39 protein-coding genes (1 of these 39 running past the window's edge) are annotated in these 57,671 nt (G+C 37.2%); 19 read left to right on the top strand and 20 right to left on the bottom strand.

The window, feature by feature from the left end:
* From ACODR7_RS08035 to ACODR7_RS08005, 7 genes are all read right to left on the bottom strand, one after another.
* On the bottom strand, nucleotides 1-402 hold the 5' end (the start) of the coding sequence (locus ACODR7_RS08035; protein WP_488838567.1) for a choice-of-anchor L domain-containing protein. The gene continues 3,183 nt to the left of window position 1, outside the view; 402 of the gene's 3,585 nt are visible here — the first part of the coding sequence; its start codon is at nucleotides 400-402; its stop codon lies beyond the left edge, outside the window.
* A gap of 167 nt (nucleotides 403-569) precedes the next feature.
* Nucleotides 570-2,930 carry a choice-of-anchor L domain-containing protein gene (locus ACODR7_RS08030; protein ID WP_488838566.1) on the bottom strand — a complete coding sequence of 787 codons (2,361 nt, stop codon included), beginning with the start codon at nucleotides 2,928-2,930 and terminating at the stop codon, nucleotides 570-572.
* A gap of 194 nt (nucleotides 2,931-3,124) precedes the next feature.
* Nucleotides 3,125-3,691 carry a DUF1003 domain-containing protein gene (locus tag ACODR7_RS08025; protein ID WP_136521827.1) on the bottom strand — a complete coding sequence of 189 codons (567 nt, stop codon included), beginning with the start codon at nucleotides 3,689-3,691 and terminating at the stop codon, nucleotides 3,125-3,127.
* 11 nt (nucleotides 3,692-3,702) lie between these two features.
* A complete protein-coding gene (locus tag ACODR7_RS08020; RefSeq protein ID WP_488838648.1) occupies nucleotides 3,703-4,473 on the bottom strand; it encodes a TIGR02757 family protein in 771 nt (256 codons plus the stop codon).
* Nucleotides 4,474-4,480: 7 nt separating this feature from the next.
* Nucleotides 4,481-5,395, bottom strand: a complete 915-nt coding sequence (locus ACODR7_RS08015; RefSeq protein WP_488838565.1) for a ribonuclease Z — start codon at nucleotides 5,393-5,395, stop codon at nucleotides 4,481-4,483.
* 69 nt (nucleotides 5,396-5,464) lie between these two features.
* Nucleotides 5,465-6,040: an RdgB/HAM1 family non-canonical purine NTP pyrophosphatase gene (gene rdgB / locus ACODR7_RS08010; protein WP_410493710.1), complete on the bottom strand. Its 576-nt coding sequence runs from the start codon at nucleotides 6,038-6,040 to the stop codon at nucleotides 5,465-5,467.
* Nucleotides 6,041-6,080: 40 nt separating this feature from the next.
* Complete coding sequence (locus ACODR7_RS08005) at nucleotides 6,081-6,911, bottom strand: CPBP family intramembrane glutamic endopeptidase (RefSeq protein WP_488838564.1); 831 nt, start codon at nucleotides 6,909-6,911, stop codon at nucleotides 6,081-6,083.
* Nucleotides 6,912-7,177: 266 nt separating this feature from the next.
* Here ACODR7_RS08005 and ACODR7_RS08000 point away from each other — a divergent pair, with 266 nt between their 5' ends.
* Both ACODR7_RS08000 and ACODR7_RS07995 read left to right on the top strand, forming a co-directional pair.
* Complete coding sequence (locus ACODR7_RS08000) at nucleotides 7,178-8,773, top strand: peptide chain release factor 3 (protein ID WP_076595668.1); 1,596 nt, start codon at nucleotides 7,178-7,180, stop codon at nucleotides 8,771-8,773.
* A gap of 363 nt (nucleotides 8,774-9,136) precedes the next feature.
* Nucleotides 9,137-10,081, top strand: coding sequence for a DUF4349 domain-containing protein (locus tag ACODR7_RS07995; protein ID WP_488838563.1), 945 nt, complete (start codon nucleotides 9,137-9,139; stop codon nucleotides 10,079-10,081).
* Nucleotides 10,082-10,323: 242 nt separating this feature from the next.
* Here the strand turns inward: ACODR7_RS07995 and ACODR7_RS07990 are convergent, their stop codons facing one another.
* Entirely contained in the window at nucleotides 10,324-10,689 is a 366-nt protein-coding gene (locus tag ACODR7_RS07990) for a hypothetical protein (protein WP_488838562.1), read from the bottom strand.
* A 22-nt stretch (nucleotides 10,690-10,711) separates the two neighbouring features.
* A complete protein-coding gene (locus ACODR7_RS07985; protein ID WP_488838561.1) occupies nucleotides 10,712-11,851 on the bottom strand; it encodes an acyl-CoA dehydrogenase in 1,140 nt (379 codons plus the stop codon).
* 335 nt (nucleotides 11,852-12,186) lie between these two features.
* Between ACODR7_RS07985 and ACODR7_RS07980 the strand changes: the two genes are divergently transcribed.
* Entirely contained in the window at nucleotides 12,187-13,965 is a 1,779-nt protein-coding gene (locus ACODR7_RS07980) for an AMP-dependent synthetase/ligase (RefSeq protein WP_488838560.1), read from the top strand.
* Between the two features lie 164 nt (nucleotides 13,966-14,129).
* Here ACODR7_RS07980 and ACODR7_RS07975 read toward each other — a convergent pair whose 3' ends face one another.
* The 3 genes from ACODR7_RS07975 to ACODR7_RS07965 all read right to left on the bottom strand — a co-directional run bounded on the left by ACODR7_RS07975 (nucleotide 14,130) and on the right by ACODR7_RS07965 (nucleotide 17,359).
* Nucleotides 14,130-15,089 (bottom strand): hypothetical protein, encoded by a 960-nt coding sequence (locus ACODR7_RS07975; protein ID WP_488838559.1) that lies wholly within the window; start codon nucleotides 15,087-15,089, stop codon nucleotides 14,130-14,132.
* Between the two features lie 393 nt (nucleotides 15,090-15,482).
* Nucleotides 15,483-16,259, bottom strand: a complete 777-nt coding sequence (locus tag ACODR7_RS07970) for a zinc ribbon domain-containing protein (protein WP_488838558.1) — start codon at nucleotides 16,257-16,259, stop codon at nucleotides 15,483-15,485.
* A 2-nt stretch (nucleotides 16,260-16,261) separates the two neighbouring features.
* Nucleotides 16,262-17,359, bottom strand: coding sequence for a Nif3-like dinuclear metal center hexameric protein (locus ACODR7_RS07965; protein ID WP_488838557.1), 1,098 nt, complete (start codon nucleotides 17,357-17,359; stop codon nucleotides 16,262-16,264).
* A gap of 446 nt (nucleotides 17,360-17,805) precedes the next feature.
* Between ACODR7_RS07965 and ACODR7_RS07960 the strand changes: the two genes are divergently transcribed.
* Nucleotides 17,806-18,633: an ion transporter gene (locus ACODR7_RS07960; RefSeq protein WP_488838556.1), complete on the top strand. Its 828-nt coding sequence runs from the start codon at nucleotides 17,806-17,808 to the stop codon at nucleotides 18,631-18,633.
* A gap of 44 nt (nucleotides 18,634-18,677) precedes the next feature.
* On the top strand, nucleotides 18,678-18,836 hold the full coding sequence (locus ACODR7_RS07955; protein WP_156121462.1) for a hypothetical protein: 159 nt from the start codon (nucleotides 18,678-18,680) through the stop codon (nucleotides 18,834-18,836).
* A 188-nt stretch (nucleotides 18,837-19,024) separates the two neighbouring features.
* Here the strand turns inward: ACODR7_RS07955 and ACODR7_RS07950 are convergent, their stop codons facing one another.
* The 3 genes from ACODR7_RS07950 to dnaE all read right to left on the bottom strand — a co-directional run bounded on the left by ACODR7_RS07950 (nucleotide 19,025) and on the right by dnaE (nucleotide 29,811).
* Nucleotides 19,025-21,349, bottom strand: a complete 2,325-nt coding sequence (locus ACODR7_RS07950) for a GEVED domain-containing protein (protein ID WP_488838555.1) — start codon at nucleotides 21,347-21,349, stop codon at nucleotides 19,025-19,027.
* 170 nt (nucleotides 21,350-21,519) lie between these two features.
* The gene (locus ACODR7_RS07945; RefSeq protein WP_488838554.1) at nucleotides 21,520-24,798 is read right to left on the bottom strand and encodes a fibronectin type III domain-containing protein; all 3,279 of its coding nucleotides are present in this window, start codon (nucleotides 24,796-24,798) and stop codon (nucleotides 21,520-21,522) included.
* A 345-nt stretch (nucleotides 24,799-25,143) separates the two neighbouring features.
* A complete protein-coding gene (gene dnaE / locus ACODR7_RS07940; RefSeq protein WP_488838553.1) occupies nucleotides 25,144-29,811 on the bottom strand; it encodes a DNA polymerase III subunit alpha in 4,668 nt (1,555 codons plus the stop codon).
* A 265-nt stretch (nucleotides 29,812-30,076) separates the two neighbouring features.
* Here dnaE and ACODR7_RS07935 point away from each other — a divergent pair, with 265 nt between their 5' ends.
* The 4 genes from ACODR7_RS07935 to ACODR7_RS07920 all read left to right on the top strand — a co-directional run bounded on the left by ACODR7_RS07935 (nucleotide 30,077) and on the right by ACODR7_RS07920 (nucleotide 36,871).
* Complete coding sequence (locus ACODR7_RS07935) at nucleotides 30,077-32,200, top strand: S8 family peptidase (protein ID WP_488838552.1); 2,124 nt, start codon at nucleotides 30,077-30,079, stop codon at nucleotides 32,198-32,200.
* 75 nt (nucleotides 32,201-32,275) lie between these two features.
* Nucleotides 32,276-34,348: an alpha-ketoacid dehydrogenase subunit alpha/beta gene (locus ACODR7_RS07930; protein WP_488838551.1), complete on the top strand. Its 2,073-nt coding sequence runs from the start codon at nucleotides 32,276-32,278 to the stop codon at nucleotides 34,346-34,348.
* 213 nt (nucleotides 34,349-34,561) lie between these two features.
* Nucleotides 34,562-35,593, top strand: a complete 1,032-nt coding sequence (locus ACODR7_RS07925) for a bestrophin family protein (protein WP_110367592.1) — start codon at nucleotides 34,562-34,564, stop codon at nucleotides 35,591-35,593.
* A gap of 195 nt (nucleotides 35,594-35,788) precedes the next feature.
* Nucleotides 35,789-36,871 carry a serine hydrolase domain-containing protein gene (locus tag ACODR7_RS07920; RefSeq protein ID WP_488838550.1) on the top strand — a complete coding sequence of 361 codons (1,083 nt, stop codon included), beginning with the start codon at nucleotides 35,789-35,791 and terminating at the stop codon, nucleotides 36,869-36,871.
* 27 nt (nucleotides 36,872-36,898) lie between these two features.
* Here ACODR7_RS07920 and ACODR7_RS07915 read toward each other — a convergent pair whose 3' ends face one another.
* Complete coding sequence (locus ACODR7_RS07915) at nucleotides 36,899-37,357, bottom strand: Lrp/AsnC family transcriptional regulator (protein WP_488838549.1); 459 nt, start codon at nucleotides 37,355-37,357, stop codon at nucleotides 36,899-36,901.
* A gap of 157 nt (nucleotides 37,358-37,514) precedes the next feature.
* Between ACODR7_RS07915 and ACODR7_RS07910 the strand changes: the two genes are divergently transcribed.
* Nucleotides 37,515-38,744 (top strand): aminotransferase class I/II-fold pyridoxal phosphate-dependent enzyme, encoded by a 1,230-nt coding sequence (locus tag ACODR7_RS07910; RefSeq protein ID WP_488838548.1) that lies wholly within the window; start codon nucleotides 37,515-37,517, stop codon nucleotides 38,742-38,744.
* Between the two features lie 197 nt (nucleotides 38,745-38,941).
* On the opposite strand, the gene ACODR7_RS07905 is transcribed toward ACODR7_RS07910, so the two are convergent.
* Nucleotides 38,942-39,946 (bottom strand): glycosyltransferase family 2 protein, encoded by a 1,005-nt coding sequence (locus tag ACODR7_RS07905; protein WP_488838547.1) that lies wholly within the window; start codon nucleotides 39,944-39,946, stop codon nucleotides 38,942-38,944.
* Nucleotides 39,947-40,155: 209 nt separating this feature from the next.
* Between ACODR7_RS07905 and ACODR7_RS07900 the strand changes: the two genes are divergently transcribed.
* Together ACODR7_RS07900 and ACODR7_RS07895 are read left to right on the top strand one after the other, a co-directional pair.
* Nucleotides 40,156-41,169 carry an SDR family NAD(P)-dependent oxidoreductase gene (locus ACODR7_RS07900; RefSeq protein ID WP_488838546.1) on the top strand — a complete coding sequence of 338 codons (1,014 nt, stop codon included), beginning with the start codon at nucleotides 40,156-40,158 and terminating at the stop codon, nucleotides 41,167-41,169.
* A 39-nt stretch (nucleotides 41,170-41,208) separates the two neighbouring features.
* Complete coding sequence (locus ACODR7_RS07895; RefSeq protein WP_488838545.1) at nucleotides 41,209-42,015, top strand: helix-turn-helix domain-containing protein; 807 nt, start codon at nucleotides 41,209-41,211, stop codon at nucleotides 42,013-42,015.
* A gap of 721 nt (nucleotides 42,016-42,736) precedes the next feature.
* On the opposite strand, the gene ACODR7_RS07890 is transcribed toward ACODR7_RS07895, so the two are convergent.
* Complete coding sequence (locus tag ACODR7_RS07890) at nucleotides 42,737-43,903, bottom strand: THUMP domain-containing class I SAM-dependent RNA methyltransferase (RefSeq protein WP_076595697.1); 1,167 nt, start codon at nucleotides 43,901-43,903, stop codon at nucleotides 42,737-42,739.
* Nucleotides 43,904-44,040: 137 nt separating this feature from the next.
* Here ACODR7_RS07890 and ACODR7_RS07885 point away from each other — a divergent pair, with 137 nt between their 5' ends.
* The 4 genes from ACODR7_RS07885 to ACODR7_RS07870 all read left to right on the top strand — a co-directional run bounded on the left by ACODR7_RS07885 (nucleotide 44,041) and on the right by ACODR7_RS07870 (nucleotide 50,174).
* Nucleotides 44,041-44,766 carry a class I SAM-dependent DNA methyltransferase gene (locus tag ACODR7_RS07885; RefSeq protein WP_488838544.1) on the top strand — a complete coding sequence of 242 codons (726 nt, stop codon included), beginning with the start codon at nucleotides 44,041-44,043 and terminating at the stop codon, nucleotides 44,764-44,766.
* Nucleotides 44,766-45,494 (top strand): ZIP family metal transporter, encoded by a 729-nt coding sequence (locus ACODR7_RS07880; protein WP_488838543.1) that lies wholly within the window; start codon nucleotides 44,766-44,768, stop codon nucleotides 45,492-45,494. The genes ACODR7_RS07885 and ACODR7_RS07880 overlap by 1 nt, the downstream gene beginning before the upstream one ends.
* A 279-nt stretch (nucleotides 45,495-45,773) precedes the next feature.
* Complete coding sequence (locus tag ACODR7_RS07875) at nucleotides 45,774-48,512, top strand: SusC/RagA family TonB-linked outer membrane protein (RefSeq protein WP_488838542.1); 2,739 nt, start codon at nucleotides 45,774-45,776, stop codon at nucleotides 48,510-48,512.
* A 9-nt stretch (nucleotides 48,513-48,521) separates the two neighbouring features.
* Entirely contained in the window at nucleotides 48,522-50,174 is a 1,653-nt protein-coding gene (locus ACODR7_RS07870; RefSeq protein WP_488838541.1) for a RagB/SusD family nutrient uptake outer membrane protein, read from the top strand.
* Nucleotides 50,175-50,265: 91 nt separating this feature from the next.
* Here the strand turns inward: ACODR7_RS07870 and ACODR7_RS07865 are convergent, their stop codons facing one another.
* Nucleotides 50,266-51,651 carry an OmpP1/FadL family transporter gene (locus tag ACODR7_RS07865; RefSeq protein ID WP_488838540.1) on the bottom strand — a complete coding sequence of 462 codons (1,386 nt, stop codon included), beginning with the start codon at nucleotides 51,649-51,651 and terminating at the stop codon, nucleotides 50,266-50,268.
* A 54-nt stretch (nucleotides 51,652-51,705) separates the two neighbouring features.
* A complete protein-coding gene (locus ACODR7_RS07860) occupies nucleotides 51,706-52,794 on the bottom strand; it encodes a prolyl-tRNA synthetase (protein WP_488838539.1) in 1,089 nt (362 codons plus the stop codon).
* Nucleotides 52,795-52,938: 144 nt separating this feature from the next.
* Between ACODR7_RS07860 and proS the strand changes: the two genes are divergently transcribed.
* The 3 genes from proS to ACODR7_RS07845 all read left to right on the top strand — a co-directional run bounded on the left by proS (nucleotide 52,939) and on the right by ACODR7_RS07845 (nucleotide 57,313).
* On the top strand, nucleotides 52,939-54,414 hold the full coding sequence (gene proS / locus ACODR7_RS07855; protein WP_488838538.1) for a proline--tRNA ligase: 1,476 nt from the start codon (nucleotides 52,939-52,941) through the stop codon (nucleotides 54,412-54,414).
* Between the two features lie 119 nt (nucleotides 54,415-54,533).
* A complete protein-coding gene (locus ACODR7_RS07850) occupies nucleotides 54,534-55,865 on the top strand; it encodes a DUF937 domain-containing protein (RefSeq protein WP_488838537.1) in 1,332 nt (443 codons plus the stop codon).
* A 113-nt stretch (nucleotides 55,866-55,978) separates the two neighbouring features.
* The gene (locus tag ACODR7_RS07845; RefSeq protein ID WP_488838536.1) at nucleotides 55,979-57,313 is read left to right on the top strand and encodes an Nramp family divalent metal transporter; all 1,335 of its coding nucleotides are present in this window, start codon (nucleotides 55,979-55,981) and stop codon (nucleotides 57,311-57,313) included.
* Nucleotides 57,314-57,671 lie beyond the last annotated feature (358 nt).

The following is a 57,671-nucleotide window of genomic DNA, read 5'->3' as shown; positions in this document are numbered from 1 at the left end:
ACTTAAAGTTCCCTGAAAAGTATTCCCGGCTTTATTGGCATAACCGGTTGAAAGTATAATCCCTTTACTGAAAGGAAAGTTCGTATTTGATTTATTAAAGTATCCCCAGCTTCGGTTCTGGTTGGTGGCAGACAGGTTCGGGGAAACGGTTACATTGCTTACCGTTGAACTGGTACAAGTGCTGCCTCCTGATATAAGAACATCATTGATCAGTTGAGTTATAGGATAGCCGGATTCCGGGTAGCTTGGTGCATTTACATCTATAAAAACACCTGCCCTCAAAGAAGCAGCTTTAGGTTTTGCAGCAATTTCTACCCTTCCTTTATTTTGAGCCAAAACAAAGTTCCCCATGAAAGTTAAAAATACTGCTAAAAATAAATTTCCTCTCCTCCTATTTAACATTTTATATTATTTTGAACAAAAATACTATTTTTTTTGATTGAAATTCAAGTTAACACAATTTACATTATTACTAACGCAAATTTATTTATATTAGAATATCAACTCTGTTTATTTTAAAATAATAAAAAAAGACTGACAAAATAGTCAGTCTTTCAGTTATAGTTTAATTATTCTATATTTTTAAGTAATATCCATCCGGTTTTTACAGTAAGCTCCTTGCTTGCAGGATCTTCAAAGGTTACCTGATACCAATATGTTGAGGTAGGAAGCTTTTTGCCCTGGAAATATCCGTCCCAATATGGATTGATCTTCGCTGCTTTAAACACTTCTCTTCCATACCGGTCGAAAACCTGTCCGCTAAAATCTTTATAATTAACCACACCGCTGAAATCAATGGTATCATTAATATTATCACCGTTTGGAGTAATTACATTTTTCATCACGAAAGTAAAGAATTCAAGGAAGCCTACACAGCTTGTAAATTTAACTCTGACTCTGATTGAAATGATTTTATTTTTAGGTACATTATTAAACACATTGGAAGACTGCCATGTCACTCCGTTATCTACTGAATATTCCAGAATCCCATTACTTGGGTTGCTTGCTGTAATGATCATTATTCCGCTCTCATTATAATCCACTTTTATCACTTCAGGGATTACGGCTTTGATAACCTGAGTTTTAAACTCTTTTGAACAAACTCCGTTACTTATCGTTACTGAATATTCTCCAGGAGTAGCTACTGTAATGCTCTGACTTGTTTCACCGGAACTCCACTGGTAAGTATATCCGGGACCTGAGCCTGCATCCAGAATGATTTTATCCCCCTGACAAATATGACCGCCCTTTAAGTTTGAAACAATAGCCGGTACTACTTCAATGGTAATACGCGCTGGCTGAAGAGATTTACATCCCTGTGCTCCGATAGCATATACTGTATAGGTAGTAGTCTGAGTTGGGCTTACCGTTCTTATTCCTCCGGTAGTGGCTGCAGAATCACTCCATTCATAGGTAACCCCGCCAGAAGCCGTTAATAATACAGACTCTCCGGCACATATTTTCAATCTCGGAGCGCTAAGTAAAGCGGTTGGCGTTTCTTCTTTTCTTAAGGTTAACGTAGCAATCTTACTACAGAAAGCTCCATTGGAAACCAGTACGTATAAAATCTGTCCATCTGTCCCGGCATAGTTGGTCAGGTTGGTAATGTAGCTGTTATTCTGAGCCTGTGCATCAGCCTGATTCGCATAGAAACGGAATACCGCTCCCTGCGTTGTACTGATCAGAGGTTTTGCTGTCTCCAGATTAAAACTGGTGATTGCAGGTGTTGTACAGAGTTTAAGTTCAGCATTCTGTACGGTAGGACTTGTTCCTCCAACAATTGTAATGGTGGCTTCACTTGGGCACTGATTCCCCGGAACCATTACTTTTACAGTATAAACTCCCGGTTGGGTAGCTACATACACAGCACTGGTTGCCCCTGGAATAGCTACTCCATCTTTATACCACTGATAAGTCATTCCCGGAATTGCTGCTACCTGAGCCTTCAACTGCTTTGGAGTATTATCACACATATTGATACTGCCCGGTAGCACTACCCCTGCTTCATCTACAATTTTAATTCCCACGTCAAAAGATCCTCCTTCAAGGAAAACAGCAGAGTCATGAGATGGGTCTTTGGCATCTGCCAACACCATTTTGAAATGATATGTTTGTCCTGGAATTACATCTGCAACAGCTGTTAAAGGCGTTGTTCTTCCAAAATAGTTGATCACTAAATGCGGATTCGCCAAAGCTCCAAAAAAGGTTGCATTGATAGGTCCACAGCTGAATCCATTTCCTTCAGGAACAATATTGGTTGCACTTACAGGCCCTGCACTTCCGGGTAACACAGCCAGATTAGTATAGGTAGGATCTCCAACTTTCTTTAATAAAAGTGCAAAGGCATCAGAATAGCCTAAGCAAGGATAATTAGACGTATATTCGTCAGAAACGAATATGTAGTTGAATTTTACCTGGTTTGAATTCGGAACGAAATCAAATTCTAGGGCTACTGCATCGGTTAAGCTGACATTCGCTCCGGTAGCTGCTACAAGATCCGCATCACTTCCTGTTCCTACAGATTGCCCTACAGCAGATACATAATTATTACCTGCTTCAGAAGCATATCCTGTAGTCAGGACAATACCATCCGTAAAAGGAAAATTGGTTGTTCCTTTATTAAAATATCCCCAGAATCTGTTGCTGTTTGTCACATCATGATTGGGAGATACAGTAACATTGGTAACATTGGCTGTGGTACAGTTGGTACCGCCATTGATCAAAATATTCTTTACCAGCTGCTCCGGCGTATAGTTTGAAGGAGTATAAGGAGGTACATTCACATCAATGAATGCTCCTGCTCTAAGACTGGCCGCAGAAGGTTTTATTCTCTCTGATTTTCTGACAGATTTCGTTTGAGAAAATGCAGAAGCAGAAATCAATAAAAAGGAAAAAAGGAAAAAATAGTTTTTTAGTCTATAAATTAACATTTTGTTTTCATTTGTTCAAATGTAGCAAAAATAATTATACTAATTCCTCATTAACTATTACTATTTTACAATTCATAACGTACATTCACAATAAATTTTTCTTATCATTACATTTTCCACAAATCATTAAACCTCAAAATTCAGACATAAAAAAACAGACCAGTAAAATTGATCTGTTTATATTTTAATTGCTATTATTCCGGCAGTTTATCATCTTTTTTCAGCTGATCTATTTCATTCTGCAACTGGGAGATAATATCCTTTAACGCTTTTATTTCATTCTTGTTCGAGCTTACATTGCTCTTGAGTATTACGTTTTTCGCTCTTTCATTGTGATCTTCTTCATCTTCTTCTTCGTTGATTTCCTCAATATCCTCACTGATTTCTTCAATATCTTCCTGGATATCTTCGATATCTTCGTTAATCTCTTCAATGTCTTCACTGATTTCCTCAAGATCTTCCTGAATGTCTTCGATATCTTCACTGATCTCCTCAATATCCTCCTGAATATCTTCAATCTTCTCGTGGCTTTTATTCACAGACATCTGAATGAAGATCGCAAGATAAATAGCTTCCAGGGAAAGTACCGTTGTGAGAATCAGAAGCATTTTATCAAAATCAACAATATTCAGCATCGGAAGTATAAACGAGGTAAGAAACAGCAGGGTATGCACAATCAGGGACTGAATAGATCCAATCCATGAAGTAATACTGTCCGCTATTTTTTCAAGAACTTCTTTTTTTTCGTTATATTTTTTCATCCTTTATATTTTTACAACAGTTCTTTGGTTACCCCTAATCCAAACAATGCAAAGTCATATTTCGCAGGATCTTTTTCATCAAATTTTCTGATGGCAATATCCAGCTCTTCTACCGTTTTCCAGTCATTCTGTGTTCTGAAAACCAATCCCAGTTTTCTGGAGATATTTCCGGTATGCACATCCAGAGGAATAGAAAGATATTTCTGATCTATGTTCTCCCAAATTCCAAAATCTACTCCCCTTTTATCTTTACGCACCATCCATCTTAAAAACATGATAATCCTTTTTGCAGAGGAGTTTTTATAGGGTGAACTGATGTGTTTATGGCTTCTGTGTTTTTCTGTTTCCAGGAAACCACTTCTGAATCTTTCTATAGCATGGAGAAAATTATTCTCAGTTTTTTTCACTTCAAATAAACTTTCCAGACTTTCATTTTCTTTATAAATTCTGCTAAACTGCCTGATGAAATAAGAAAAATCCTGTCCGTTGAACGTTCTGTGAATACTTTTATCCTGAATATTTTTCAGATCCTTTTCGGAATAATTCATCACAAAATCATAGGGAGAATTTCCCATAATATCAAGCATTTTATCCGCAGAATTAATGATCGACTTTCTGTTTCCCCAGGAGATTGTAGCTGCCAGAAATCCTGCAATTTCAATATCCTGCTTTAAAGAAAAACGATGTGGAATCTGTATCGGGTCATTTTCAATGAAATCCAGAGCGTTATACTGATCTGCTTTTTCGTTGAGAAAATCTCTGAGTTCTTCAAACTTCAACATATTCATTCTAAATCTTTACACTCTCCAATGCTTTTGGTAAAAATGTATTGGGAAATATTTCTCTCGCTTCATCAGTAAATACGGTCAGGTCTCCATATCTATTGGAGAAGTGGCCTAAAATCAACTTTCCGACCTGAGCTTTCTGAGCAATGGTGGCAGCTTCCAAAGCTGTGGTATGCCCTGTATAATCAGCCATTTCCTTCAAATCATGTAAGAATGTGGATTCATGATACAGAACCGTTACATTTTTAATAATAGGAATTACACTTTCCAGATAACGGGTATCACTGCAAAACGCATAGGATACCGATGGAGCGGGATCAACAGTGAGAATCTCATTCTTAAGAACATAGCCGTCGCTCAGTACAAAATCCTTTCCTGCTTTGATATTGTGGTAATCGCAGGTTTCAATTTCGCCGTACTTCGCAATCTCCTTCATATTAAGATGTCTGTCTTTCGGCTTTTCTTTAAAAAGATAACCATTACAGTAAATCCTGTGATCCAGCGGAATAGTATATACTTCTATCCTGTTGTCTTCATATATTTTTTCAGAATAATCTTTATCCAGCTCATGATAAATCACTTCAAAACCACGATGGGTTTCTGTAATCTGAAAAATGGTTTCCAGCATCTTCTTGATTCCTTTAGGACCATAAATATGCAAAGGCATATCTCTTCCCAAAAGACGGAAAGAAGCTATAAGCCCGGGAAGCCCGAAACAGTGATCTCCGTGAAGATGGGAGATAAAAATATGATTGATTTTTGAAAATCTTGCTTTTGCCTTTCTCAGCTGTACCTGTGTACCTTCTCCACAATCAATCAGGAAGAGTCTTTCTTCCATTTCCAGCAGCTGTGCTGTGGGTGATGTATTGATGGTCGGAATCGCAGAGTTAAAACCTAATATTGTTAAATAAGTACTCAAATCAATAATTTATGATAACAAATGTACAACAGAAAATCTAAATGGATGTTTTACCTTTAATATTTAAACCTAATCTGTCACTTTTAAAAAATCCATAAATAAGTCCAGTGCCTGTTTACGGTGACTGATTTTATTTTTATCTTCAGGATCCATTTCAGCAAAAGTTCTTTCATATCCTTCAGGGACAAAAATCGGATCATATCCAAAGCCTTTGAAACCTTTATTTTCTGTCAGTAAATTTCCATGAACTCTGCCTTCAAAATATTGAGCCCCGTTTTCATCATAGCAGCACAAAACTGTCACAAAGTAAGCCTTTCTGTTTTCAATTCCCTGCATTTCTGCCAATACCTTTTCGATATTTTTTGCGAAATCATGATCTCCAGCATAACGTGCAGAGAAAATCCCGGGTCTTCCATCCAAAGATTCTACTACCAGACCGCTGTCATCTCCCAGGCTTGGAATTCCGGTCTTTTCAAAACAATATTTGGCTTTGATCAGGGCATTGGCATGAAAAGAATCTCCGTCTTCCACAATTTCTTCGTGAATATTATAATCGGTAAGGCTTTTCACCACGCAATCACTTCCCAGGATCTGTTGGATTTCTTCTTTTTTATGTTCGTTGTGTGTAGCTACTAATAATTCCATTTCTATATTCATTTTCAATTTTACTTTTTATTGCGGTAACTTACATTTCAGCATAATGCACTTTGTACTTTTTCATAAACAAATAACAGAACAAAGAGAAAAGCACAATTCCAACAGCTAATACAAGCCATTCTGAAACATGAAGAACCTTTGCAAAACTCTCATCTTTACCATAAATTACCAATAACGAAAGCGTTAAGTTATTAAACGCATGCAGCAATATCGGCATCAGTAAAGACTTTGTCTTATAATAAACCAACCCCAGCACACAGCCCAGCATTACTGCACTGATAAACTGCCAGGGATTTCCGTGAACCACTCCAAAAATAACAGAGGCATACAGAATTGCCTTCCATGGTTCTACTCCTTTATTGATTAGTCCTTTCTGAATAATTCCTCTGAATATAATTTCCTCAAAAATGGGAGCCATAATTACCGTCATGATAATCATTATTACTGGATTATCAGTCAATTGACCCATCATTTGGGTAAAATATTCATAAAAGTCTCCGAAAAACGGTCCTGTAGTTGGAATCTGAGCAGCAATAAATTCAGAAATAAACATCATTCCTGCCATCATAGGAAAGATGAGAAGATAGGTGGAAAAATTAACCGATGATAAGTTGAAGTTAAGCTTCTTTTGAGTGGTCCTCCTTACGATGAAAAAATCAAAAAAAGCAATAGCTGTAAGAAACCCTACAGAATTCACCACCATGAAAAACCAGTCTTTCAATTCAATATTTTCCCGGAAAACAACCTTCCATAAAGTACTGAATAAAGAAACTGCCATTGTTCCCACGAATAATCCAACCACCAAAACAACACCGCCAAACCATGTGAACGTAAACTTCGGATATTTGCTATTTCCCATCCTTTCTCTGTAAAAGTTTATGAGAAACAAAGATAATTTTTTTGACTGCTACAGGCAACTAAAAAAGGAATTTCTTATTTTTGGCTCATCGTACTGAATACCATAATATCTCTATTGCAAATGGCTGTATCTACAGTGAAAATCCTACAATTATTCATTCCTTCAAACCCTTCTAACTCTTCACTCTCCCACCTGAAAAGCATTGTTGCAATTTAAATTTGAAAACCTCGTAAAAAATCACGATTTTTGCAACTTCAAAATACGATATGTCAGACTTAATCAAAGAAATACAAAAAAGAAAGACCTTCGGGATCATTTCCCACCCGGATGCCGGAAAAACAACCCTTACAGAAAAGTTACTTCTTTTCGGGGGAGCGATCCAGGAAGCGGGTGCGGTAAAATCCAACAAAATAAAAAAAGGAGCTACCTCCGACTTTATGGAAATTGAAAGACAGAGAGGAATCTCTGTGGCAACTTCCGTATTGGCTTTTGAATACAGAGATCATAAAATCAATATTCTCGATACTCCTGGTCACAAAGACTTTGCTGAGGATACCTACAGAACATTAACTGCTGTAGATTCCGTAATCGTTGTGATAGACGTTGCAAAAGGGGTTGAGGAACAAACTGAAAAACTGGTTCAGGTTTGTAGAATGAGAAACATCCCGATGTTGGTTTTCATTAATAAATTAGACCGTGAAGGTAAGGATGCCTTCGATCTGTTGGACGAAGTGGAACAAAAACTGGGATTAACAGTTTGTCCGCTTTCTTTACCAATTGGTATGGGAAGCGACTTCCAGGGAATTTATAATATCTGGGAAAACAACATCCAGTTATTCTTAGAAGAGAAAAAACAAAAGGTTGGAGATTCTATTAAGTTTGATGATATCAATGATACTTCCATTGATGATGTTATTGGTGAAAAAGCCGCAGCAACTTTAAGAGAAGAGCTTGACCTGATCCAGTCTGTTTACCCTGAATTTAACCGTGAGGATTATATGAAAGGAGATTTACAGCCTGTATTCTTCGGTTCAGCTTTAAATAATTTCGGGGTTCGTGAATTATTGGATGCTTTTATTGATATTGCTCCTATGCCGCAGCCAAAAGAAAGTGATACCCGCCTGGTAAAACCTGAGGAAAGCACTTTCACAGGATTTGTTTTCAAAATCCATGCGAATATGGATCCTAAGCACAGGGACAGACTTGCTTTCGTAAAGATTGTTTCCGGAACTTTTAAAAGAAACGAAAATTACTTATTGGTAAGAGAAGGCAAGAAAATGAAATTCTCCTCTCCCAATGCGTTCTTTGCTGATAAAAAAGAGGTGGTAGAAGAAAGTTTCCCTGGTGATATCGTTGGTTTACATGATACAGGAAGTTTCAGAATCGGAGATACGCTTACAGGTGGAGAAAAGTTAAGCTTCAAAGGGATTCCGAGCTTCTCTCCAGAACATTTCCGTTATATCAACAACAATGATCCGTTAAAAGCCAAGCAATTGGCGAAAGGTATTGATCAGCTGATGGATGAAGGAGTTGCACAGTTGTTTACCCTTGAAATGAACGGAAGAAAGATTATCGGAACTGTAGGTGCCCTTCAGTATGAAGTTATCCAATATCGTTTAGAGCATGAATATGGTGCAAAATGTACTTATGAACCGTTATCCATGCACAAAGCCTGTTGGGTAGAAGCTGACGAAAAATCTGAAGAGTTCAAAGAATTCGCAAGATTAAAACAGAGGTTCCTGGCGAGAGATAAGTACAATCAATTGGTATTCCTTGCAGACTCTTCTTTCACCATTCATATGACGCAGGAGAAATTCCCGAATGTGAAATTACACTTCATCAGTGAGTTCAGAGAAAATTAAGAAGTAGACAGGCAATTCGCGAAAAGGCGAAATTGTTCACAATACAGATCCGCAGAAGTTTTTTTCTGCGGTTTTTTTTATAAAATATCGTATGAAACCACCCCGGCAAAAATTCTTCGAATTTTTGCCACCCCTCCGGAGGATGGGAATTTTTAGATTTCCGAACTAATATTTAGTGAAAAAACAAAGCTTTCGAATCATTTCAATACCCCAAAATCAGAAAAACACTTTGTAAATCTTTTGTAAAACAAATACAAAATCCTGAAAATATACAAGTTACTATTTTACCAGCACAATACATTCTATTTACAATCTTTACAAGAACTTCCCTTCTAATTTTACTTCATCAAAAAAATTAATCTTATGAAAAAGTTCATCTTACTCGCTGCTGTAGCAAGCACTTTCATTATGTGTAAAAAAGCGGAAGCTACACAGGATAAAATACATGAAGCCATCCATTCTGCAGACAGTGCTGCCACAGTTGCTACAGAAACTATTGATCATGTCAGTAAAACGGCTGATAAAGTTCTGGACTCGGCCAGTATTAAAATAAAAGATTTTGAGAATACTAAAAATGACATCCAGCAAAAGATAGAACACACCTCCAAAATGGTGGATTCTTTATCTGATAAAATTGCCCATACAAAACTGGAATCCAAAATAGATATAAAGGACTCCCTGGAGAAAAGATCTGAAAAAATTGCCGTAAAAGCTCCGGCTCCAAAGGTTATTAAAGAAACCAAAATTATTTATAAAGACAAGCCTGTAAACGACAGCTATGAACTTAATATGGCTAAAGATAAAATGGTGAAATCAGGATATATTGCCATAAAAGCGGAGAATGCAGAAACAGTAAAGGAAATCATCAGAGAAGAAGTCAGCAGAAATAACGGTTATATCAAAAGTGAAAATCTTTCTTATGTGGAATCCGCATATCTTCATGGAGAGAATCAAAAAGTATACAGCCTGGATATTAAAGTTCCTATCCGGCATTTTGATGATTTGATAGATGCAATCAACAGCAATGCGGGAGATATTGATACGAAAGATATACAGGTTTCAGGACGAAACTACGCAGACAATACCATCTGTACAATTAATGTGAATATCAGTGACCAGGGTAAAACAGAAACAGAACCTAAGAGCTTCGGTGGAAAATCACTGGCTGCCATTGAATCCGGCTGGAATGTTATCACTTCCATATTTCTGTTTATCCTACCATTATGGCCTTTATTTCTTATTGCCGGCATTGGATACTATTTGTATAAAAAGAAGAATAAAAATACGGCTGATAATGATTCTCATTAGTTTTTTAATATTTTTTTAATGAGGTTTAAAACGGATGTTCGATTCTTATTTTTAATTTTATCAAACATTCAACGGAAGTATTTGCTTATTAGAAAAATAACTCTTAACTTTAAGTGTAAGCAAAATGCAATGAATCTTCGATAAGATAAGGTTCAAAAATAAATTTGGAAATTTTATTTCATATATTAATATTTTGTGATTTGGTGTAAAATAAGGCCCTCATATTGAGAGCCTTATTTGTTTTATTTCATATTCACTACTTTATCTACAATAAACTTTGTGTTTCCTCTCCACGGAAGTGCTCCATTGTACTCTTTGTAATGCAGGTCAAAAGTTTTACCGCTGTTGGTTTCCAGTTGTTTGAAAACTTCGGGGTCATCTACAGAAAATTCAAACTCATAGCTTGTAATAGTTCCTGTTTTTCCTCTTCCAAAGCCTTCCTGAATCAGCTTACCTTCAAAGGTTTTGAAGACATAACCTTTTTTCATAGCATAGTTCAGGTATCCGGATTTTACTCCTTCTCCAAAAACGAAATAGTACTTATACCAGACAAACACGCCCAGTAACAGCAGCACGACACCAAGGGTGATCCACAAAGATTTTTTCATAGGTTGTGAGTTTTATAAAATGTTATTTTGCAATGCTTCTGGAAATCACGATCTTCTGAATTTCAGAAGTTCCTTCATAGATCTGAGTGATTTTCGCATCTCTCATTAATCTTTCTACGTGATATTCTTTCACATATCCGTATCCTCCGTGGATCTGTACTGCTTCAATAGTAGTATCCATTGCCACCTGAGAAGCGTATAATTTTGCCATAGCTCCGCTTTCAGAAATATCTTTTCCTGCATCTTTCTCACAAGCTGCTTTGAAACATAACATTCTTGCAGCCGTGATCTGAGTAGCCATATCAGCCAATTTGAATGCAATCGCCTGGTGGTTGATGATTTCAGTTTTGAAAGCTTTTCTTGTTTTAGCATATTTCAATGCCAGTTCGTAAGCACCTGAAGCAATACCTAAAGCCTGAGAAGCAATACCAATTCTTCCTCCGTTCAATACTGCCATAGCAAAGTTGAATCCGAATCCGTCAGCACCAATTCTGTTTTCTTTTGGAATTTTTACATTATTAAAGATCAAAGAGTGAGTATCACTTCCTCTGATTCCTAATTTGTCTTCTTTCAGTCCGATTTCAAATCCTTCCCATCCTCTTTCAACGATGAAAGCATTGATTCCTTTATGCTTTTTCTCAGGATCTGTCTGTGCAATTACGATATAATAAGTAGCTGTTCCACCATTGGTGATCCAGTTTTTGATACCATTTAAAAGATAGTAATCTCCTTTGTCTTCAGCAGTCGTTTTCTGAGAAGTAGCATCAGAACCCGCTTCCGGCTCAGATAATGCAAATGCTCCGATTACCTGTCCGCTGGCCAGTGGAGTAAGATATTTTACTTTTTGCTCTTCAGAAGCGAATTTTTCAAGACCGGCACAAACCAATGAGTTGTTTACAGACATTACAACAGCTGCAGAAGCATCCACTTTTGCAATTTCTTCCATGGCAAGCACGTAAGAAACGCTGTCCATACCTGCACCTCCGTATTTTGGATCTACCATCATTCCTAAAAGTCCCATTTCTCCCATTTTCTTCACCTGTTCTGCAGGAAATTTCTGGTCACGGTCTCTTTCAATCACTCCAGGTAATAGTTCGTTCTGTGCAAAGTCTCTTGCTGCCTGCTGAATCATCAGCTGTTCTTCCGATAAATTAAAGTCCATAAAAAAAATAATTAGATAGCCGTAAATTTACACTTTTTAAGCAAATCTGAAAAAATAAATTAAAAGTGGAAAAAAGGCAGGTTTAATGATAATTGATACGCATTTCGGGATCCGGGATAATGCGTCAAGAAGACAATATAAAATACATGAAGAAAAATAAATCCTTATAAAAGAATAATTAAAAATATAAAATCCCTATTTCAGAGCTTCCGGCCTCCTTTTTGATTCAAACTGTTATGGTAAGCATTTAACTAATTCCTAATTATTACCTTGAGAGGGTTTCAATTAAAAAAAATGCTTATATTTAAATTTCTTTATAAATTACGTAAAAAATCATGACGATCAAGAGATTATTCGATATTCCACACTATGCTTTAGAAAAATATCCTAAAACGGATATGTTTGTAACAAAATATCATGGCGAGTGGAGAAAAACTTCTACACAGGAGTTTATTAATGAGGGAAACAAGATATCCAGGGGATTATTGAAGCTTGGGATAAAACCAGGGGACAAAATTGCTTTGATTACAACCAATTCCCGCACAGAATGGGCAATTATGGATTTCGGGCTTTCTCAGATCGGAGTTGTTTCAGTACCGGTTTATCCAAGTATTTCTTCTGAAGACTATGAATTCATTTTCAATAATGCTGAAATTCAGTATTGTTTTGTTTCTGATAAAGAGCTGCTGAATAAAGTAATGAAAGTAAAACATAATATCCCAAGTTTACAGGGAATTTTTACTTTCGATAATATCAGTGGAGCGGCCAACTGGAGAGAAATTCTTGACTTGGGTAAGGATGAATCTACGCAAATTGAAGTAGATGATCTTTCTAATGCGATCAACACAGAAGATCTCGCAACAATTATTTATACTTCCGGAACTACGGGAAGACCAAAAGGGGTAATGCTTACGCATAATAATATTGTTTCAAACGTATTAGGAGCCATACCGAGAATTCCAAAGAGAAGAAGCCTGGATTACAAGGAGACGAGAGCATTAAGCTTCCTTCCTATCTGCCATATTTTTGAAAGAATGCTGTTCTATCTTTATCAGTACAATGGTTTTTCTCTCTATTTTGCTGAAAGCATCGAGAAAATGGGTGAAAACGTAAAAGAAGTGAAACCTCATTATATGACTGTAGTACCAAGGCTGGTAGAAAAGGTATATGACAAAATCTATAATACAGGATCTTCAGCAGGAGGATTAAAATCAAAAATCTTCTTCTGGGCGTTGAACCTGATCAGTAAAAAGAAAGTAATCTCCAAACCATCCGGACTTCAGGAAATCATTGCAGACAAGCTTGTATTTTCCAAATGGAGAGAAGGTTTAGGCGGCGAAATTGTGACTTTAGTTTCGGGATCTGCGGCATTATCTACAAGACTTAACCTGATGTTCCAGAATGCTGGTATTCCAATTCTGGAAGGATATGGTTTAACAGAAACCTCCCCTGTAATTTCTGTAAACAGCTTTGATAAAATGAGAGTGGGAACGGTAGGAATTCCATTGGATAATTTAAAGGTTAAAATTCAGGAAGACGGTGAGATTACCGTAAAAGGTCCTTCTGTATTCAAAGGATATTTTCAGAATGAAGAAATGACAAAAGAAGCTTTCACAGAGGATGGTTTCTTCAAAACCGGAGATATCGGACATATAGACAGCGACGGATTTTTACAAATTACCGACCGTAAGAAGGAAATGTTCAAAACTTCCGGAGGAAAATATATTGCTCCCCAGACTATTGAAAATTTAGCGAAAGCGTCAAAATTCATAGAACAGATCATGGTGGTAGGCGATGGTGAAAAAATGCCATGTGCTTTGGTACAGCCTGATTTTGAATTTGCTAAAAACTGGGCGATGAGAAACAATCTTACTATTGGTACTACACCGGAGGAGATTGCCAAAAGTGCTGAGTTGAAGCAGAGAATTGAAAAAGAAATCGAAGGCATCAATGAACACCTTGGAAACTGGGAAAAAATTAAAAAAATTGAGCTTACTCCTGAAGTATGGAGCATTGAAAGCGGATTGCTTACTCCAACTTTAAAACTAAAAAGAAAAGCAATAAAAGAGAAGTTTATAGCTTTGTATAATAAGATGTATGATCATCATGAATAAAAAAACAGAGGCTGTCCAAAAAGTTTGGGCAGCCTCTGTTTTTGTTGATTTTATTCGTACCCCTCCTATACAGGAGACATGTTCAAATATTCGATTATCAAGAGATGCATCTGCCTTTTAGGACACATTTTTTTTCATTGACAAGAAAATATTTTTTTCATCCTTTATAATCTCTTCAGACTGAAATGACGGGCCTCAGAAACACCGGAGGGTGCCTGTGACTGCACTGTTCCTGTAGCAGAATCAAAAGATCCCCTAAACATCGTTAAATAAACAACATCACCAGCAACTAAATTTACCAGGCAATGTAATGAAATAGGTGTATTTCCGGCTCCGGCAATAAGCTGTCCTATGTTTGCACGGCTACCAGCAATGAGGTTAACTGCAGCCGTTCCGTTTTTTGTAACACCCAGGTTCACTCCAATATAACTACTGGCACCTGTGGTTCCCCCTGCTCCGAAATAAGACAGAGCATTCACTTCATAGATACCTGTTTCATTAATGACAAAGCGGTTGTTTGCAGCGTCCCACGAAGCTGTTGAACCTTGATTAATCTGTACTTCAGAGGCTGTAAAAGGCAGCACCTGCGGAATACCTGAATTAAAGTTTGCTGTAGAAGGTAAGCTATAGGTAGAATTTGATGACATGCCGATAATGGTATTAATGGCATTACTTGGATTGACAACTATTGCTTCCCAGGTTACCGCGGCACCCGTATTACCGTTGCTAATCAGTATTGCAGCCCATCCCTGCCCCAATCCTATGGATGATACGGCAGAACCTGGCTGGTTATCTATCAGTTCACTTCCATTGGCTGCTATGTTAACATTAAAACTTCCTGTGTTTTTAATATAATATACGCGGCCTTTGATATGTCCCTGTGCAGGATAGGCAGCAACAGCTGCCGGCAGTGTTATGGTACCAACTGAGCTGCCATTATAGGCTACATAATAATCTGTAATAGTCATATTGTAATTAGCCGATACCAACCGGTATTGTGCTGCAAGACTTCCGTTAATTTCCAATGTACTTCCAGGAGTGACTGTATTAATACCAACATTCCCTAATTGCCCTAGCAGGCAATAACTTAAAAGAGATAAAAACCCCACTAACAATTTTTTCATGATATATAATTTTTCTGGTTGTGTTTAAATTGAATATCAGAATATCCAAATAATATCATTTATAAAAAACTCATTTTGAACGGATCAAAAGCTATAGTTAATGGATATGTCTGCTTTTATTGTAACCATAAAGCCTTACTTCCTATATCTCCTGCTGAAGCTCTGTCAGTTATTTAACCATTATACTTTTTCATTACAGTAAATATACAAATAAAAACATTATAGTAGTAATAATTTAATATTATTAATTAAAATTAAAATAATTAATAAAAAACAAGAAAAATAAGTATTATTTTCTCTTTTATCAACCGACATCAAAATACCGTACTATATTTGCCATAAAAAAAGCTGTCTCATTTCTGAAACAGCTTTTGTATAATTTAAAATCAATAATTAGAATTTAATTACAGATTTCATTTTTTCGTTTTCTTCCATTACCAATTCATCATCAACAAGGATTTTTCCAGAGTGCTCATCAATAATGATTTTCTTTCTCTGAGCAATTTCCATTTGCTTTTGAGGAGGGATAGTGAAGAAAGATCCTTTTGGAGCTCCTCTTTCTAATCCTACAACAGCAAGACCGTTGATAGAGTTTGTTCTGATTCTGTTATAAGAAGCCAATAATCTCTCATCAATTTTAGCTGCGAATTCTTTAGACTGCTCTAAAAGGTATTCTTCTTCTTTCTGCGTTTCAGAGATCAAACCATCCAATTCTTCTTTCTTGAATTTCAAGTGGCTTTTCAAATCGTCGATCTTAGCATTCAGTTCAGCTAAAGTTTCGTTTTTGTGAGCAATTTTAGCTCCGAATTCTTTAATTCTTTTTTCAGCAAGCTGAATTTCCAGCTCCTGGAATTCCATTTCTTTTCCTAATGCTTCAAACTCTTTATTGTTTCTTACATTATCCTGCTGAGATTTGTATTTCTCAATTAAAGTTTTAGCATGGTTAATTACTTCATGCTTTGTTTTGATCTGATCGTCCTGCTCTTTGATATCAGCATGAAATTTTTCAGCTCTTTTTTCAAGACCTTCGATCTCAATTTCAAGATCTTCAACTTCAATTGGCAATTCTCCTCTAGTATTTCGGATTTCATCCAATCTTGAATCAATGATCTGTAAATCGTATAAAGCTCTTAATTTTTCTTCAACTGAAATATCGTTGGTTTTTGCCATATTTAAATGAAATAATTTACTGGGTTTGTTTTTTCAATAGATTTTGAAATTGCAAATGTACTAAATTTTTGTGATAAAATTTCAAATAATTGTTGGGTAACAAATTGTTCTGATTCATAATGTCCTATATCACAGATCAGCATTTTAGACTCAGCCAGAAAATAGTCATGATATTTAAGATCTCCGGTAAGGTATGCATCACATTTCCTGGAGGCTGCAGATCTTATCCCACTTGCTCCTGAGCCTCCCAGCACCCCTACTCTTTTGATTTTTTTATTATTAAATGAAGAATGTTTTATCACCTCCAGACCAAATTTTTCTTTTACCAACCTGAGGAAATCTTTTTCATCCATTTCTTCTTCCAGATCACCATACATGCCTAATCCGGCATGATGATTTTTATTATCCAGACTATAAACCTGATAGGCTACTTCTTCATAAGGATGTGCAGCCTTCATGGCCCCCACAATCTGCCCTTGTTTAAACCCTTCAAAAATTACAGAGATCATATCTTCATCTGCATTTTCGCGAATTCCCTGCTGTCCCGAAAACGGATTTGCACCTTCTACAGGCCTGAATGTTCCGTTACCGTTCACCGTAAAACTGCATTCATCATAGAATCCTATATTTCCTGCTCCGGCCAGGAACATCGCTTCTTTTACTTTTTCTGAATATTCTTTGGGAACAAAAACCGTCAACTGTTTTAAATTATTTTCCTTTGGCTGAAGAATCTTCTTATTCTTTAGTCCCAACTGGCTGCATATCCCGTGGTTCACCCCAAAGAAATCATTATCAAATGCAGTGTGGACGGCATAGATGGCTACTTTATTTTCAATAGCTTTTAAAACAGCTCTCTCTACGTAGTTCTTTCCTGTTAAGGATTTTAGTCCGGAAAATATGATGGGATGAAAGCATACTATCAGATTACAGTTTCTCTCAATCGCCTCATCTACTACATTTTCCAGGGCATCATGGCAAACCAGAATTCCTGATACATCACGGTCATAAACTCCACACAGCAATCCTACATTATCAAAATCTTCTGCCTGTCTGATGCTTATCTCCTCTTCAATCTTTGCAATTACAGTTTTTAGCTTCATTAATTTATATTTTACGGTTACAGCGAAGATATTGATTTTACTAAAAATCCGGAAAAAATTCTACAACATTAAAACCCGGCTTTCTTAACCGGTTTCATTTTGATGTTAAAAAGAATAACATAAGACTGTTAATCTTTAAAAAGAGATACCCTGGTAAAGGATTCTATTACCACACTGCAGTTTATATCAGACTCCATAAAAAGATGATAGCCTTTTCCCGGATCAAGACTCGCAGGGGCTGCAATGGTATAGAAATAAAAGATAAGAATGTTATTTATTCGTGTTTTTTTAATTTGTTATAATTAAAAAAACAAGTAATTAATTTAAATAATTCACTTTTCAATGACAGGTTTTTCGTTAACATTTGCAAGATTCTTTCAACAATCATATATTTACCGTATGCTTTATGGAAATTATTAACTTCGCCGTGAAATAACCTTATATAAATGGAAAGAGAACATGATCTGATTCCTGAGGATGCTCTTTGGAAAAGATTCCTTTACCGGATAATTTATCGCTCCGATACGAAGCTTGGAAAACTGTTCGATATCATATTATTATCGTTAATTCTTGCAAGTACTGCAATTATTATGATGGAAAGCGTACCTAAGCTTGATAAAAGATTCCATTATACTTTTCTGATTCTTGAATGGGTGATCTCAATTTTCTTCACCCTGGAATATTCTATGCGCATTGCGGTGGTAAAAAATAAACGGAGTTACCTATTCAGTTTTTTCGGAATTATTGATTTTCTGGCTCTTGTTCCTTTCTTCCTTAGTTTTTTCTTTCCTATTACTAAGTATTTCCTTATTTTCAGGATGCTGAGAATGTTGAGAATCTTCAGGATTTTCAATTTGCTGGATTTTATGAATGATGGATATTTAATTGTAAGGGCTTTAAAGAACAGTTCAAGAAAAATTTACATCTTCCTTTTGTTCCTGATTATTTTCTCGGTTATTGTAGGTTCGCTTATGTTTATGGTAGAGGGTGGAAGACAAGGTTTTGAAACTATACCGCAGTCTATTTACTGGGCGGTTGTCACGGTAACTACTGTAGGTTATGGTGATGTATCGCCTATTACGCCTTTAGGGAAGTTTTTCGCTGTTGTTCTGATGCTGGCGGGTTATTCTATCATCGCAGTTCCTACCGGTATTGTAACAGCGGAAATGAGAAACAAAAGACAAAATCTGGAAATGATATGTGAACGCTGTGGTAATGAAGATATTGATGATGATGCAAGGTATTGTAAGAAATGTGGCAAGAAATTAGCTTAATATCTTGGTATAAGTAAAATTTATTCACCAAATACCTCAAAATCATGGAACCTAAAAAGAAAAACAGACCGAATAGCTTAGTAATTATTCTTTTTGCATTGATTGTACTCATGATCATTATCTACTTTATATTAGTAATGTTCTTCCCTACTGTTTTTGACCTTATGAATAAAGGAGAAATACAGCCTGTACCCAATAAATGATGAGTAATGGGTAATAAGTGACAGGAACAATTTATAATCAACCAGAATTTTCAGAACAAAATAAAAAAGATGAGTGAACGATTTTACTCATCTTTTTTCATCAATACTTTTCAAATCAAATCCTATACAATCTTCATAAAAAAGACGGATCATCAATGATCCGCCTCCCTTTTTATTTAAATGATGAATTATTTTTTAATGGCTTTGATCGTCTGCTTAGATCCGTCTTTCATTTCAAGTGTTACTAAGTAAACTCCTTGCATTAAATCTCTTAAATGGATTGTAGATTCAGGATTAGCAATTGTTTTCACCAGTCTTCCAGCAGCATCTGTCACAGATACATTTTTTACATTTTTCACATCAGAAATATTCAGTGCATCCGTAAATGGATTAGGATAAACCTGGATAGTATTTCTCGCAATAGCCACCTCAGATGTTGCCAGATTAGCGTTGTTAATGCTAATATCGTCAATATACAGATTATACTGATCCGGATCTGAATACGCATTAAATCCAAAGAAATACACCCCTGTTGTAGGAACTGTAAACGTTATAGATTCTGTATGGGCCATTCCATCATTGATTGAAGGATAATCTGCTATAGAGCCTGTCATAGCTGCTGCTGCTGGTGAAGTTCCATAGGCAACTTTCAATTTTTCAGCATAAGTTGATGAGTTATTACCATATTTATAACTGATTGTATACTGCACTCCTGCGGTTAAGTTCAATCCTTGTGTAAAGAACCATGCATTTCCAGAATTGGAAGAGTTATACTGGTACTTCAACACATTGGTAGTGAATCCCTGGCTATCGGAAGGAGGGTCCATTGTTTCCCAATCGTTTCCTGTTCCGGCATTAATATTAATTGTACAACCAGGCAGATCTGGAACAGTCACGTTTTCAAAATCTATCGTATAAGGAATATTCACACTTGAACACAATGTTGTAAAAGTAGCATGATCACTCCATATACTTTTACTTGTTGCACTGCATGCAGATCTTACCCATACATAATAAGCAGTGGAGGCAGCTAAACCAGGAATATTGTAAGTGGTTGCTGTAACTCCTGTAAAATTAGGCGTGGTTGTTGCTGTAGGTGCTGTATTGGTTGTGCTGTAATAAATATCATATCCATTTGCAGGTACAGGGGTAGCCGCTGTCCATGAAACCGTAGCTCCTGCAGCAGTAATATTTGAAACAGCTAATGCATTAGGTTCGCTACAAACTGGTGCTACATCTATATTGATATCATCAACATATAATTGATTCATGTTCGCATCAGAGTATGCCTGAAATCCAAAATAATAAACTCCTGTAGTTGTGGGTGTGAAATTCGCAAAAGCACTTGTTGCTGTGCTGACAACAATATTTGAATGATCAGCTAATGTATTGGTCATTCCTGCTCCTGTAGCTGTAGTGCCGTAAGCCACTTTTAGTTTTTCAGCATATACAGTTCCTTCTGCATTTGCATATTTATATTTAATTCTGTAGGTTACTCCTGCAGTAAGATTAATACCATTGGTGAAAAACCAGGTATCCGCATTATCAGCATAGTCGTAAGAATACTGAAGAACATTCCCTGTGAATCCCTGAGCATCCAGATCACCTGTCTTCCACATATTTCCTGCACCATCATTAACTACTGAGGTACAACCTGGGATATCAGGCGGGGTTATACTTTCAAAATCCAATGCGTATGGTACTCCTACAGCAACACACGACGTCATAAATGTTGCCATTTGAGACCATGCACTCTTATTTGAAGAACTGCATACAGAACGTACCCATACGTGATAAGTAGTTGCTGGAGCAAGTGAAGGCAGATTGGCAGTTAATCCGCTGCTTGTTCCGGAAACCACTGTAGCAGCAGTAGGATATGCACTGGAAGTTGAATAATAATATTCATAACCGCTTCCTGGCGCTGAAGATGGCGCTGTCCATCCTACCTGGGCAGAATTGGCAGTAACAGCAGAAACAGTTAAAGCAGATGGTGCAAAACATGTTGGAACAGCACCGATTACGACCGTATAATCGTGAGCTTCTCCATATCCATTTGTATTACAAGGAATAGGATCACTGGAAAAGCGATCTGCTACCCTCATTCTATAAGTACCCGGAGTAACTGTAGAAGGAATTGTTATAAGTCCTGCGGTTATATTGTTTCCCCCCACAAGCGTACTACTTGCAGAAGCTACAAGTTCCGGAGCTGCATCATCAAAAGTTCCGTCGTTATTGAAATCTATCCATATACGTACATTCTGATCACTGTAACCATGTTTAACGCTAAAATCATAACTTAAACCTGCACTCAGGTTGATCGTCATAGAGGTATAATCTCCATAGGCATCAGTAGAACAACCTGTATTAGAATGATCAAATCCGGCACCCGGAATTGCAAAAGTATCTATCACATCCCCTCCACTACAGCCACTAGCAAACGCAGGTGTACAATACGTCTGCGCAGAGGATAAAAAGCCAGTCATTAATAAGCCAACGAGTAAAAAATTTTTCATATAAATCAATATTATTTACTCAAATCTAGTGAAAATCAACAACAAAAAAAATATTTTTTTCATCATATGACAACAAATACAAATTTTCTTTTAACAAAAGATAATTTCACTTGTAAAAAAAAGACTGCTCGAAATGAACAGTCTCTTTTTTCTATTTATAAGAAATTATTTTATCTCTTAATTGCTTTAACGGTTTGTTTAGATCCGTCTTTCATATTCAAAACAACCAAATACAATCCTTCTTTAAGGTCTCTCAACTGAAGTTCAGAGGAAGGTTTTTCAATGGTTTTAATCAATCTTCCGGAAACATCAACAATTGAAACAGACTGCACTTTGGATACATCAGAAATTGTTAGCGTATCAGTAAACGGATTAGGATATACATTAATCTTATTTTCTTTTACTGTAGTTTCAGAAGTTGCCAGATTAGGGTTTTGTTTTATTTCAACATTATCTAAAAGAACATCATCATAGTAATATCCATTACCACTCACATTTTTATCTACAGTAAACCTCACCTGAATAGTTGCTCCGATATAAGAAGCTGCTAATGGAACAGCAACTGTTCTCCATTGATTTAAGTTGGTATTATCACTAAAGATGGCTACCCAGCCGTTTCCATCATTTACTTCAACGGTAAGCTTATTATTATCATAAGTAGAAGGTGAAACCGTAGTAGTAGATACTGTAGAGTGATTTTTAAACCAGTCAAAAGAAACAATAGGTGCAGTTAATCCTGTTAAATTTACAGAAGGAGTAACCAATTGCACGGTATTAACACCCGCTCCAGCATATGGTGAACTTGCGTCTACCCAAGCGTACGTACCTGCAGCCTTGCCGTTATTAGCCGGACTTGCACCATAATCTGCACTTCCTGCAAATTTCCAGAAAAGAGTAGCATCAGTAGTTGTTGCTGCAGGATTTATATTATTCCAGCAGTTTGGTGCTGCTCCACTATCAAAGTTCTGAACAAAAGGTGCCGTAACAGTTCCACAAAGAGTATTAAATGTAGCAACAATACTCCATGCACTCTTATCAGAAGAACTACAAACCGATCTCACCCATAAATAATAAGTAGTAGAAGGAGAAAGTCCGGATAAAGGAGCTGAAGTTGTAGTACTCGTTCCTAAAGCTGCAGTAGACGCTGTAGGAGCTGTACTGCTTGTAGAATAGTAATATTCATATCCAACTCCAGGAGCGGTAGCTGGGGCAGTCCAGGAAGCATTTGCTGCATTGATTGTCATCCCTGAAACAGTAACAGCCAATGGTTCAGAGCAGCTAGGAGTCACATCTATATTGATATCATCAACATAAATCTGGTTCATATCAGCAAGAGAATATGCCTGGAATCCTATATAATAAACACCTGTTGCACTTGGCGTAAAGTCTGTAAAAGTATTTGTAACAGCTCCTCCGATAATATTACCATGATCTGCTATGATATTCGTCATTGCTGCACTTGTAGCGGAAGATCCGTAAGCAACTTTTACTCTTTCAGGATATTGTGTTGTACCAGTTGCATTTGCATATTTATATTTAATTCTGTAGCTAACTCCAGCTGTAAGATTCAGCCCTTGTGTGAAAAACCATGTATTGGCAGCATTAGAACTATTATAGGAATAATTAAGCACTTTCCCTGTAAAACCAGTCGGAGCCGTTGCTGTTTTCCATAAATTTCCGGAACCACTGTTAACCACTGTTGTACAAATTGGTAATGCAGGTGTTGTAACGTTTTCAAAATCTAAAGTATAAGGTAAATTAGATGAATTACATATGGTCTGGAATGATCTTACCGTACATGCAGTAGCAGGCCCTGCAATATTAGCTGTATAAGCAGTTACAGAATAATAATAAGTAGTAGCAAAACTTAAAGGAGCAGCGAAAGTGTAAGAATTATTAGCTCCACCAGTAATATCTATATCTAGAATATCATTTCCTCCTGAGGTAGTTCCAACTTTCAGTTTGTAGCCGGCTGCGCCATTTATTGCATTCCATGTGATCGTAGGTGTTACACTTACTCCTGTAGCACTGGATGCAGGGGCTGTAACAGTAGGACACAGACCAAGTGTTGTAAAGTTAGCAGAGCTTGACCAAACTCCTTTATCTGTCCCATTACAGTTTCCTCTTACCCAATAATAATACTGAGTTGAAGGAGTCAGACCAGATATATTAGCTGTTGTTACGCCAGCAACTACAGATCCTGAAGGCGTAGCCGTTGCAAGCGGAGTTGTTGAAGATGTGGAATAATAATACTCATATCCATTACCTGGAGGTGTTGTAGAAGCTGTCCAGCTTATTGTTGCTGATTCAGGAGTCACAGCAGAAGAAGAAAGACCTGTTACCGTACTTGCACAGTTAGGTGTAGTTGTAAAAGACCCTGAGGAGATATACCCATTCCCCGTTCCGGCTGCATTTGGAATATGAGAATATATGGATTGCACTGATCCATTTAAAGCCTGAACCTGAACCTGATAGCTCGTATTCTGAGTCAGACCTGAAATTGTAGCTGAAGCGGCAGAAACCGGATTACCAACAAGATCGGTCCAATCACAGCTTCCAACTTCTCTATACTGAACATTGTAAGCTGTTGCACCTGTCGGAGCCGTCCAGTTTACAGTGGCAGCATTATTAGTAATTGCAGTGGCAGCCGCAAAAGTCCTAACCGGAGCCTGTGTGCCTGGTGTCCATTTATATTGCAACCCAGCCGGGATTTTAACATTAGCATTGGTTGTACTGGAAAAAACCATTGTGCTGTTATTAGCATTACCGGTAACAGCTTTAGACCAATCGCAGGTAGTTCCGGACGGTACGTTTCCTATCATCAGGGAATTTACATTGGATGCAAAGGTAGTACTGTTTCCTCTTATCCCTACCTGTGGAGTACTTCCTGAAGTACTGGTTCCCGGATCTGTACAGCTTCCATAAATGATCTTTATTTCACCAGTAGCGTAAACCAATCTGATTTGAAAATTTAATTTTTCTGTAGATCGGTTAAAGTAGTTGGCATGATCCTGCCACTGTACAACAAATTCAGTTCCGAGATCCTCATATCGAACTTCATGATTTCCTGCTGGCTGAGTTGTATCTGATGATGAAAAACCTCCATCCTGTCCAAAAGCAGAAATTGCTCCTGTAGTAGAACCCAAAGAAGACAAAGGAGTATAATTTGTCCCGGAAGGAGCCGCTCCAAATGTTATAAATCCATTGGCACTCACATAGCATGTTGTCATGGCAACACCTCCAAAATTAAAAGGAGAAGACAGTGGAATCGCTGCAGATACATCATTGTCGTAAGTAGTGTTAGTCCCGGAAGGGAATAATTTCGTACCTCCTGTAATGGAAGTATAAGCCACCCCGGTACTTTTTGAAAAAGTATAGTTGGCGACATCAGTTTGTGCATAAACTCCCATACTCACGGAAGCTAAACACGAAAGTAGTAATTTCTTCATAAAATAGTAATAATAATAGTTTGGGCGGTAAATTTATAAATATTAATTTAATTTTTAAACGAAATATTTAAAAATACCACAAAACATTAAATAAAAAATAAAAAAATAGCTATTAAAATACAATAAAACCAAACGTTTATTTAATTTTAAGATTTATTTCATAATTCATTGAAAAATATTAATTAAATGATAATCAGATATTTAATTAATATACAATTAAAATAGACTTCAGATTTTTTTTCTATTTAACATAAAAAACTATTTAAAATTTTTCATGAATATTAACAATGTATAAACAAAAAAAGAGTGACATAAGCCACTCTTTATATATTATAATCTACTATTCTAGTTTAAATAAAACTCATATTTATTCAGAAGCTGAATTTCTTTAATCAGATCTCCATTGAGATCCACCGAATGCTTCATAGACTGCACTTCAATATGAGAGTCATCTTCGAGGTTTTTGATAAAGAATTTCAGTTTTTGATTTCCTTTATTTCTATCGAGAACCGTTCTGAAAAAATCAAGATCTTCAGGCCTTACATCCATTACATCCATTACTAAAGATATACTTTTAGCAAATCGTTCAAATGCTTCCTGAAGTTCTATCACATCATTTACATTCACGAAGACTCTTCCATCTTTTACCTGAGCAAATTTTATTTTAAAAATAACAAATCTCTGAACTTCCAACTTCTCTTTCAACCTCATATAGTCCCTATCTCCAAGCCTGAATGAGTATGAACCTGAATAATCTTCCAGAGTAACAAAAGCTACTTTCTCACCACTTCTGAAACCATCCTGAACTCTATATTCGGTAATAAGGCCGGCTACAGTATATTCTTTTCCGCCACCTCCATTTTCTCTTTCTTTCTGAAGGGTTTTCCAGTCTTTCTTTTTCTCTTCAAATAACTCTTCCTGTTTATTCGAAAAAGCCTGTTCTTTGTAAGCATCTACCTCATCCAGATTCAGGAATAAGAAATTTCCTTTTGGCTCTGCTTTTTTAGTCACTTCTTCTACTACTTCTTCTTCACCCGCCACTACATCATCCGATACAATTTCCGTAAGATCTGCAGCTTCATCCTGGGCGTCCTGTTCCAAAACAGGCGCTTCATCTGTTACTATTTTATCTTCATCATTTTTCTCAAGAACCGATTTTTTGGAAAGCTGTCCCTGCATAAACTGGAACTGATACTTAAACTCATCCAGCGGATGCGCAGAAAGATAGAAACCAATAATCTCTTTTTCTTTATTAAGCTTATGCATATTCGGCCATTCGGGGCATGGTGCTAATTTTGGCTGTTCAATCTGAACTTCTTCTGCAAAATCTGCAAATAAAGAATGTTCCATTTCATTTTTGCTTTCCTGAAAGCTCTGTCCATATCTGATCAGTCTTTCTAGATTTGTCTTTCCAGCCATATCAATATCAAAATACTGTCCTCTGTGAAAAGCATCCAATTCGTCAAAAGCACCAGCAAGCACTAAACTTTCAGCTACCCTCTTGTTCATCTGTGAAGGCAATATCCTTTCAAAGAAATCGTAAATATTCTTGAATCTTCCGTTTTCTCTTTCTCTTGTAATTGCTTCACTTGGCCCTTCGCCAATTCCTTTAATAGCTCCCAATCCGAAACGGATCTGCCCTTTTTCGTTTACAGAGAATTTGTATTGAGATTCGTTCACATCCGGCCCTAAAACATCTACTCCCATACTTTTACAATCTTCCATGAACATGGTAATTGAATCTGTATTGTTAATGTTGTTACTCATCACACTCGCCATATATTCTGCAGGATAATTGGCTTTTAAAAATGCCGTTTGATAAGCAATGAACGCATAACACGTTGAGTGGGATTTATTGAAGGCATATTCTGCAAAGGCCTTCCAGTCATTCCAGATTTTCTCTAATCTCTCTTCATTCAGGTTGTTCTTTCTACCTCCTTCAATGAATTTCGGGTACATTTTATTAAGAACGTCAATCTGCTTTTTACCCATTGCTTTTCTCAAAGTATCGGCTTCACCTTTCGTAAAGTTGGCCAGTTTCTGGGACAAAAGCATTACCTGCTCCTGATAAACGGTAATCCCGTATGTTTCTTTTAAATATTCTTCTGTTTCCGGTAAGTCGTAAACAATTTCTTCAATTCCATGTTTTCTGTTGATGAAGTTTGGAATGTATTTAATAGGGCCAGGGCGGTACAATGCGTTCATGGCAATAAGATCGGCAAAAACTGTCGGTTTAAGCTCCCTCATGTATTTTTGCATCCCGGGACTTTCATACTGGAAAATTCCCACTGTTCTTCCTTCTTTAAACAATTGATACGTTTTGGTATCATCAAGCGGGATAAGATCAGGATCAATATCTATATCATATCTTGCTTTTACCAGCTTCAATGCATCTTTAATGATAGTCAATGTTCTCAACCCAAGGAAGTCCATTTTCAAAAGGCCGGCACTTTCCGCAACGGAGTTATCGAACTGAGACACCAGAATATCTGCATCTTTCGCCGCTATTGTCACCGGAACCAGATTACTCACATCTTCCGGTGTAATAATAACACCACAGGCGTGAATTCCGGTATTTCTGATACAGCCTTCCATCTTTTTGGCACTTGCCAAAACTCCGTGCCGTGCATCATCAGGACTGTTAAGAACATATCTCATCTCATCAACAAGCATCTGTTCTTCCGGTTTTAATTTATCGTATTTCGCTAAGGCTTTTGCAATGTTCATTCCCGGACTCGGAGGAATCAGCTTGGCAATATTATTGGTATCAGGAATCGGAACATCCAAAACTCTTCCGGCATCTTTAATAGCAGATTTACCACCCAACACCGAGTAAGTAATAATCTGTGCTACCTGAGTTTTCCCGTATTTTTCAACTACCCATTTGATAATTTTATCTCGTCCCTCATCATCAAAGTCAATATCAATATCAGGCATGGAAATCCTTTCCGGATTCAGGAATCTCTCAAAAAGGAGATCATATTTAATTGGGTCCACATTGGTAATTCCGATGCAATACGCTACTGCTGATCCTGCGGCAGAACCCCTTCCCGGGCCAACCCAAACTCCCATATTCCGGGCTTCATTACAAAAGTCCTGTACAATGAGGAAGTACCCTGGATAACCGGTATTGGCGATAACCTCAAGCTCAAAGTCAAGACGTTCTTTAATTTCATCTGTTATTCCGGTTTCTACATATCTTTTCTTGGCTCCTTCATAGGTAAGATAGGTAAGATAAGCCATCTCCCCTCTTTTTCCTCCGTCTATATCATCTTCTGCATGAATAAACTCTTCCGGAATATCAAACTTAGGAAGAAGTACATCTCTTTTTAAAGTATAGGGTTTAAATTTTGCCGTAAATTCTTCATAAGCATCAAACGCATCAGGATAAGCTAAAAAGGCTTCTTTTATTTCATCGGAACTTTTGATATAATACTCACCTGTCGCAAGACCTCTTCTTTTACCAAATCCTTTTCCAACGGGTGTTGTTAGTTTTTCCCCATCTTTAATACAGCTTACAATATCCTGGATATTAGAATCATCCTTATTGGTATAAAAAGTTTCGTTCTGAGCCAGGATTTTAACATCGTATTTATCCGCCAGATACAACAGAACTTCATTTAAATGTTCTTCTTCAGGCAGTTTATGATTCTGAATCTGTACATAAAAATCATCCTCAAAGGTCTCTTTCCACCATTTGAAAAGTTCTTCCCCTTTCTGCTCACCGGTATTTAAGATCGCATCAGGAATATCTCCCATAATTCCGGAAGTTAAAGCAATAACCCCTTCTTTATATTGGGCTATCAACTCTCTGCTCACCCTTGGAACTCCAAAATAGAATCCTTTCAGGAATCCGATGCTGGAAAGTTTTGCGAGATTTTTATAACCGTTAAAATCTTTTGCCAACAGCACTACCTGAGTTCTCCTGTCCGGATCATCTTTGGTGAACTGCTTTTGCTCGTAACGCTCCGAAATATAAAATTCGCAACCTACAACTGGGATAAGTGGTTCGGAAGCAGGCTCAACTTCATTAAACTCTGTTCCGTTTTCTTCTGCTTCCTGTTTTTTTGCCAGGTATTCTTTATGTTTCTTTGCCCTGTCACCATTAGCACCCTCCACTGCTGAAACGAATTTAAAAGCACCCATCATGTTTCCCAAGTCCACCATACCTACGGCAGGGAAGTTTTCCTCAGAAGCTTTTCTAATCAGATCATTGATGCTTGAAGTAGCAGTAAGTGTGGAGAAAACACTGTGATTATCAAAATTGAAATATTTACCTAAATCAATCTCATCAATACTTCCGAAATCCTGCTGCTTTTTCTTATTATGAAAATCTGCAACCTGCCTTCTGATAACAATATTGAAAGGCTTGACAGGATCCGGATAAAGACTTCTGAAATAAGCGAGCTGATCTTCGGAAATCTTTAATGTTTCAGCGGGTACTACTCCAATTCTTACCATTTCAAAGAAAGCCCTGGCAGTAGCATTTACGTCGGCAGCAGCATTATGGGCTTCATCAAATTTGTTTCCAAAAAGTTTTTCATACAATTCTTCAAGTTTCGGGGGCTTGAATCTTCCTCCACGTCCTCCGCCAAGCTGGCAGAAATCGGTTCCCAAAATCATGGTATCTGCTTTGGGTTTTTCCTGAAGGTTATCCTTCATGTTTTTTCTGTAAAACTCTGCTCCTACAATATTATAGTCGAATTCTACATTATGTCCGGATACAACTCTTACTCTTTCAAGAACTTTAGAAAACTCTTCAAGAATCTCTTGCAGATCCCGTCCTTCTTCATTGGCAATCTTGGTTGTGATCCCGTGAATACGTGCTGCGTTGAAGGGAATATCATACCCTTCAGGTTTTATTATATAATCCTGGTTTTCAATCAATTTTCCATCATCATCATGCACCTGCCATGCAATCTGAACCATTCTTGGCCAGTTATCCGAGTCTGAAAGCGGAGCGTTGAAATTTTTTGGTAAACCGGTTGTTTCTGTGTCAAAAATTAAATACATATAATGTTCTAACTTTTATATAAAAAGAGAATGTAAAGTTACTCCATTTTTTCCAATTATTAGTTTATGATAAAACACAAAAACCTACAACATTCAGAATAGTTAAACAGTTATTTTTTGTAAAAAAACAACCGACTCAAATAATGTTGAAATAAAATATTAAAAATTAATTAAAAAAAATTAGAATTATTTACCAAAAATTATCAATAATTAAATATTCACCATATATTTGAAGGATTACAATTTTAATATTTCAACAACTAACATGAAGAAACATCTACTTCTCATCAGCACATTAGCAATAGCTTTAGTAAGTGCACAAAACAACGATGGTTTAAAGAGAGAATTTGAAAGGCAAAACAAAGAGAATAATGAAAAGTTTGACTCTTATGTTTCAAAAAGATTTGGTAGTGATAGAAATCCTGAAACTCAAAAAAAAATTCAGGAAATGAGAGAAAATCTGGCAGGGTTTAGTGGAAATGTTCCAAACTTTTATCAGTCAGAAGATCAAACTCAAATTTTAAATAACAATGTTGATGCCTTAACAACTGCGGGAGGTGTTAATGGACTAGCCGGATCATTTAAAGGTGAAGGAATTGTATATGCAATTTTTGACGGGGGCAGAATTTATGAAGCTCATACTGCCTTCAATAATGCAGCAGGCAGAATTTCCAATAAAGAAGCAGCAACTAATGCTTACAGCGCACATTCAACAGGAGTAGCAAGTATTATCGGTGCAAAATCTTCACCTTTGTCAGGTACAAGTAATGGAGTAACAATCACAGGAAATGCAATGGGAATTGCATTAAATTCTACAATGGATTCTTACAGATTTGCAACAACAACACTGCCGGGAAACTCATCTACAAGTACTGTATTTGATAAAATATTGCTAGCTCAACCTAAAATATCCAATCATTCTTATGGTGTAAATGCTGCCTGGGATTATAAAACTACGGCAAACGGATATCCTGCCAACGGATGGTATTGGGGAGGAAATTATATTTCAGGAACTAATTACGATCTAATGGGAACTTATTATACAAATGATCGATCTTATGATGCTATCGTGTATAATAACCCAACGTATACTATCGTGAAATCTGCCGGAAATTATTTCGGATTCGGACCAGGATATTCAGGTAGTACCACAACAGCTTATTATTATAACGGATCAGGATATTCTACTTATGCAACAGGTACAGAACCACCTGCTAACTGTGCACAGGGCTATGACTGTATAGGTTACAGCTCATTGGCTAAAAACATTATTGTAGTTGGCGCAACTGATCCTATTACAACAAACAATAATAGATATACTGCAGCTACAGATGTTTTAAAATCTGATTATAGCAGCGCAGGTCCTAGAGATGATGGTGGTATAAAACCAGATATTTCTGCTCCAGGTACCGATGTTTGGATGGCTTCTACAGCAGAAAATACAACAGGAAGTATAACTTGGCAAATTAATAGCGGAACCTCAATGGCAGCTCCTCAGGTAGCTGGGATTATTGGACTTTGGATGCAGATTTATAAATCTTTATTCAACAATGCTCAGCTTATTGCTTCTGCTTCAAAAACTTTAATGGTGCACTCAGCTCTTGAAGCTGGTCAGATAGGCCCAGATCCATGGTACGGCTGGGGATACATCAATGCAAAAAAAGGTGCTGAACTTCTTGTAGGAAAATCCAACAACACTATCATATTTAATGATGAAACATTAAATAATGGTAGTATTAATACTAAAACAGTTAAAGCATCAGGATCTGAACCCTTAAAAGTAACCATATCCTGGATTGATCCGGAATATACCAATATTACGAATCAATGGGATAATTTATACAACAACAGAGTCTCAAGACTAATTAATGATTTAGATGTAAAGATTATCAATACAGCAAACAATACAACATACCTTCCTTGGAAACTGAATGCAAACAATCCTATGTTGCCTGCAACAAAAGGAGATAACACAGTAGATAACGTAGAACAGGTAGTTATTGACAACCCAACACCAGGAGCTGTTTATAGAATTGAAATTTCCCATAAAGGAACATTAAAAAATAACGCTTCCCCAAGTGTTACTTCTCCCCAAAACTACTCTGTCATCGTAACAGGATTTACCGAAGTACTGGGAGCTAAAGAGACCGGATTTGCAATGAATGCTGTAACAGTGGCTCCAACTGTGGTAAAAGACTTTACCAATATATTAAAAGCTCCTAAAAAGTCGACTTTTAATGTTTATGATCTTTCAGGTAAAAAACTACAAACAGGTATTATTAACAATGATAAAGAAGCAATAGATTTATCCGCCTACACAAAAGGAATTTACATCATTGAAGTAAAAACAGACAAAGATGTTATTTCTAAAAAAGTGATCAAGGAATAACCTATATCTACAAAGATTTTACACAAAATACTAACAGTTGTTAGTATTTTGTTTTTTTGTGTATATTTGCTTCCTATGGAAAATGCACTTCACGAAAAAGTTTCTCAGGATATATTACTCAAAGCGTATAATCATATGATGCTGGCCAAAGCAATGGCAGATATTTACGAAGAAAACAGAAATGTCTGTAAATACGTTCATAGTACATCAAGAGGCCACGAAGCCATACAGCTTGCAACAGCCTATCAGCTAAAGAAAGAAGACTGGGTTTCTCCTTATTACAGAGACGAAAGTATTCTTTTAGGAATCGGTTTTGAACCCTACCAATTAATGCTTCAGTTACTGGCTAAAGCTGATGATCCTTTTTCAGGAGGAAGATCTTATTACTCACACCCTTCAAGCAGGGATGAAAACAAACCCAAAATCGTTCACCAGAGTTCTGCCACAGGAATGCAGACTATCCCTACTACAGGAGTAGCACAGGGAATCAAATATATTCAGGATTTCAACCTTCAGAATTTTGAAAACAACCCTGTTGTGGTTTGCAGCCTTGGAGATAATTCCGTTACGGAAGGTGAAGTGAGTGAAGCTTTACAGTTTGCCGCTTTACACCAGCTTCCTATCATTTTCCTGGTTCAGGATAATGAATGGGGAATTTCTGTAACTAAAGACGAAGCAAGAACCTGTGACGCTTATGATTTTGTAGCAGGATTCACCGGATTAAGCAGAATGAGAGTAGACGGAACTGATTTTGTGGAAAGTTTCGAAGCCATGAAAAAAGCCGTGGACTTTGTAAGAACAGAAAGAAAACCTTTGGTTGTCTGTGCAAAAACGGTATTGATTGGTCATCACACTTCCGGAGTAAGAAGAGAATTCTATAGAGACGAAGAAGATTTAACAAAGCATAGAGCTAAAGATCCGGGAGAAATCCTTAGAAAACATTTACTGGAAACAGGTACTGATGAGGATCTTTTAAAGCAAATTACTAAAAAGGCCCGTCTTGAAGCAGAAGAAGCTTTTGAAAAAGCTAAGAATGCAGAAGACCCAAAGCCTGAAACTGTAATGCAGCACGTTTTTGCTCCTACTCCAATCACAGAGGAAACAGGAACACGCGAGCCTGCCAACGGAGAAAAAATTGTCATGGTAGATGCTGCCATCCACGCTATACAGGAATTGATGTGGAAACATCCTGAAGCGCTTCTTTACGGACAGGATGTAGGAGAAAGAATTGGTGGAGTTTTCCGTGAAACGGTTACTTTAGGAAAAAAATTCGGCAGCAAAAGAGTATTCAATACAGCCATTCAGGAAGCTTATATCATTGGATCTACGGCGGGAATGAGTGCTGTGGGATTAAAACCTATCGTTGAGGTACAGTTTGCAGATTATATTTATCCGGGGATCAACCAGTTGATTACGGAAATTTCAAAATCAAGTTATTTAAGTGGCGGAAAATTCCCGGTAAGCAATATCATCCGTGTTCCTATCGGAGCCTATGGCGGCGGCGGTCCTTACCATAGTGGAAGTGTGGAAAGTATCTTAGCCAATATCAAAGGAATCAAAATAGCATACCCAAGTAATGCTGCAGATTTTAAAGGTTTGCTAAAAGCAGCTTATTATGATCCGAACCCGGTAGTGATGCTGGAGCACAAAGGGTTGTACTGGAGTAAAGTCCCGGGAACTGAAGATGCCAAAACGATAGAGCCTGCTGAAGACTATGTTCTTCCATTCGGAAAAGGTAAAGTGATTATTGAAGCTGATAAAGATGAAACTGAAAAAGGCAGAACTTTGTTAGTGGTTACTTACGGTATGGGAGTTTACTGGGCTAAAGAAGCAGCTAAGAATTTCAACGGAAGAGTGGAAGTGATTGACTTAAGAACATTAATTCCTCTGGATGAAGAACTTGTTTTTGAAAGAGTAAAAGCCCATGGAAAATGTATTGTTCTTACTGAAGAACAGCTTAATAACTCTTTTGCAGAAGCATTTGCACATCGTATTTCTAAAAACTGCTTCAAATATCTTGATGCTCCGGTAGAAACAATGGGATCACTGGATATACCTGCCGTTCCGATCAATCTGGTTCTGGAAAAAGAAATGCTTCCAAATGCTGAAAAGCTCAGCAGTAAGATCGAAGAAATGCTTAAATATTAATTTTACATAAACTTAAACTTAAAACCTCTACATATTTTTAGAGGTTTTTTTATGCAATTTTTTCACTACTTTTATTTAACATTATCAATCTAAATTCTAGTCGATTATAAACCAGCAAAACTCAATTATCTATTATCTGACAGATATTACGAAATAGAATTAATCCTAGTTTGGTACTTATTTTGTCTATACACGCAAAACACATCTATCTTTATGATTACAACCAAATACGTCAATTACAAACAGGTTCTCAATTTATCAGGTTTTCATCTTATACTGATTTCTATCTGGTGTACTCTGATAGCTGTCTTATTCTATTTTTTCAATTGGCAGTGGATGACAATTCCATGGGTTCCTGTGGCTCTGATTGGTACAGCAGAAGCATTCCTTGTGGGTTTCAAAAACAACCAGGCCTATGACAGACTTTGGGAAGCCAGAAAAATCTGGGGAGGAATTGTGAATTCCAGCCGCTCATTTGCTTCTATGGTGTATGCTTTTGATACAAAAAATGAAGAAATTGGTGTTTTTGATCTTGAAGACCGTAAAAGAAGAATCGTTTATCGTCATATTGCATGGTTATATACTTTCCGGGAACAGCTTCTGATTCCCACAGAATGGGAACATATCAGTACAGAAAATAATAAATTCGGGAATATCAACCTGCGAAGAAACAGATTGATTAAGGCTGGTTTTCCTGATTATGGGAGAGCGCCAATTTTCCTGCACAAATATCTTTCAGAAGAAGAATACGAGCTAAAAAATGATTATAAAAACTTTGCTACATATCTGATTGCCCAGCAGGCCAAAGATATCAATGAACTGAAAAACATGAATGCCATTACAGAATTCAACCAGACTCAGCTTCAAAACGCTTTGAATGAATTCTATAATTTCCAGGGACAGGCAGAAAGAATCAAGAAATTTCCTTCTCCAAGACAGTTTGCCAGCACAGCCTTTGTTTTCAACATTCTGTTCATTATGCTTCTTCCGCTTGGATTAGTCAATGAATTTGCCAAATTGGGCGATTGGGGAATCTGGACCTCTATTCCGTTTTGCATCATCATCGGATGGATTTACATTATTATGGAGCTGGTAGGAGATTATTCTGAAAATCCTTTTGCCGGATTAATGTTTGACGTTCCTATGTTATCTATCTGCAGGACGATTGAAATAGACCTCCTTCAGATGAGTGGAGAAACAGATCTACCTGATCCTATTGCTTCCAAAAACGGAGTCTTAGTATAATTTCTGAGGTCATTTTATTAAAAACAGAGTTTAAGAATTTCGATAAAACCAGAAATATTCAGTAAAATATGTTTTAAAGTTCATTGTTTTTCATAATTTAGAGGCAATGAAAGCAAAAGCTATGTTGATTCATCCGAATTGATTTGGCTTTTACTTTTTTCATCAGCTAATAATTTATCCCTTCTTTTTTAAACAATGAGATCCAAGCAATTCCTGCAGGCTATGACAATGCTATGTCTTATCCTGTTCTGCTCTAAACTGAAGTCACAGGCTGCCTTCAACAATGAATTACCTAAAGAATTTACAGACCAATTCACCCAAGAAATTAACGACAGTATTCCTTCCATAGGCTCTTTTATTGTTTCGCAAAACAATAAAGTAGTTTATGAGCAGTATTTTCATGGAGCCAACAAAGAAACGATCTTCAGTATAAAATCTGTAACCAAAAGTATCGTCTCTGTTCTGGCAGGCATTGCACAGGATAAAAACATCCTTCCCAACCTCAATACTCCGGTTTTAAAAATTCTTCCGGAATATAATGTCTCAAGAAGCAGTTTTAAAAACATTTCCAATATTGAAGGAAAGGCAGCTCATGACTCTATCAGAAATACATTAACGTTAAAAAATCTGCTGACCATGCAGGGTGGTTTTGACTGGATTGAAAATTCAAAAATTTCAACGGCTATGTCATTTTCCGGTGATCCTGTCAAATTTGTACTGGATCTTCCTTTTGAAGAATATCCGGGAACCGTATTCAACTATAACAGTGGCGAAACCCATCTTTTCGGAGCTGCTTTGGCAAAGGTGGTAAAGACCAGCCTGAAACAATTTGCGGCTGAAAATCTTTTTAAACCATTAAAGATAAATACCCCAAGATGGGACACGGATTCTATGAACAGGAATATTGGTGGTTCGGAAATGTTTATGAAATCTGAAGACATGCTGAAATTTGGTTTGATGATTCTCAATAACGGAAAATTGGGCGGCAAACAGATCGTCTCTTCAAAATGGATTCAGGAATCTACTTCTGAACAGGTACAACTGAATGCCTGGGATGTCATGCCGAATGCCAACGGTTACGGCTATTACTGGTGGCGAAGAAAAACAAACGGACATCAGGCTTTCGTAGCCACCGGATATGGTGGGCAACTAATCTGCATCATTCCTGACTTAAAAATGGTCATCGTAACAACCTGTTTTTTGAATGATAAAAATAAAGGCAGAACTGAGATTAAAAGACTTCATCATTTTATTGACAAAATGGCCAAAGCAGATTGATAACTGACTGGGAAATTGATCAATAATCTATAGTACAATCGCTGTCGTATTTTTCACTTCAGAAATCATAAAAGAGCTGTGTGTACTTGCAATATGTTGGAGCGTTGTAAGTTTCGTTAACATAAAACTGCGGTAATCTTCAATATCTTTCACTCCTATTTTAAGAATATAGTCATAATCTCCGCTTACATGGAAGCATTCTGTTACTTCCTGAAGATCCATCACTTCCTTTTCAAACTGTAGTACAAATTCTTTTTTGTGCTGGCTTAGTTTCACATGACACAAAACGATAAAATTTTTCTTAACTTTACTCTTGTCCAGTAAAGCCACATATTTTGAAATAACTCCTGAATTTTCAAGCTTTTTTACACGCTCATAAATTGCTGTAACAGACAATCCAAGCTTACCGGACAGCTCTTTGGTTGTTTGCTTACAGTCTTCCTGTAAAAAAAGTAACAGTTTCTTATCTGTTTCGTCAAGTTCCATAGATATTTTTTTGGTAAAAATTTAATAATATCGAAGATACTAAATATTTTTTCTAAATAAACAATATTTTACAGTTTTATATTCTACAAATTCAATTTTATATTGTAATTATTAGGAAATTAATGCAAATTGGAACGATAAAATAAAAACAATATTTATGGAAAACTTTAACGCAGCCAATGAGATCCAGGATCTTCAGTATTTTGGTGAATTCGGAGGAGTGAATCCTTCTATCTCAGACAGCTCTACCTACACGTTCCTTTCTGCAAAGACCATGTTTGATACCTTCGAAGGAAATGCGGAAGGATGCTATCTGTATTCCAGACATTCATCACCAATGAATCTTTATCTGGCCCAGGCTCTTGCCAAAATGGAAAACACAGAATCTGCCAACGTTACCGCATCCGGAATGGGAGCGATCACTTCTGTTTTGATGCAGGTGTGCAAAAGTGGAGACCATATTATCTCAAGCCGCACCATTTACGGAGGAACTTATGCTTTTCTTAAAAACTTCTTCCCTCAATTCAATGTAGCTACCACTTTTGTAGATATCAACAATTTTGAATCTATAGAAAAAGCAATCACGCCCACTACTAAAGTTATCTATTGTGAAAGTGTGAGCAATCCGCTTCTTGAAGTAGCAGACCTTAGAAAACTTTCCGAAATCTGTAAAAAACACAATCTGAAACTGATTGTAGACAATACCTTCTCCCCTCTTTCCATCTCTCCAACATTATTCGGGGCTGATGTAGTGATTCACAGTTTGACGAAGTTTATCAACGGAAGCAGTGATACGGTAGGAGGAGTATATTGTGCTACTCAGGCATTTATTGATGACACCAAAAATGTAAATTCCGGGGCATGTATGCTTCTTGGCCCAACCATGGACAGTTTACGGTCTTCAAGTATCTTAAAAAATCTGAGAACCCTGCATATCAGAATCAAACAACATAGTCACAATGCCATGTATCTGGCTGAAAGATTCGAAAAAGACGGACTAAAGATCTCTTATCCAGGTTTACCTTCCCATAAAAACCATGAATTAATGAAAAGCATGATTCATGATGAATACGGATACGGAGGATTACTGACTCTGGACGCCGGAACAACAGAAAAAGCAAATGAACTGATGGAACTGATGCAGGCCGAAAACCTGGGCTATCTTGCCGTAAGCTTAGGATTTTACAAAACCCTATTCTCATGCTCAGGAAAATCTACCTCATCTGAGATCCCTGAAGAAGAAAGAGCTTCCATAGGCATTTCTGACGGACTGATAAGATTCTCCATTGGTCTTGACCATGATATCAAAAGAACTTACCAAAAAATGAAGGAATGTATGCTGAAAGTAGGAGTTCTTAACCACCATGAAAACATTTCCATTTCCTAAATTTATTGTAAAAAGGCTGTTTCATTTTCGAGAAACAGCCTTTTTTATTTATCAACCTACCTGTTTTGATATTGATTAACAAATGTTGTGTGTAATCTTTTATAGGTTTAGGCTAAAGCCATTGGAAGATTTTATTGATTTGATGAATGGGCTTTAGCCCATTCCTATTGATATTCCTTTACAAATAATTATCCCTGCTATTTCTTATAATAATGATGCGGAAAAGCATCCTCAGGCTTCATTCTGAAAACATTCAGCAGAATCCAGGATTTCAGGAATCCATATCCGTAAGAAAACATTTGAATATAAGTAGAAATAACCGCCATTCCGGCAATACTGATGTTTTTTGTCAGCAATAAAGCATGAAACAGCACTAAAAAAGTATACAATCCATAAAAAGCAAGAATTATCCCTCTTCCCATAATAAAATACTCCAGAAAGCCCATCACATATCCCAGCATAAATAAAGTAGGAAAAGCAAAGGAAATCTTTACATAATTCGGGTGTCTCTGGTTAAGAATCGGTCTTGCACAGCCAAATTGGTAGACCTGTTTGGAAAACTTTCCAAAATCAACCCTACGTTTATGATATACGGCAATATCATCAAAAAAAGCTGTGGTAAAACCGTTTTCCCAAAGGGTCATGGACAGATCCGGATCCTCTCCTATTCTCATTTCTGAAAATCCGCCTACTTTTTCAAAAACAACTTTTTTCACGCCCATATTAAAACTTCTGGGCTGAAACTTTGAAACGGCTTTCTTACTGCCCCTGATTCCTCCGGTGGTAAAAACAGAAGTCATAGAATATGAAATAGCCTTCTGCATCAGATTAAATCCTTTATGCGCTTTATCTGCTCCTCCAAATGCGTCGCAAGGAATAGTCAGAATATCGTTTTTAATATGTTCGATATAGTCTTTTTCAACGATGACATCACTATCCACAAATACCAGCCATTCGTTAGCGGCTCTTGCTGCGCCATAATTTCTTGTCAGTCCCGGTCCTGAGTTATCCTTTCTGAAATATTTAATATCCAGGATTCCATCAAAATTTTTAATAACAGGTTTCAGATCGATTAAAGAACCGTCATCCACGATAATCATCTCAAACTCCTTATCTGTCTGTTGAGTAAGAGAAGTCAGCAGCTCAAAAAGTTCATCTTTCCGGTTGTAAATGGCAACGACAATAGAAATAGTAGGCTTCAAATTGAAAATTTTTCAAAATTACTTATTCGCAGAACAACCTACAAACAGTTTAACAGCTTATTCAGATAAATTAACGATGTTACATTGTATTCTTCTCACTGTATGTATTTTATCAATGAAATTCTGAACCAAGTAATTTGGCATTTTAAACAAAATAAACATCCGGAATCCCTCCTAATTTTGCTATAGAAATTTAAACCAACAAAAAAATGGAAACAATGATCAGCACATTACAGCAACCCGTTCAGTCAGGTTTTAATGCTTATTCAACAGCACAGGAAGTTATTCAGGGAATTGATCTTACCGGAAAAACAGTAATCATTACCGGTGGCTATGCAGGAATTGGACTTGAAACCACCAAAGTTCTTGCTTCAGCCGGAGCGCATGTCATTATTCCTGCAAGAGATATTGAAAAGGCAGGAAAAAACCTTGCAGGACTTGAAAATTTTGAACTTGAAAAAATGGATCTGATGGATCCGGCATCCATTGATGCCTTTGCAAAAAGATTCGTCTCATCAGACAGAAAACTGGATCTTCTTATTAATAATGCCGGGATTATGTGGGTACCACTCCGCAGAGACAGAAGAGGTTTTGAATCTCAGCTGGCAACCAACTATCTTGGACAGTTTCATCTTACCTCAAAATTATGGCCCGCTCTGAAAAAAGCAAATGGTGCAAGGGTTATCAGCGTTTCTTCTTATGGGCATCAGATGGCACCTTTTAATTTTGAAGATCCTAATTTTGAAAAAAGAGATTACGATACCCTTTCCGGATATGGACAATCTAAAACAGCTTGTAATCTGTTTGCTGTAGAACTCGATGAAAGAGGAAAAGAATTCAATATCAGAGCGTATTCACTTCATCCTGGTTCTGTATATGGAACTGATCTGGGCAGAGAAGAACCTATTGAACTTTTCAAACAGCTTGGAACGCATGATGAAAATGGAAATATCAAACCCGAAGTGGAAGCACGATTAAAAACCGTTCCACAAGGAGCTGCAACAGCAATCTGGTGCGCTGTAAGTCCTCAACTTAACGAAATTGGTGGAGTGTATTGCGAAAACTGTGACATTGCGGAAATAGACAGAGGACAAATTGAGCATAGGTTTGATGAACCAGCCACCATTCGAGGAGTACAACCCTACTCTGTTAACAAAAATAATGCTGAGCGTTTATGGAAATTAAGCGAAGAAATGCTGGGGTTTAAATTTGATACCAAATAACTGTTTTTTAAATACATTTGTAATGAAAAGCTTTTGACAATGGACTTCCAGATACAATACCTCACACCGGATATCAAGATTTCCAGTTATGACGACAAGCTGTTCAAAACGGAAACGGTTTTTGAATACCATATGCTGGTATGGTTCATATCAGGAGAAACGAAAATTATTCAGGCAGATAAAACCTATCTTTTCAAAGCAGGAGATATTTTTCTGATCCCAAGAAATCATCTTGCCACGATTATCAATTATCCCAAAGACGGACTTCCCCATAAAGCAGTAGTGATGCACCTTACTACAGAGCGACTGAAGGATTTTTACAGTTCTGTCGATTATCAAAGAAAAAATGGACACAGGGAGTCCACTATTCATAGTTTCAGCAGCCATCCGCTCCTCAAAAGTTGTCTTGCCTCTCTTATTCCTTATTTTGAGATTGACGGCCCGTTTCCTGAAAACATCGCCCATTTAAAGATCACAGAAGCAATCAGTATTTTAAGGGAGATTGATCCCGATATCGATACTTTACTCTCAGATTTTGAGGAACCCGGAAAAGTAGATCTTATTAACTTTATGGAAAAGAATTATATGTTCAATATGCCTTTGGAACGTTTTGGATACCTTACGGGAAGGAGCTTATCTACTTTCAACCGCGATTTCAGAAGGATTTTTCAAACAACACCTCAGCGTTGGCTTACTCAAAAACGTCTTGAGCTTGCGTATTATCATTTATCTGAAAAGAATAAAAAACCTTCCGATGTTTTTCTGGAAGTAGGTTTTGAAGACCTCTCCCATTTTTCACATGCCTTTAAAAAGCAATATGGATTTGCCCCTTCAATGGCACGATAAAATAATAAAAGGTTGTACTAATCTGTACAACCTTTTATTGTTTCAATTAAACTTATAATGTATGACAAGTTATTTTTTCTTTGGAATATCTGTATCTTTTAACTGCTTCTTTTGAGATATTACATTATGATTTAGAGCCAGTTTTTTGGGTTTTGAATCCGATGATTCCGATCCAGAACTAACCAGACCAAACACATCCAAAATTATATCAAATATTTCAAAAAAATTCCAGGACATTTTAATCTCAAAATTTATTATTTTTTGTTTATATACAGTTTTGTTATATAAACCAGCCAGATCTGAAATAGATATACATGACCACAGAAATAAAGAAAGCAATTACCGAACAGCTAAACAGAAGCAGCTTGAACAGCGTTTTAAAATAATACAGTTCCATCACATGCAGTATAAAAAATAGTACAAGCGAAATTCCAACTCCTATTAATGAAGTTATAACCAAAGTTTGTGTATAATTTTGAACTGGCAACAGATCTTTAAAAACAATTGAAAAAGAAAATGCAGCCAATACAATAAGTACTGCACTTACTTTCTCTGTGAAATATATGGATCTCTTTAACTTCTTCTTTTGAGGTTTCTCGTCATAATGCAGACTCTTTCTGTCAGCTTTTGAACGTGATGATTCCGAACCACTCTGAAACAGCCCGGATACACTAAATAGAGTGTCTAACAGATCAAAAAAATCCCCTAACAATTTTTATTGCTATTTATTATCCTCCAATTTATGTACTTTCTTCGTTCCTTCATACATTTCATACTGTAAAAATCTTGTTTCCAGCTTTCCGTTGAAAAGTTTGATCTTTCTTGAAGGACGTAGCCCGATCTTTTTCACAGCTTCTAAATCGGAAGAGATCAGCCAAGCCAGTGTATTGGGATAATGCGTTTTGAAGGTATCTCCTATTTTCTTATAGAAATCATCATCATTAATGGAAATTCTCTCGTCATAAGGAGGGTTGAATACCATCAATAATGGGAAAAGTTCTTTTTTAGAATCAAAGAAATTCTGTTTTTTAATCTCAATAACATCTTCCATTTCAGCTGCTTCTACGTTCATTCTTGCAGCATTCAGCATTCTCGCGTCAATGTCATAGCCAACAATTTTTCCATCAAACTGCCTTACTCTGTTGATTCTGAATTCTTTAATTTTTGCAAACAGATCAGCATCATAGTTATTCCAGTTCTGGAATCCGAATCTCTTTCTGAAAATCTGAGCCGGAAGATCCATCGCAATCATTGCTGCTTCAATCAATAATGTTCCGGAGCCGCACATGGGATCAAGGAAATTTCCTTTTCCGTCCCAGCCTGCCAGCTGAAGCATTCCGCTTGCCAGCACTTCATTAATAGGAGCCTCGCCCTGTTCTCTTCTGTATCCTCTTTTAAACAAAGGATCTCCTGAAGAATCCATAGAAATCATCACCAATTCTCTGTCAATATGAAGGTGGAATTTGATATCCGGATTTCTCGTTTCTACATTCGGGCGTCTTTTGAATTTTTCCTGAAAATAATCCACGATAGCATCCTTCATTTTTAAAGTCACAAACTGAGAATGTTTGAATGTTTCGGAATTCACCGTTGAATCAATAGAGAAAGACTGGTCAACATCCATGAAGTTTTCCCATTCAAACTTAAATAATCTGTCATAAAACTGATGTTGATTAAAAGCTTTGAATTCATGAATGGGTACCAGAATTTTCAATGCTGTTCTCGCAGAATAGTTGATTTTATAAAGAAAGCCAAGATCTCCTTCACAATTTACTGCTCTGTTTTTAATTTCAACATTTCTTCCGCCTAATTTCTTGATTTCCTCTGCCAGAATCTGCTCCAATCCGAAGAATGTCTTTATCTGTATTTTAATATTTTCTGTATCCATAAGTATGTATTAAAAGATTTAAAGCTTTAAAAATTAAAAGATTAACTATCCAAATTCTTATCTAATTGAATTTTTCAATCTCTTAATGTTGTAAAATACTTTGCTTTTAACCGCACAAATTTAACTATTTTTGCGTTATGGAATGGTTTGAATCTTGGTTTGATACCCCTTATTATCATTTGCTTTATAGTAACAGAGACTATACTGAAGCAGAAAACTTCATTACAAAGCTCACTGCGGACCTTCAGTTGCCGCCTCAGTCGAAAATCATAGATCTTGCCTGCGGAAAGGGAAGACACTCTGTTTTCCTTAACAAATTAGGATATGATGTTTTAGGACTTGACCTTTCGAGACAAAGTATTGAATCTGACAAACAGTACGAAAATCAAACGCTGCTTTTTGAAGTTCATGATATGAGAAACCCGATTGATGCAGATCCTATGGATGCGGTATTCAACTTATTTACAAGTTTCGGGTATTTTGATAATGAAAGTGACGATAAAAAAGTATTCCAATCTGTTTACAACGTGCTGAAACCCGGAGGATATTTTGTACTGGATTATCTGAATGAAGAATTTGTAAGAAATACTTTAGTTCCTGAAACTACCATCACCCGTGGCGATATTGATTTTAAGATCCTGAAAAAGATTGAGGGCAGACACATTATCAAAGACATCCGTTTTGAAGCAGACGGTAAGCCGTTTCATTTCTTTGAAAAGGTAAAGCTTCATACATTGGAAGCCATTCATGCATATGCTTCTGAATGTGGGTTTGAAAGAATAAAAATCTGGGGAGATTATCAGCTGAATGAATTTAAGAAAGAAAACTCCCCGCGTTGCATCAATTTATTTAAGAAAAAATAATGACAACAGTACTTTTACTGATTTTAAGTGTTGTAACAGGAGTATTCCTTGGGAAACACTTTGGTAAAAAAGAAAAGCTGGCCAAAAATCTACTGATATTAAGTGCCGGTTTTTTGATTACGATCTGTCTCAATGAGGTCTTTCCACAGGTTTACACCTCTGCAGGAAGCAGCAGCCTTGGGATATTCGTCATCGGGGGAGTTCTTCTGCAGATGATTCTGGAAGCCCTTACCAAAGGTTTTGAACATGGCCACTTCCATCATCATAGTGAACATAATATTCTTCCCGTTGCTTTAATGGTAGGGTTATTCATCCATGCTTTTATTGAAGGAATTCCTCTTGCCAATGAAACGCACGAGATGTCCCCTTACCTTTGGGGAATTGTATTTCATAATCTTCCTATTTCATTTATTCTGGGAGCATTTTTATTTAACAGAAAAGGAGAATCCAAAAGTTCTTCATCCTATCCGTCTATTCTCATTGTAGCCTTATTTGCATTGGCTTCTCCAATGGGAATGCTATTAGGTAATTATTTCAATCCGGATCTTCAGCCTTATTTTCTGGCTATCGTAGGAGGAATTTTCCTTCATATTTCATCCGTAATCATTTTTGAAAGCAATAAAAATCACAATATAGACTGGATAAAAATCGGACTGGTTATTTTGGGAGTTTCACTTGCATTGATGATGCATGTTTTCCATCAACATCCCACTGATCATTCTCACTAAATACAAAAAAGCTTCGAAATCCGGAGCTTTTTTATTTCCAGTTTGTATTAATGGGGCATTTTTTCCACGGTCATTACCATTAATCTTCACTCATAACACTTTAGACAAATAAGCTAAAATTCGTTTTTTAAAAAATATTTTACATAAAAAAATAAATAAAAATGAAATGTTTACATCATAAAATAAAATAAAACATTTTGTTTAACATTTTTTAACACACATGTAACAACGATACATTGTTTTTTGTACATTAGCCACATTACTATCACTTAGAAATGTATGAAAAGACAAAAAAAATTTACAACATCAGTCTGTTTTTTTTTAATGACCGGTTTTATAGCGGCTCAGACCACGAAGAAAACAGATTCTTTAGAAGAAAAAAAAATTGATGACATTGTAATTATCGGTTACAAAGCTCAGAAAAAATCCAGCCTTACAGCTGCTGTTTCTGTTATTTCCGACAAAAAACTCCAAGATTCCAATACCCCCAGCGTATCCGGTCTTCTGCAGGGAAAAGCTGCCGGAGTTCAGGTTTTGCCTGGCGGAGGTTCAGCAGGTTCTGTAGCTACTGTAAAAATCAGGGGCACTTCTACTATCAATGGTCCCAGTTCTGCCCTCTGGGTGGTGGATGGTGTAGTAATGCCCTATGCACCCAACCTGGATCCCAATCAGATTGAAAGTATCAATATCTTAAAAGATGCTGCTTCTACAGCTCTGTATGGTTCCAAAGCTGCCAATGGTATTGTACAGGTGTTTACCAAATCGGGAAATTCAGGAAAAGGAACATTAAGTGTTTCTCTTACTAATTCTTTTAATGTGTTTAACAACGGCCGCTTCAAACTTATGAACGGAACGCAGCTCTATGATTATTTCACCTCATTAAAAGATGCCCCGAAAATCCCTGAAACACTTAGAAACGATGGCTACAACTGGCTGAAAGATGGCACACAAACAGGAGCGGTACAAAGTTATACTATTGATTTCAAAGGTGGGTCAGATCATTCCAAAACCTATATTTCAGGAAATTATTATAATGAAACCGGAACAGTTAAAGGAGACGAATATAACAGGCTCTCGTTCAGAATCAATCATGAACAGACCATAAAACCGTGGCTGATACTGAAACCCAAAGTCAGCTTATCCTATACCACAGGAAAAGACACTCAGGCTTCCCTTTATCAAATGTACCTTAATATGCCATGGGATAATCCCAGAGATGCCAATGGAAATCTTATCCGGGTTGATGAGGATTACACAGATTGGTATGGAAGGGATAAAAGCAGTTACCTTTATGACCTTCAATGGAACTATGGTAAAAGCAACCGGCTGGATCTCATAGGAAATCTGGATGCCGAAATCAGATTTACCGATTATCTCAAATTCATCACTACGAACAATGTCACCTACAAAAACTATGATGACATGTACTATACCGATCCCAGATCGATCAACGGAACAAGTAATAAAGGGGAACTAACAGAAAACTACCAAAAAGATATCAGCAAATTTTTCAACCAGATGCTGAGATTTGATAAAGATTTTGGAAGTCATAACATCAATGCATTAGCTGCCTATGAATATACCGACAGATTCTATAAGGAATCAAAAGCAGGTGTTTACGGTGTAGTACCCGATACAGAAATTTTTAATACCGGAGCCACCACAGGAGAAAAACCCAAGGGAAGAAAGCTTGACCGAGCCTATAACGCTTTCCTGTTTAACGCCGAGTATGTATATAACAAAAAATATTTTATCCAGGGATCTTTAAGAAGCGAATCATCTTCTGCATTTGGTGCCAGCAAAAGAAACGGCTTATTCTATGCATATAGTGCGGGATGGAATATTCATAAAGAAAATTTTTTCAAAATAAAACCTGTTAACGAGTGGAAATTACGAGCAAGCAGGGGACTTGTAGGAAACACCCCATATCCGGATTACGGATGGCAGGACCTATATAGACTTACAGAGAAATATAACGGACAGATAGGAGCTACATGGTACCAGCTGGGTAACTCTGAACTAACCTGGGAATCTATCTATCAGAATAATATCGGGACGGATATCAGAGCGTTTAACAACAGGCTGACTTTAAATATTGATTATTTTAGTAACAAAACGAAAGACTTACTGGTGCTTGTTCCTCTACCGTCACTGACAGGTGTTGACAAACAGTATCTGAATATAGGTGACGTTAAAAACCAAGGCTGGGAGTTCAATGTAAATTATTCCATTATCCGCTCAAAAGATGTCAGCTGGGATTTGGGATTCAACATCAGCACTTATAAAAACCACGTGCTTTCAACCCGAAACAACAGTACACAGATATTGGAAAACCACCAAGTAGCAATACCCGGATATGATGTGTCCTCTTTCTATATGAGAAAATGGCTGGGGGTAAATCCGGACAATGGTGAAGGACAATGGGAAGTAATTAATCCGGACGGAAGCAGAAGTGCAACTTCAAAATACAACCTGGCTACCATACAGGTAGTAGGAGCTGCCACACCGGATTATTATGGCTCTGTAAGCACCAATCTGAATGTTAAAAATTTCTATCTTGCTGCGAATCTTTATTTCTCTCAAGGTGGACAAGTATATAACTCGTACAGGGAATTGTTTGATTCAGATGGTGCCTATCCTGATTACAACCAGATGGTGTTACAGAATGGATGGACAAGATGGGAAAAACCGGGAGATATCGCAACCCATCCGGCTGCTGTATATAACAATAATTCATTAACCAATAAGCCTTCGTCACGTTATCTGGAAGATGCCAGCTTCATCAAATTAAGATCCCTCAGAATAGGATATAATCTACCGGCATCCCTAACAGAAAAGATGAAAATAAAATCAGCGAATATTTATATCATGGGTGAGAATTTGTTTACCATCACCAAATTCTCAGGAGTGGATCCGGAAGTTGGTAATGCAGATGATCAAAAAAGCTATTCCGGCAACGCTGGAGCCATATATCCTATCCCAAGAAGATTTTCCTTAGGCTTAAACTTTTCTTTTTAAAAAATAATTATGAAAAAAATACTTATTCCCCTTCTCATAGTATCATTGACGGCATGTAATATAGACCGCTCACCATATGATTCAAAAGAATCTGATGTTATCCTGGCGGATGCAACAGGACTGAAGACCATAACATTAGGAAATTACGCATTGCTTAAAGGAGATGCCGACGGCGGTGGCTTTTACAACAACCTTTACAGAATCAGTGAATATGGAGGTGATAACATTGATATCAGCGGAACCACCAGCGATTCATTCTTTTATTATTACAACTATAAAAGTATTAAAAATAACGGGCGTACCAATACCATCTGGAATTCCGGATACAAAGCCATTATTGGGTGTAACAGAACTATATCAAAGTTTGCAGAAGGAAAAGACACAGAAACAGATCAGCTGATAGGCGAAAATTATTTCCTGAGAGCCTATGTATACTTTTCTATGGTCAATGTATTTGGAAGACCATACAATCAGGGGACAGGCAACCCGGGAGTACCCTTAAAAACATCTGACGATGTCAACGATTTGCCTGCCAGAGCCACTGTAGGAGAAATATACAATCAGGTAATAAGTGACCTTCTGAAGGCTGAGAAACTCATGACAGTTAATAAAGCCAATATCTATGCATCAAAAGAAACAGCACAGGCTTTACTTTCCAGAGTCTATCTTTACATGGAAAATAATGATAAAGCGATAGAATATGCAGATAAAGTTATCAATTCCGGGAGATACGCACTTCTGTCTAAAGCTGAACTGCCCTCTTATGCTACCAAAACACCAGAAACCAATAAAGAAACCATTTTTGCATTTAAATATAATAAAGATGGAGACTACAGCAATGGCTGGTACACTATAGGCTCTATGTATGCCACCATACAGAATGTAGGCTGGGGTGAAATGTACGCTTCTTCTACTTATCTGGATCTTATCAATCAGAATCCTGAGGATGCAAGGCTGAAGTTTATTTCTCCAAAATACAGCAGTCCGGCAGTTCCTGTAGCATACTGGGTACAAAAAGGAACCAACTCATCCGGTGCCACCACCTACAGCTATCAATTCCAAAATACTTTCCAGCAGAACGGAGATACTTATTTCACGATGAATAATATCAATTACCTGGTACAATCTGAGGCAGCACCCAATAAAACAAACTATTATTTCGTTAACGCAGCCGGTGGAAAAACTTATGTAAATCTGGATAATGACATGGATAAAAGAAACGGCTATCCTAAATTTTATGTTTTAAAATGTTCATTACAGGAAGGTGTTCCGCAATTGTGGTCTCCGGTTATTATAAGACTGGCCGAAATATATCTGAACAGAGCCGAAGCCTATGCGAAAAAAGGAAATATAGCTTCAGCACTTGCAGATGTAAATACCATCAGAACAAGAGCCGGAATACCTGTATATAATTCTGTTCCTGCAGGAAAGACCGCACTTGATATTGTTCTGCAGGAAAGAAGGCTGGAAATGGCTTTTGAAGGACATAGAAGATATGATGTCTTCAGAAATAAACTGGATCTGGACAGACAATATCCCGGCACCCATTTAAGTGGAAATAATGCCTTTTATACGGTACCTTATACCCATAACAGAGTGGTAGAATATATTCCTGAACAGCAGATCCAGATCCAGCCGAATCTGGTGCAGAATCCTGATTAATAGAGACACAAGACAAATCAGCAAAAAAAGAGGCTGTCCTGAAAGTTTGGACAGCCTCTTTGTATATTTTGATATTTTTTAAAGCTTCAGATTAGAATTTCCATCCTAAAGTAAGGAAAAAATTATTTCTGTTGTTTTTAACCTCACTAGCCGCATATGCTTCACTTGCGAAGATATTTTTAGCAGAATAATAAGATGAATCAGAATTACCATCCATATATCCTCTCATGAAAGGATTGGTGTACTTAGATGAAATATTCTGATAAGATGCATCGATATAGAATGATTTGAAATCATATCCAATACCGAAAGAAAGTGTATTTCTGTCACTTAGCATCATATTACTGTATGATTGATCTCCCACAGTACCTGCATCATTAAATCTACTGATTGTAAGGGCATCAAAAGGACTTGACTGGTAAGAGTAACCTCCTCTCAGTCTGAACTGCTGCACTCTGTACTCAGCTCCCACCCTCACTTCTGAAAGATTTTTATAGTTTTCCTTAAAGAAGTCATTTAATGTTCTTTCCGCACCTCCATATACCTTATAATCAGGTTTTGTTAGTCCAAGGGTATAATCAACATTCAATGAGAAGTTTTTACTTGCTACAAAGGCAGCACTCACTGTTGCTTTAAGCGGTGAAGTGAACTTTCTGTTTTCAGCACCCATATCATCTCCATAAACAGGATCGTTATAGAAGTAATAATTTCTGTCTATCGTCCAGAATGTAGGCGTTTCAAGAGAAGCTCCCACTCTGAAATTAGGACTTAATTTTCCGATTACCCCTAATGAAGCTGAAAAACCTGATGATCTTTCTGAATATGGAGTATCTTGCTTACTAAATGCTTCTGTAGAGCCATTGGCAAGATTTCTGTACAGTAAAGTATCATATTGATCCAATGAAGCATTGAAAAAATTGAAACCTGCTCCTAAATATAAATTATGATTATAGTTCGCTCCAACCCCAAAGCTCATCTTTGACAAGTTACCATATCTTTCATACATATGTCCTGCTAATGAAGCATCTTTGGTAATATCATCCTTATCAAAAGCATATACAATATTATTGTTGCCCGGAGACTGAATTACATTATCCAGCGTCTGGTTAGAAAAATTAATACCAATATTGATAAACTTCCATCCGGTTTCTGTCATCAAAGGAAAAGCAATTACTCCTCCTGCATTCCCAAGGTCACCTTTGGTTTTGCTGTAATCTATTATAGATCCCGCTAAAGAACTTGTGTTTTTATTTCCTAAAATAGATAAAGTTCCTGAAACCTCTCCTGAAATAGCGACTCCCAAACCTGCAGGGTTCGTAAGCAAAGCGTTTGCATCACCACCCAGCGCACCATTAGCTCCAGCCATCGCATTAAACTTAGCTGATCCCACCATAGGAGTACTTGAATAAACCTCTACCGTATTTCTTATTACAGAAACATCCTGAGCCTGTGCATAAAATGCAGCAGAAATACTCATTAATACTAAAGATTTTTTTAACATTATTTTTTAATAGTTTATTAATTTGAAAAATTATCTGAAGCCTCCTCTTCCGCCACCACCGGATCTCATTCCGCCGCCGCCTGAAGAACCACCTCTGAAGCCGCCTCCACCGGAGTTGAAACCACCACTGGATCTGAAACCTCCTGAGTCATTAGATCTGAAGCCTCCGTTATTGTTGTTATATCTTGGCTGTGGCTGCTGATAATTATAATTGGGTCTTGTTTGTGGCGTAGAATTACGGAATCCACCGTTAGATTGTGTATTTCTGAAACCTCCTGAATTACCGTTTCTGAAGCCTCCTGAATTGCTATCTCTGAATCCGCCGTTACTGTTTCTGAAACCACCATTATTATTAGTGTTTCTAAAGCCTCCATTATTATTTCTGAAACCTGAGTTAGCAGTATTAGTCCTGTAAACTGCGTTGGCTACGCCTGTATTCTGGAATCCGCCTCCGCTGATACCACTTCTTCTGTAAACAGGTCTGTTGTAGTAGCCACCACCCCAGTAACCTCCTCCATATCCCCAATATGGGTTTCCGTAGTATCCGCCCCAGAATGGATCATAATATCCTCCATAACCATATCCCCAGTATGGACTTCCCCATCCGTAAGAGCCTCCCCAGCCCCATCCGAATGATCCGCCCCAACCCCAGGACATGCTTGCACCCCAGCCCCAGCCACGGTTCATACCCCAGCCCCAATACGGGCTGTAACCACCATACCATCCCCAAGGAGATCCCCATCCCCATGAGTTATCATAGTAGTTCGTCTGAGAACCTGCATAAAGTCCCCAATCTGAGTCTGTAGCATTGGAGTTCCAGTTTGTATTGGTACCACTCCAGTCGTTATATCTGTTTTGCTGCTCTTTGGAATTCGTTTGTGCATTCTGAATTACATTGGAATCCTGATAGTCATAATATTCTCCTACTCTGTTTCCGCTATCATTAATGATAACTCCTTCAGGTAGCGTATCCTTATTGGGGTCGTAATACACCCCGTCTGTCTCGCTATACCCTCCCATCTGAGCACCACAAGACACAAGTAATAATCCGCCCGATATGGCCAATATCCCTTTGGATCTTAGCAGACCAAGCAAATTTTTATGTATATTTCTTTTCATGATAACGTAAAAATTTTTAATTTAAATTATATTTGCAATCTGTACCAAAAATGTACCAAAATACTGGTAAAAAAATCTATCAAAAATAGATTTTTATTTTTAGATAACAATAATGTACAAAAGTTAAAAAAATTTAAAAAAATAATGGCAAAATTAACCTCAAGAAGCGAAGATTACAGCAAATGGTATAATGAGCTGGTTGTAAAAGCTGATTTAGCTGAAAACTCAGGTGTGCGTGGATGTATGGTGATCAAACCGTATGGCTATGCAATCTGGGAAAAAATGCGTGATGAAATGGATAAAAAGTTCAAAGAAACAGGTCACGTTAACGCATACTTCCCGCTTTTTGTGCCCAAAAGCTTGTTTGAGGCTGAGGAAAAAAATGCAGAAGGTTTTGCAAAAGAATGTGCTGTTGTTACCCACTACAGGTTAAAAACCGATCCGGACAATCCATCCAAACTGATTGTTGATCCGGATGCAAAACTTGAAGAAGAACTTATTGTTCGCCCTACTTCAGAAGCAATTATCTGGAATACCTATAAAAACTGGATTCAGTCTTACAGAGACTTACCGATACTAATCAACCAATGGGCGAATGTAGTTCGTTGGGAAATGAGAACACGCCTTTTCCTGAGAACAGCAGAATTCTTATGGCAGGAAGGGCACACTGCTCACGCTACAAAAGATGAAGCTGTTGAAGAAGCTGAAAAAATGAATAAAGTATATGCAGATTTTGCAGAAAACTTTATGGCAATGCCGGTAATTCAAGGATTGAAAACTCCTTCTGAAAGATTTGCAGGAGCTGATGAAACTTATTGTATTGAAGCATTAATGCAGGACGGAAAAGCTTTACAGGCCGGAACATCTCACTTCTTAGGCCAGAATTTCGCAAAAGCATTTGATGTAAAATTCACCAACAAAGAAGGGAAAATAGAACATGCGTGGGCTACATCATGGGGAACTTCTACCCGTCTGATGGGTGCTTTGATTATGACGCACTCTGATGATTTCGGATTGGTATTGCCTCCTACCCTTGCCCCAATTCAGGTGGTGATTGTTCCTATCTTTAAAGGAGAAGAACAGCTGGAACAAATCAGTGAAGTGGCTTTAGATATTCAGGCTAAACTGAGAGCAAAAGGAATTTCTGTGAAGTTTGACAATGATACTCAGAACAAACCAGGATGGAAATTTGCAGAATATGAATTGAAAGGAGTTCCTGTAAGAATCGCAATGGGACCAAGAGACCTTGAAAATAAATCTGTAGAAATTGCAAGAAGAGACAACCTGACTAAAGAAGTTCGTTCTATTGAAGGACTTGATTCTTATATCGAAGATCTATTGAAAACGATTCAGCAGGATATTTATAACAAAGCATTTGAATTCAGAAAAAATAATATCACGAAAGTAGATACTTATGAAGAATTCAAAAAAGTTCTGGAAGAGAAAGGGGGATTCATCTATGCTCACTGGGATGGTACTGCTGAAGAAGAGGAGCAAATCAAGGATGAAACAAAGGCAACCATCAGATGTATTCCTTTAGATGATGACATAGAAGAAGGAATTTCATTGATCTCAGGAAAACCTTCTAAAAGACGTGTATTATTTGCAAAAGCTTATTAAACATTTTAATGATTTAGAAAAAAATCGTTAATTTTTAAAGAAATATTCAAAAAAAAATGACATTTGGACGGATTTTTGTTTAAATTTATATCAACATTAATCAAAAAAATTTATTTATTATGTCTTTAAATGTCATTGATTTAATTAAAGGACAATTAGGTCCCGCTTTGGTTTCACAGGCTGCATCGCAGTTTGGAGAAAGTGAATCCGGTATTTCTAAAGCAATTGGCGGATTATTACCTGCTGTAGTAGGTGGATTAGCCAATAACGCAGATAAGCCTGGCGTTGTGGATGCTATTACACAAGCCTCTTCAAGTGGAATTTTAGGAAATTTATTAGGCGGCTCGTCTAGCAATCCTATTATTTCAAACTTGTTATCTTCCATTTTTGGGGATAAAGTAAGTGCATTAGTCAATTCCATTGCCAGTTTTTCAGGAGTCAGCAATACGTCTGCTGGTTCTTTGTTAAACCTGGTAACTGGGGCTACAGTAGGTACTGTTGGAAAATATGCCGCAGACAATAATTTGGGTGCTTCAGGTATTTCCAGCTTACTGAATGATCAGAAAGGCATTATTTCTTCTTTATTGCCGGCAGGTCTTTCTTTGGCTTCCTTTGGATTAGGAGCTGAAAATTGGTTTGGTCAGGCAAAAGAAACAGTTTCTTCAGTAACTTCTACTGCTAAAGATAACATCGCTGAAGGTGTTGCTACTGCAAGAGAAAATGTTTCAGAAGGAGCCAGAGAAGTAAGAGAAAGATTTGAAAATAATAACAATAATAATCAAGGCGGAGGTTCAATCTGGAAATGGTTGCTTCCGCTTTTATTATTGATTGCTGCTGCTTATTTCTTATGGAAACAGTGCGAGAAAAAGCAGACTACTACAACCACTACCACTACATCTGACTCAGCAGCAATGGGTTCAACTGCAGATACAGCTGCTACAACAGCAACAGCAACCCCTGCTCCTGCAACAGCTAAAACAGATGAAGACATTGAGCTTAATGGGGTAATGTTAAAAGGTTACAAAGGAGGAATGGAAGATCAGATGATTACCTTCCTGAAATCTGGTGGTTACAAAAATGCTGCTGATGATTCTGCATTGAAAGATAAATGGTACGATTTCGATCACGTAAATTTCAAAATGGGAAGTTCTACTGAGCTTGAAGCAGGTTCACAAGGACAATTGGATAACTTAGTGGCTATCCTTAAAGCTTTCCCTGAAGCAAAAATCAAAGTTGGAGGTTACACTGATAAAACAGGAAACGAAGCTTCTAACGTAAAATTATCAAAAGCAAGAGCTGAATTTATCAAAGCTGCTTTAGCTAAAGCTGGCGTTGGCGCACAGGTAATTGCTGCAGACGGTTACGGAAGTCAATTTGCTAAAGTAGATGCAAAAGCTTCTGATGCTGAAAGAGCTGCTGACAGAAAAATGTCTATCAGATTTGCGAAATAATTTTTAGACTCAATAAAAATTAGATCCCGGGAAGCAATTTCCGGGATTTTTTCATGTCAGGATTTTTCTGTTTACATTTATTTAATTAAATTTGTTAGTCATTTCTAACATTTATGAGTTTCAATATAAAAAGTGCCTGGCGAAAAGATAAAACAAACCATTCCTTATCAGAGGTTTATTCATCAATCAAAGTACCTAAAAATGCAAATTTCTGGAGGAAATATCTTGCCTTTGCAGGACCAGGATTAATGATTGCTGTAGGCTATATGGATCCGGGAAACTGGGCCACAGATATCGCCGGAGGAGCTCAATTCGGGTATACACTCCTTTCAGTTATCCTTATTTCCAATATTTTTGCAATGGTTTTACAACACTTATCTGTGAAACTTGGAGTGGTTGCAGAAAGAGATCTTGCACAGGCATGCAGAGACCACTTTAACCCTACTACAAATTTTATTCTGTGGGTATTCTGTGAAATCGCGATTGCCGCCTGTGACCTCGCTGAAGTCATCGGATCAGCCATTGCACTCAATCTATTATTCCATATCCCTTTGACGTGGGGCATTGTCATAACCACAGTAGATGTTCTGATTATCCTTTTACTTCAGGCTAAAGGTTTCCGATGGATTGAGAGTATTGTAGGTGGACTTATATTTATCATTCTGGCTTGTTTCGTGTATGAAATTGTCATTTCAAAGCCTGCCTTCAATGAAATTCTGGGAGGTTTGGTTCCTCAAAAGGAAATTATTCAGAATCCTGCCATGCTTTATATTGCGATCGGGATTCTAGGAGCTACGGTGATGCCGCACAACCTATATCTGCACAGCAGTATAGTACAGACCAGAGATTATACCCGTGATACCCAAGGAAAAAAAGAAGCCATAAAATTTGCCACCATAGACAGCACTGTTTCATTAATGCTGGCATTCTTCATCAATGCTGCAATACTTATTCTGGCTGCTGCTACATTCCATACAACTGGAAACGAACATGTTGCAGACATTCATGATGCTTATAAAATGCTGACACCTATTTTAGGGGCTTCCATGGCAAGTATTGCGTTTGCTATTGCTTTATTGGCATCCGGACAAAACTCTACGCTGACAGGAACTCTTGCCGGGCAGATCGTAATGGAAGGATTCCTGAACATCAGATTAAAACCATGGCTGAGAAGATTAATTACCAGACTTATTGCTGTAATTCCGGCACTTATTGTCGCTATTCTTTATGGCGAACAGGGAACCACTGAATTATTGGTTTTAAGCCAGGTAATTCTATCCATGCAGCTGAGTTTTGCTGTTGTTCCGCTGGTAATGTTTACCAATGATAAAGCCAAAATGGGTGATTTTGTCAATAAGCCGTTCCTGAAAATCTGTGTATGGATTATTTCCATTATTATTATTGTTTTAAACCTGTACCTGCTGTACCAGACATTTACGGGAGAATAAAAAATACAGCTGTAGTTTTTAAATTGGCTATTGGGCATTGTTAAAGTGAATGGTGAATAGTCAATTTTTTGCTTCGCAAAGTCAATTATTAATCTTACCCTACAACAAATTCACAAGCAAAGCGGATTGACATCTTCATCATAGATAAGTGAATGGTCAATAGTCAATTTTTGTTTTGCAAAGTCAATTATTAATCCTACCCTACAACAAATTCACAAGCGAAGCGGATTGACATCTTCATCATAGATAAGTGAATGGTCAATAGTCAATTTTTGCTTCGCAAAGTCAATTATTAATCCTACACTACAACAAATTCACAAGCGAAGCGGATTGACATCTTCATCATAGATAAGTGAAT

The sequence above is a fragment of the Chryseobacterium sp. FG46 genome, assembly GCF_057809135.1.
The sequence above is the reverse complement of the archived record's forward strand: the minus strand, read 5'-3'. Positions and strand labels throughout refer to the sequence as shown.

Excerpts from the sequence above, each read along its gene's own strand:
- ACODR7_RS07985 (WP_488838561.1), bottom strand. The coding sequence starts at position 11,851 with ATGGACTTTAATTTATCGGAAGAACAGCTGATGATTCAGCAGGCAGCA.
- ACODR7_RS07865 (WP_488838540.1), bottom strand. The coding sequence starts at position 51,651 with ATGAGTATTTCTGCTGCATTTTATGCACAGGCTCAGGATGTTTCTGTA.
- ACODR7_RS07850 (WP_488838537.1), top strand. The coding sequence starts at position 54,534 with ATGTCTTTAAATGTCATTGATTTAATTAAAGGACAATTAGGTCCCGCT.
- ACODR7_RS07965 (WP_488838557.1), bottom strand. The coding sequence starts at position 17,359 with ATGAAGCTAAAAACTGTAATTGCAAAGATTGAAGAGGAGATAAGCATC.
- ACODR7_RS07870 (WP_488838541.1), top strand. The coding sequence starts at position 48,522 with ATGAAAAAAATACTTATTCCCCTTCTCATAGTATCATTGACGGCATGT.
- dnaE (WP_488838553.1), bottom strand. The coding sequence starts at position 29,811 with ATGTATTTAATTTTTGACACAGAAACAACCGGTTTACCAAAAAATTTC.
- ACODR7_RS07900 (WP_488838546.1), top strand. The coding sequence starts at position 40,156 with ATGGAAACAATGATCAGCACATTACAGCAACCCGTTCAGTCAGGTTTT.
- ACODR7_RS07915 (WP_488838549.1), bottom strand. The coding sequence starts at position 37,357 with ATGGAACTTGACGAAACAGATAAGAAACTGTTACTTTTTTTACAGGAA.
- ACODR7_RS08005 (WP_488838564.1), bottom strand. The coding sequence starts at position 6,911 with ATGGGAAATAGCAAATATCCGAAGTTTACGTTCACATGGTTTGGCGGT.
- ACODR7_RS07995 (WP_488838563.1), top strand. The coding sequence starts at position 9,137 with ATGAAAAAGTTCATCTTACTCGCTGCTGTAGCAAGCACTTTCATTATG.
- rdgB (WP_410493710.1), bottom strand. The coding sequence starts at position 6,040 with ATGGAATTATTAGTAGCTACACACAACGAACATAAAAAAGAAGAAATC.
- ACODR7_RS07990 (WP_488838562.1), bottom strand. The coding sequence starts at position 10,689 with ATGAAAAAATCTTTGTGGATCACCCTTGGTGTCGTGCTGCTGTTACTG.
- ACODR7_RS07910 (WP_488838548.1), top strand. The coding sequence starts at position 37,515 with ATGGAAAACTTTAACGCAGCCAATGAGATCCAGGATCTTCAGTATTTT.
- ACODR7_RS07875 (WP_488838542.1), top strand. The coding sequence starts at position 45,774 with ATGAAAAGACAAAAAAAATTTACAACATCAGTCTGTTTTTTTTTAATG.
- ACODR7_RS07845 (WP_488838536.1), top strand. The coding sequence starts at position 55,979 with ATGAGTTTCAATATAAAAAGTGCCTGGCGAAAAGATAAAACAAACCAT.
- ACODR7_RS07880 (WP_488838543.1), top strand. The coding sequence starts at position 44,766 with ATGACAACAGTACTTTTACTGATTTTAAGTGTTGTAACAGGAGTATTC.
- ACODR7_RS07975 (WP_488838559.1), bottom strand. The coding sequence starts at position 15,089 with ATGAAAAAATTGTTAGTGGGGTTTTTATCTCTTTTAAGTTATTGCCTG.
- ACODR7_RS07890 (WP_076595697.1), bottom strand. The coding sequence starts at position 43,903 with ATGGATACAGAAAATATTAAAATACAGATAAAGACATTCTTCGGATTG.
- ACODR7_RS08020 (WP_488838648.1), bottom strand. The coding sequence starts at position 4,473 with ATGTTGAAGTTTGAAGAACTCAGAGATTTTCTCAACGAAAAAGCAGAT.
- ACODR7_RS07925 (WP_110367592.1), top strand. The coding sequence starts at position 34,562 with ATGATTACAACCAAATACGTCAATTACAAACAGGTTCTCAATTTATCA.
- ACODR7_RS07950 (WP_488838555.1), bottom strand. The coding sequence starts at position 21,349 with ATGAAAAATTTTTTACTCGTTGGCTTATTAATGACTGGCTTTTTATCC.
- ACODR7_RS07955 (WP_156121462.1), top strand. The coding sequence starts at position 18,678 with ATGGAACCTAAAAAGAAAAACAGACCGAATAGCTTAGTAATTATTCTT.
- ACODR7_RS08025 (WP_136521827.1), bottom strand. The coding sequence starts at position 3,691 with ATGAAAAAATATAACGAAAAAAAAGAAGTTCTTGAAAAAATAGCGGAC.
- ACODR7_RS07895 (WP_488838545.1), top strand. The coding sequence starts at position 41,209 with ATGGACTTCCAGATACAATACCTCACACCGGATATCAAGATTTCCAGT.
- ACODR7_RS08030 (WP_488838566.1), bottom strand. The coding sequence starts at position 2,930 with ATGTTAATTTATAGACTAAAAAACTATTTTTTCCTTTTTTCCTTTTTA.
- ACODR7_RS07970 (WP_488838558.1), bottom strand. The coding sequence starts at position 16,259 with ATGGCAAAAACCAACGATATTTCAGTTGAAGAAAAATTAAGAGCTTTA.
- proS (WP_488838538.1), top strand. The coding sequence starts at position 52,939 with ATGGCAAAATTAACCTCAAGAAGCGAAGATTACAGCAAATGGTATAAT.
- ACODR7_RS07885 (WP_488838544.1), top strand. The coding sequence starts at position 44,041 with ATGGAATGGTTTGAATCTTGGTTTGATACCCCTTATTATCATTTGCTT.
- ACODR7_RS07930 (WP_488838551.1), top strand. The coding sequence starts at position 32,276 with ATGGAAAATGCACTTCACGAAAAAGTTTCTCAGGATATATTACTCAAA.
- ACODR7_RS07920 (WP_488838550.1), top strand. The coding sequence starts at position 35,789 with ATGAGATCCAAGCAATTCCTGCAGGCTATGACAATGCTATGTCTTATC.
- ACODR7_RS07960 (WP_488838556.1), top strand. The coding sequence starts at position 17,806 with ATGGAAAGAGAACATGATCTGATTCCTGAGGATGCTCTTTGGAAAAGA.
- ACODR7_RS08000 (WP_076595668.1), top strand. The coding sequence starts at position 7,178 with ATGTCAGACTTAATCAAAGAAATACAAAAAAGAAAGACCTTCGGGATC.
- ACODR7_RS07935 (WP_488838552.1), top strand. The coding sequence starts at position 30,077 with ATGAAGAAACATCTACTTCTCATCAGCACATTAGCAATAGCTTTAGTA.
- ACODR7_RS07980 (WP_488838560.1), top strand. The coding sequence starts at position 12,187 with ATGACGATCAAGAGATTATTCGATATTCCACACTATGCTTTAGAAAAA.
- ACODR7_RS07860 (WP_488838539.1), bottom strand. The coding sequence starts at position 52,794 with ATGAAAAGAAATATACATAAAAATTTGCTTGGTCTGCTAAGATCCAAA.
- ACODR7_RS07945 (WP_488838554.1), bottom strand. The coding sequence starts at position 24,798 with ATGAAGAAATTACTACTTTCGTGTTTAGCTTCCGTGAGTATGGGAGTT.